Source organism: Gracilibacillus dipsosauri (genome assembly GCF_003176895.1).
In the GTDB taxonomy this organism is placed as follows: domain Bacteria; phylum Bacillota; class Bacilli; order Bacillales; family Amphibacillaceae; genus Gracilibacillus; species Gracilibacillus dipsosauri.
In genome coordinates, this window is record NZ_QGTD01000011.1 from 57,672 (window position 1) to 115,342 (window position 57,671).

43 protein-coding genes and 1 riboswitch (2 of these 44 cut by a window edge) are annotated in these 57,671 nt (G+C 37.2%); of the genes, 37 read left to right on the top strand and 6 right to left on the bottom strand.

What is annotated here, in order from left to right; genetic code table 11:
• The 4 genes from phnE (DLJ74_RS12415) to DLJ74_RS12430 all read right to left on the bottom strand — a co-directional run.
• Window positions 1-195 carry the 5' end (the start) of a phosphonate ABC transporter, permease protein PhnE gene (phnE, locus tag DLJ74_RS12415; RefSeq protein WP_109984710.1) on the bottom strand. The gene continues 615 nt to the left of window position 1, outside the view, so the window shows 195 of its 810 coding nt (coding positions 1-195); the start codon lies at window positions 193-195; its stop codon lies off the left edge, out of view.
• Window positions 195-995, bottom strand: a complete 801-nt coding sequence (gene phnE / locus DLJ74_RS12420; RefSeq protein ID WP_109984711.1) for a phosphonate ABC transporter, permease protein PhnE — start codon at window positions 993-995, stop codon at window positions 195-197. The genes phnE (DLJ74_RS12415) and phnE (DLJ74_RS12420) overlap by 1 nt, the downstream gene beginning before the upstream one ends.
• Complete coding sequence (phnC, locus tag DLJ74_RS12425) at window positions 988-1,767, bottom strand: phosphonate ABC transporter ATP-binding protein (protein WP_054860718.1); 780 nt, start codon at window positions 1,765-1,767, stop codon at window positions 988-990. The genes phnE (DLJ74_RS12420) and phnC overlap by 8 nt, the downstream gene beginning before the upstream one ends.
• A gap of 75 nt (window positions 1,768-1,842) precedes the next feature.
• Window positions 1,843-2,757 (bottom strand): phosphate/phosphite/phosphonate ABC transporter substrate-binding protein, encoded by a 915-nt coding sequence (locus DLJ74_RS12430; protein ID WP_109984712.1) that lies wholly within the window; start codon window positions 2,755-2,757, stop codon window positions 1,843-1,845.
• A gap of 201 nt (window positions 2,758-2,958) precedes the next feature.
• Here DLJ74_RS12430 and DLJ74_RS12435 point away from each other — a divergent pair, with 201 nt between their 5' ends.
• The 5 genes from DLJ74_RS12435 to DLJ74_RS12455 all read left to right on the top strand — a co-directional run bounded on the left by DLJ74_RS12435 (window position 2,959) and on the right by DLJ74_RS12455 (window position 10,423).
• Window positions 2,959-4,686, top strand: coding sequence for an ABC transporter ATP-binding protein (locus DLJ74_RS12435; RefSeq protein WP_109984713.1), 1,728 nt, complete (start codon window positions 2,959-2,961; stop codon window positions 4,684-4,686).
• Window positions 4,673-6,487 carry an ABC transporter ATP-binding protein gene (locus DLJ74_RS12440; RefSeq protein WP_109984714.1) on the top strand — a complete coding sequence of 605 codons (1,815 nt, stop codon included), beginning with the start codon at window positions 4,673-4,675 and terminating at the stop codon, window positions 6,485-6,487. Before DLJ74_RS12435 ends, DLJ74_RS12440 begins: the two co-directional genes overlap by 14 nt.
• Before the next feature lie 66 nt (window positions 6,488-6,553).
• A complete protein-coding gene (gene helD / locus DLJ74_RS12445; RefSeq protein WP_109984715.1) occupies window positions 6,554-8,914 on the top strand; it encodes an RNA polymerase recycling motor HelD in 2,361 nt (786 codons plus the stop codon).
• A gap of 103 nt (window positions 8,915-9,017) precedes the next feature.
• Window positions 9,018-9,857 (top strand): aldo/keto reductase, encoded by an 840-nt coding sequence (locus DLJ74_RS12450; RefSeq protein ID WP_109984716.1) that lies wholly within the window; start codon window positions 9,018-9,020, stop codon window positions 9,855-9,857.
• 329 nt (window positions 9,858-10,186) lie between these two features.
• Window positions 10,187-10,423, top strand: a complete 237-nt coding sequence (locus tag DLJ74_RS12455) for a DUF362 domain-containing protein (RefSeq protein WP_054788484.1) — start codon at window positions 10,187-10,189, stop codon at window positions 10,421-10,423.
• A gap of 92 nt (window positions 10,424-10,515) precedes the next feature.
• Here the strand turns inward: DLJ74_RS12455 and thiW are convergent, their stop codons facing one another.
• Window positions 10,516-10,989 carry an energy coupling factor transporter S component ThiW gene (gene thiW, locus DLJ74_RS12460; RefSeq protein ID WP_109984844.1) on the bottom strand — a complete coding sequence of 158 codons (474 nt, stop codon included), beginning with the start codon at window positions 10,987-10,989 and terminating at the stop codon, window positions 10,516-10,518.
• 122 nt (window positions 10,990-11,111) lie between these two features.
• A riboswitch (TPP riboswitch) is annotated at window positions 11,112-11,222 on the bottom strand.
• Window positions 11,223-11,349: 127 nt separating this feature from the next.
• Here thiW and DLJ74_RS12465 point away from each other — a divergent pair.
• The 23 genes from DLJ74_RS12465 to DLJ74_RS12575 all read left to right on the top strand — a co-directional run bounded on the left by DLJ74_RS12465 (window position 11,350) and on the right by DLJ74_RS12575 (window position 43,929).
• A complete protein-coding gene (locus DLJ74_RS12465; RefSeq protein ID WP_109984717.1) occupies window positions 11,350-12,318 on the top strand; it encodes a ring-cleaving dioxygenase in 969 nt (322 codons plus the stop codon).
• A gap of 180 nt (window positions 12,319-12,498) precedes the next feature.
• Window positions 12,499-13,638, top strand: coding sequence for an oligogalacturonate lyase family protein (locus DLJ74_RS12470; RefSeq protein WP_109984718.1), 1,140 nt, complete (start codon window positions 12,499-12,501; stop codon window positions 13,636-13,638).
• A gap of 338 nt (window positions 13,639-13,976) precedes the next feature.
• The gene (locus DLJ74_RS12475) at window positions 13,977-14,438 is read left to right on the top strand and encodes an SRPBCC family protein (RefSeq protein ID WP_109984719.1); all 462 of its coding nucleotides are present in this window, start codon (window positions 13,977-13,979) and stop codon (window positions 14,436-14,438) included.
• 582 nt (window positions 14,439-15,020) lie between these two features.
• Window positions 15,021-16,295, top strand: coding sequence for an extracellular solute-binding protein (locus DLJ74_RS12480; RefSeq protein WP_245902331.1), 1,275 nt, complete (start codon window positions 15,021-15,023; stop codon window positions 16,293-16,295).
• A 27-nt stretch (window positions 16,296-16,322) separates the two neighbouring features.
• Entirely contained in the window at window positions 16,323-17,204 is an 882-nt protein-coding gene (locus DLJ74_RS12485) for a carbohydrate ABC transporter permease (RefSeq protein ID WP_109984720.1), read from the top strand.
• A gap of 119 nt (window positions 17,205-17,323) precedes the next feature.
• Window positions 17,324-18,172 carry a carbohydrate ABC transporter permease gene (locus DLJ74_RS12490; protein WP_109984721.1) on the top strand — a complete coding sequence of 283 codons (849 nt, stop codon included), beginning with the start codon at window positions 17,324-17,326 and terminating at the stop codon, window positions 18,170-18,172.
• 74 nt (window positions 18,173-18,246) lie between these two features.
• A complete protein-coding gene (locus tag DLJ74_RS12495; RefSeq protein WP_109984722.1) occupies window positions 18,247-20,100 on the top strand; it encodes a glycoside hydrolase family 127 protein in 1,854 nt (617 codons plus the stop codon).
• Window positions 20,101-20,180: 80 nt separating this feature from the next.
• Entirely contained in the window at window positions 20,181-21,044 is an 864-nt protein-coding gene (locus DLJ74_RS12500; RefSeq protein ID WP_109984723.1) for a Cof-type HAD-IIB family hydrolase, read from the top strand.
• A 177-nt stretch (window positions 21,045-21,221) separates the two neighbouring features.
• Entirely contained in the window at window positions 21,222-22,148 is a 927-nt protein-coding gene (locus DLJ74_RS12505; RefSeq protein WP_054860707.1) for an ArsR/SmtB family transcription factor, read from the top strand.
• 383 nt (window positions 22,149-22,531) lie between these two features.
• A complete protein-coding gene (locus DLJ74_RS20965; protein ID WP_181397550.1) occupies window positions 22,532-24,379 on the top strand; it encodes a family 43 glycosylhydrolase in 1,848 nt (615 codons plus the stop codon).
• A gap of 276 nt (window positions 24,380-24,655) precedes the next feature.
• Window positions 24,656-26,437 carry a glycoside hydrolase family 2 protein gene (locus DLJ74_RS12515; RefSeq protein WP_109984724.1) on the top strand — a complete coding sequence of 594 codons (1,782 nt, stop codon included), beginning with the start codon at window positions 24,656-24,658 and terminating at the stop codon, window positions 26,435-26,437.
• Window positions 26,438-26,456: 19 nt separating this feature from the next.
• Window positions 26,457-28,019, top strand: a complete 1,563-nt coding sequence (locus DLJ74_RS12520) for an arylsulfatase (protein ID WP_109984725.1) — start codon at window positions 26,457-26,459, stop codon at window positions 28,017-28,019.
• 93 nt (window positions 28,020-28,112) lie between these two features.
• Window positions 28,113-29,663 (top strand): extracellular solute-binding protein, encoded by a 1,551-nt coding sequence (locus tag DLJ74_RS12525; protein ID WP_181397552.1) that lies wholly within the window; start codon window positions 28,113-28,115, stop codon window positions 29,661-29,663.
• Between the two features lie 105 nt (window positions 29,664-29,768).
• Window positions 29,769-30,704 carry an ABC transporter permease gene (locus DLJ74_RS12530; RefSeq protein WP_054860751.1) on the top strand — a complete coding sequence of 312 codons (936 nt, stop codon included), beginning with the start codon at window positions 29,769-29,771 and terminating at the stop codon, window positions 30,702-30,704.
• Between the two features lie 28 nt (window positions 30,705-30,732).
• On the top strand, window positions 30,733-31,626 hold the full coding sequence (locus tag DLJ74_RS12535; protein ID WP_109984727.1) for a carbohydrate ABC transporter permease: 894 nt from the start codon (window positions 30,733-30,735) through the stop codon (window positions 31,624-31,626).
• A 44-nt stretch (window positions 31,627-31,670) separates the two neighbouring features.
• Window positions 31,671-35,786, top strand: coding sequence for a carbohydrate-binding protein (locus DLJ74_RS12540; protein ID WP_109984728.1), 4,116 nt, complete (start codon window positions 31,671-31,673; stop codon window positions 35,784-35,786).
• A 124-nt stretch (window positions 35,787-35,910) separates the two neighbouring features.
• Window positions 35,911-36,993, top strand: a complete 1,083-nt coding sequence (locus tag DLJ74_RS12545; protein WP_109984729.1) for a glycoside hydrolase family 172 protein — start codon at window positions 35,911-35,913, stop codon at window positions 36,991-36,993.
• A 161-nt stretch (window positions 36,994-37,154) separates the two neighbouring features.
• Window positions 37,155-37,925, top strand: a complete 771-nt coding sequence (locus DLJ74_RS12550; RefSeq protein ID WP_109984730.1) for a DeoR/GlpR family DNA-binding transcription regulator — start codon at window positions 37,155-37,157, stop codon at window positions 37,923-37,925.
• 112 nt (window positions 37,926-38,037) lie between these two features.
• Window positions 38,038-39,771, top strand: a complete 1,734-nt coding sequence (locus DLJ74_RS12555) for a sensor histidine kinase (RefSeq protein ID WP_109984731.1) — start codon at window positions 38,038-38,040, stop codon at window positions 39,769-39,771.
• A gap of 6 nt (window positions 39,772-39,777) precedes the next feature.
• Window positions 39,778-40,545: a response regulator transcription factor gene (locus tag DLJ74_RS12560; protein WP_054860705.1), complete on the top strand. Its 768-nt coding sequence runs from the start codon at window positions 39,778-39,780 to the stop codon at window positions 40,543-40,545.
• Between the two features lie 114 nt (window positions 40,546-40,659).
• Window positions 40,660-41,988 carry an ABC transporter substrate-binding protein gene (locus tag DLJ74_RS12565; protein WP_109984732.1) on the top strand — a complete coding sequence of 443 codons (1,329 nt, stop codon included), beginning with the start codon at window positions 40,660-40,662 and terminating at the stop codon, window positions 41,986-41,988.
• Between the two features lie 175 nt (window positions 41,989-42,163).
• Window positions 42,164-43,042, top strand: a complete 879-nt coding sequence (locus tag DLJ74_RS12570; protein ID WP_054789188.1) for a carbohydrate ABC transporter permease — start codon at window positions 42,164-42,166, stop codon at window positions 43,040-43,042.
• Window positions 43,043-43,062: 20 nt separating this feature from the next.
• Window positions 43,063-43,929, top strand: coding sequence for a carbohydrate ABC transporter permease (locus tag DLJ74_RS12575; protein WP_109984733.1), 867 nt, complete (start codon window positions 43,063-43,065; stop codon window positions 43,927-43,929).
• Between the two features lie 42 nt (window positions 43,930-43,971).
• Here DLJ74_RS12575 and DLJ74_RS12580 read toward each other — a convergent pair whose 3' ends face one another.
• A complete protein-coding gene (locus DLJ74_RS12580) occupies window positions 43,972-44,601 on the bottom strand; it encodes a YesL family protein (protein ID WP_245902332.1) in 630 nt (209 codons plus the stop codon).
• A 195-nt stretch (window positions 44,602-44,796) separates the two neighbouring features.
• Here DLJ74_RS12580 and DLJ74_RS12585 point away from each other — a divergent pair, with 195 nt between their 5' ends.
• The 9 genes from DLJ74_RS12585 to DLJ74_RS12625 all read left to right on the top strand — a co-directional run.
• Complete coding sequence (locus DLJ74_RS12585; RefSeq protein ID WP_245902333.1) at window positions 44,797-46,293, top strand: extracellular solute-binding protein; 1,497 nt, start codon at window positions 44,797-44,799, stop codon at window positions 46,291-46,293.
• Between the two features lie 386 nt (window positions 46,294-46,679).
• Window positions 46,680-47,534, top strand: coding sequence for an AraC family transcriptional regulator (locus tag DLJ74_RS12590; protein ID WP_109984735.1), 855 nt, complete (start codon window positions 46,680-46,682; stop codon window positions 47,532-47,534).
• Window positions 47,535-47,868: 334 nt separating this feature from the next.
• Window positions 47,869-48,852 (top strand): aldo/keto reductase, encoded by a 984-nt coding sequence (locus tag DLJ74_RS12595; RefSeq protein WP_109984736.1) that lies wholly within the window; start codon window positions 47,869-47,871, stop codon window positions 48,850-48,852.
• 687 nt (window positions 48,853-49,539) lie between these two features.
• Window positions 49,540-51,288, top strand: a complete 1,749-nt coding sequence (locus DLJ74_RS12600; protein WP_109984737.1) for an ABC transporter ATP-binding protein — start codon at window positions 49,540-49,542, stop codon at window positions 51,286-51,288.
• Window positions 51,285-53,309: an ABC transporter ATP-binding protein gene (locus tag DLJ74_RS12605; protein WP_109984738.1), complete on the top strand. Its 2,025-nt coding sequence runs from the start codon at window positions 51,285-51,287 to the stop codon at window positions 53,307-53,309. Before DLJ74_RS12600 ends, DLJ74_RS12605 begins: the two co-directional genes overlap by 4 nt.
• A 73-nt stretch (window positions 53,310-53,382) precedes the next feature.
• Complete coding sequence (locus DLJ74_RS12610) at window positions 53,383-54,570, top strand: ROK family transcriptional regulator (RefSeq protein ID WP_109984739.1); 1,188 nt, start codon at window positions 53,383-53,385, stop codon at window positions 54,568-54,570.
• Between the two features lie 105 nt (window positions 54,571-54,675).
• Window positions 54,676-55,515, top strand: a complete 840-nt coding sequence (locus DLJ74_RS12615) for an AraC family transcriptional regulator (RefSeq protein ID WP_109984740.1) — start codon at window positions 54,676-54,678, stop codon at window positions 55,513-55,515.
• Between the two features lie 119 nt (window positions 55,516-55,634).
• Window positions 55,635-56,915, top strand: a complete 1,281-nt coding sequence (locus DLJ74_RS12620; protein ID WP_109984741.1) for a sugar ABC transporter substrate-binding protein — start codon at window positions 55,635-55,637, stop codon at window positions 56,913-56,915.
• 76 nt (window positions 56,916-56,991) lie between these two features.
• Window positions 56,992-57,671 carry the 5' portion of a carbohydrate ABC transporter permease gene (locus tag DLJ74_RS12625; RefSeq protein ID WP_245902334.1) on the top strand. 628 nt of this gene lie beyond the right edge of the window, so 680 of the gene's 1,308 nt are visible here — the first part of the coding sequence; it begins with the start codon at window positions 56,992-56,994; its stop codon lies off the right edge, out of view.

Here is a 57,671-nt window from a genome sequence, read left to right on the forward strand (position 1 = left end):
TTGGAAAAATCTTGGAATTATTCGATCGAAATTCTCCATTGTTCTTGAACTAAAAATGACATCCCATTTAATCGTAACACTTGAGATCGTCCAAATATAAATCCATACAATAATTATCAAAGTTATGATTCGTTTTATTAAAGTCCATTTACTTCGTGGTTTTGTCGGAAGGGTAATTTCAACATTTTTCGCCATTACAAAAGACCCTCCCTTAACTTTGCGCTTATGAAGTCAATGATGACAACTACTACAAAAATGATGATAACGATCGTACTTACAGCAGGATAGTTCATGAAATTAATTTCTTTATTGATTAATTGTCCAACCCCACCTGCACCGACGAGTCCAAGAACGACAGATGCCCGTATATTAATCTCAAAAACATATAAACTAAAAGAGATAAATTGGGGTAGGATTTGTGGTACAATCGCATAACTAATCGTTTGAAGTGCATTTCCTCCAGTTGATCGAATCGCCTCCGTAGGATTCATATCTATTGCTTCAATAATTTCACTCATTAATTTTACTAGAATTCCAACGGCAAAAATAATTAAAGCGATAATACCAGAAAAAGCGCCAATTCCGAATAATCCAACGAAAACTACAGCTAATATAATGTCAGGTATGGTGCGAATAATATTTAAGATAAATCGCATAAATTGATAAATAATGGAATTAGTCATGACATTTCTAGCAGCTAATAGGGAAAAAGGAATACTGATCAATACGGCAAGAGTTGTTGCAATAATCGCCATATGGATTGTTTCAAACAACTTTGGCCAAATTTGCTCGACATATCCCCAATCTGGTGGAAAGAAATCACCGATTAGGCCAAAGATGTTCGGAATTTTGATGAAAAAATCAATTATAAAGGATTCAGTAATGATGGAACTAAGTAAATAAAAGCCGATCACAACAACAGCAGAAATAGTAAAAATTCGTTTTGTTCTGAGAGGGTATAGACCCCGAGGAATGAAGGATGCTTTCTTATCCATCGATTTCCCCTCCTCCACGCTTATCCTCTTCACGGATCGATCGACCATAGATCTCTTCAAATGTCTTCTCCGTCACTTCACTCGCTGGCCCATCGAATACGATCTCACCTGCTCGCATGCCGATAATACGATCTGCATATTCGATTGCCATATCGATAAAATGCAAATTAACAATCGTTGTAATATGGTCTTCTTGATTAATTTGCTTTAAATATTGCATGACCTGATGAGAGGTAGGAGGATCAAGGCTTGCGACAGGCTCGTCTGCCAAAATTAATTTTGGCTGTTGTGTCAAGACACGAGCAATGCTTACCCTTTGTTGTTGTCCGCCACTTAATTCATCGGCACGATTATAGAGCTTTTCCTCAATATTTACTCTCTTTAAGTTTTCATAAGCAAGTAGTTGTTCCTCTTTAGAAAAAATATTAAAAATGCTTTTCCATGTTCCGGTATAACCCAATCTACCGGAAATAACATTTTTCATTACTGTCGAACGCCTAACAAGGTTATAGTTTTGAAAAATCATGCCGATCTTCGTTCGGAGCTTGCGTAACTCCTTGCCTTTTAAACGAAGAATATCGTTGCTATCTACTAATAACGCTCCGTCTGTTGGAGTCACTAGTCGATTAATACTCCGTATAAACGTTGACTTACCAGCACCAGAAAGTCCGACAATAACAACAAATTCTCCTTGATTAATTTTAATATTGATATCTTTCAACCCTTGGGTTCCGTTGGGATAGACAAGGGAAACATTCTGAAATTCAATCATGACACTGTCCCTTTCTTTCTCTAATTAGATGGAAAAACAGGAGAGAGCGTGCTCTCTCCTGTTATTTTCAAAATTTTAAAGATCATTGATACTAATGGAGTCACTAAATTTCTCATACGTGTCTCTTACAACATCATATTCGCTATCTTCAGCTTCAATAATAGCATCCCAGCTGTATACATCATTCATAATTTTAATCATTTCTTCCTCTTCATTAAAGCCTAAGAAGGTATCCTTTATTTTTTGTACAAATTCATCATTTAGTTCACTTGTGACAGAAATCGTATCATTTGGAATTTCAGAGGTATACGTAAGAACGCTTAATTTATCCATTATGTCTGGGTATTCTTCTTCTAATTCTGTACGAACATCATCAAAAGTTGTTGCCACATCAGCTTCTTCGTTGTAGACAGCAATTGCTGAGTTGTCGTGGCCACCAGTTTGAATGGAATTGCTGAAGAAGTCTGTTTCAGGATTCTCCACATTAAACTCGTCCATTATTTGTGCAGCTGGGAACAAGTATCCACTTGTAGAGGTAGGATCACCATATGCCCAAACTTTTCCTTCTAAATCCTCTAGATTTTTAATATCCGAATCTGAACGTACTAAATATTGTGCTTTATATGTTCCACTGCCATAACGCTCAGACTTAAGAATTACCTCCACATCATGCTTTTCGTTTGCTAATACATAGGCAAAAGCAGGGATGAAACCGATCTGTACTTCATTTGTACCCATTGCCTCAACGAGTGCTGTATAGTTTGTCATTACTTTTCCTTCAACCTCTACCCCAAGTTTTTCTGCAAGCTTGTCCGCTAAAGGTTTTACCGTATCAGCAATCGTATCCGAATCCTGTGAAGGGACGAATCCCATGACCAATTTATCAGGTGTTCCTTCTCCACCTCCGCTTGCTTCTCCGTCACTACTACCACAGCCTGCAATGATTAGAACAGCAATCATTGAAATAAAAAGCCAGCCTATTTTTTTCATTCTTTCTTTTCCCCCTAGAGATCTTTTTGCATTACAATAGTATTATCTATACAAAAAATGTGGAAATCTAGGGTATTTACCAAAACCTAACAAAACTATCAAAAAATTTATAAATTTTACGTCAGTTTAAAAATACAATTAAATGGAGTAAGCGTTTTACTTCCTATATAATAAAGAAGTAAGCTGATTTGGGGGAAGAGTATGAAAAAAGTATTTCAATATGCCATGCTGTATAAAACGGCGATGTTCATCGCATTAGCGCTCATGATTGTTGAATTAATTGTGGAATTAGTACAACCAATGATTATGTCCAAAATAATTGATGATGGGATTATAGCTGGAGATATGGAGACGATTTATTTTTATGGGGCTATTTTATTATTCATGACACTGGCTGCATTTATTGCAGGAATAAGCAGTTCCTTTTTTGCTGCAAAGGTGAGTCAAGGTGTTGGCTATGATCTTAGAAAAGATATGTTTCACCAATTGCAGATGTTCTCTGCTATGAAGATAGAACAGTTTCAGACATCTACCTTATTAACAAGGCTCACAAATGATGTCACCCAAATACAGGGCTTGCTGTTTGCCTTTATGCGAATAATGCTTCGTGCACCATTATTTATCATTTTTGGTATAGTAATGTCCTTTACCATTAATCCATCATTAGCATTTATTTTATTATCCACTATTCCAGTATTGTTTATCATTATGATTTTTCTCATGGTAAAAGGAATGAATCTTTTCCGCATGGTACAAGAGAAAATCGATCAAGTGAATAACATTATTCGTGAGAACTTACTTGCGATAAAATTAGTGAAAGCTTTTCATCGGATTGGATTCGAAAAGAAACGTTTTTCTAAGGTGAATCATTCCTTAAAGGAACAAAATAAAAAAGCCTTATGGGTAATGGAAATGGTGATGCCGATTGTGATGCTAATTATGAATATCGCCATGATTGTCCTATTATGGTTTGGGGCAGTACAGCTTGAATCAGGATCTGCTCAAGCAGGTGAGGTTGTCGCAATCATTAATTATGCGACAAGAATGCTTGCTTCCTTCGGTGTCTTTTCCTTTTTATTGATGAACCTTTCAAGAGGAAGAGCTTCCGCAATCAGAATAAATGAAATTCTTAATACTGCAACAGATGATGCGGTATCTACCACTTCGGTGAAAGGCTTGGTAAAGGGAGGGGTTTGCTTTGAAAAAGTATCCTTCCAATATCCGAAATCTGATCAACTCACATTACATTCTATATCGTTTGAGGTAGAATCAGGGCAAAAAATTGGTATTCTCGGTGAAACTGGTTCTGGTAAAACAACCTTACTTCATTTGATTCCCTATTTGTATCAAGCAACAAGTGGTATGATTAAGATCGATCATGTGCCAATTGAAAAGTGGGGAAACAAGGTGCGACATGATATCACCCTAGTGCCACAGGAAGGGTTTCTCTTCTCAGGTACGATCCGTGAAAATATCTCTTGGGGGAATGACCATTTAACCGCCTATGAAATTGAAAAAGTCGTGAAAGAAGCACAGTTACATACTTTTATTGAAACATTACCCGAAAAATACGAAACACTAATTGGTCAACGAGGAGTGAATTTATCTGGTGGTCAAAAGCAACGCTTGTCGATCGCCCGTGCACTAGCAGATAATCCAAGTATTCTGTTGTTAGATGACAGTACGAGTGCCCTTGATGCTGCAACAGAACACCTTGTACTAGAAGCCATTCGTGAACGACAATGTACTACCTTTATTGTTTCACAAAAGATTAGTTCTGTTATCGATGCCGATCAAATTATCATTCTCGATAAAGGGAAAATAAAAGGAATAGGATCACATGAGAAATTAATGCAAAAGCTTCCACTGTACCAAAAGATGTGGAGATCCCAGAAGAAGGAGGGAATTGGAACTAATGAAACAGAGTAACCAATCTAACATTCTTAAATCAAGACACCACCCTCCGATTGGGAAAAAGCCAAAAGTGAAAAATTTACGTTATACGGTGAGGAGAATATGGAGTTACATGGCAACAGATCGTTGGTTATTTTGGCTTGTTATTTTCTTTGTTGTTCTTAGCTCCATCCTAGGATTGTTAGGCCCCTATTTTATAGGAGTAGCTGTTGATACAATGACAGGAGAGGCAAACTTATTTACTTTTTCACAAATTTTAGGTATTCTCATTGTCGTATTTATTTTTCATTCCCTAACGTTAGCCCTGCAAAATTATTGGATGATCGAGATTTCGCAACAAACTGTCTATTCTATGAGAAAAGATTTATTTGCACATGTTCTTCTTTTACCACTTTTATATTTCCAAAAATCTCAAAGTGGGGATTTGATGAGTCGGCTGACGAATGATATAGAGAATGTCAGTCGTACATTGAATACAGCGGTTATCCAATTAACAACGAGTATATTGACATTAGTCGGAACATTAGCTGTCATGTTTTGGCTTAGCCCATTGCTAACATGGATGACGTTAACGATAGTTCCGATGATGTTTTTTGGGATGAAGTGGATTACGAATAGAACAGGAAAATATTTCAAACAACAACAGAATGAATTGGGGAAAATGAATGGTTTTTTAGAGGAAACCTTATCTGGCCATACAATGGTAAAACTATTTCATCAAGAACACAGGGTAATCGACCAATTTGACAGCCACAATCAACCATTACGAAATGTAGGGTACTGGGCACAAGTCTATTCTGGATTTATTCCTAAATTGATGAATACATTAAACAACTTTAGCTTTGCAATTATCGTCGGTATAGGTGGTTGGGTTGTATTATCTACAAACGCCACAAGTGTCTCCATCGGAATCATTGTTACCTTTACGACTTATGCCCGTCAGTTTACCCGACCATTGAATGACTTAGCCAACCAATTTAATATTATTCTCTCAGCAGTCGCAGGGGCAGAGCGTGTGTTTGAGGTAATGGATGAAGAGCCGGAGGAAAGGAAAAAGAAACAATCACTGACAAACGTTGACGGAGATGTATTGTTCCAAACGGTAACTTTCTCATATAATGAGGAAGAGAAAGTATTAAGAAATGTTTCTTTTCATGCAAAGCCTGGTCAAACGATTGCACTTGTCGGACCAACGGGCGCGGGGAAAACAACCATTATTTCTTTATTAGCAGGGTTTTACCAGCATTATAATGGCAGTATCCTATTAGATGGTCAGGATATTTCCGCTATTTCTTATGCAAGCTTACGTGATCAACTAGGAATTGTCTTACAGGATGCCTATTTATTTGATACAACTATAAGAGAAAATATTCGGTATGGAAAGCTTGATGCAACAGATGAAGAAGTGATGACAGCAGCAAAGCTTGCCAATGCCCATTCCTTTATTGAGCAGCTTCCAGATCAATATGATACGATACTAGAAGGAAATGGACATGGAATTAGCCAAGGTCAAAGACAGCTAATTTCAATCGCTAGAGCTATGTTGCGCAACCCATCCATTCTTATATTAGACGAAGCAACGAGTAGTATTGACACCATTACCGAAATAAAGATAACTGATGCGTTAAAACGATTAATGAAAGGGAAAACTAGTTTCGTTATTGCTCATCGATTGAACACCATTCAAGAAGCTGATTTGATACTTGTCTTGAAGGACGGAGAAATTTTAGAGCAAGGAAATCATCAAACACTTATACATGAAGGTGGTTTTTATGCTAATCTAGTAGCAACACAACAAAAAACTGGTCATGGATAATTTTACCGGTATAAAACTTTTGAAATTATTGGGTATAGTAAAAGTAAGCGTCATGGAGGTGAAAAAATGACGGAAGATAGACAAAAGCATGAACGAATACAGGAACAAAAAAGAGTCGATGAAGTAGTAGCGGAAATTAAACGCAAAATTAATCTTTTACAAACAAAGGCGAAGCAGCTAAAAAAAGACGTGATCGATATTCGTCGTGATTTCTGGGAAGACGTTACCGTTAATATAGAAGAAATGGATGATAAAATTGAAACAGAAGCAAGTATAAAGCAGCAAGCAGAATTCCTCTCCGAACGTGAGCGGAGCCATGGGCAGGTAAGCGAAAGACTAGATATTTTAGAGCGTTTGAAGGATACCCCTTATTTCGGACGGATTGATTTTCGACCAGAGAGAGAAGAGAAGGAGCTGCCAATTTATATTGGGCTTGCCTCTGTTTTGGATAAAGAAGAAAATGATTTCCTAGTCTATGATTGGAGAGCTCCAATAGCGAGTATGTATTACGATTTTCCTCCAGGTCCAGCAAATTACGACACAGTTCAAGGAAATATTTCCGGGGAAATAACACTAAAACGTCAATATATGATAAGAAATGGCGAACTAAAAGGAATGTTTGACACTGGTCTCACAATAGGAGATCATTTATTACAGTCTGTATTGGGGAATCAGGCAAACACAAAAATGAAAAGCATTGTGGCCACTATTCAACGAGAACAGAACCAAATTATTCGTAACGAGAGAAGTAAGGTATTAGTCGTACAAGGAGTTGCTGGAAGTGGTAAGACATCTGCCGCATTACAAAGGGTGGCCTATCTTCTATATCGTTATCGAGAGACCTTAACCTCAGAACAGATTGTCCTATTCTCGCCGAATCCATTGTTCAATAGCTATGTTGCGACAGTATTGCCTGAGCTAGGTGAGGATAATATGCAGCAAATGACTTTTTATCAATACTTACACCTACAGTTAAATGATAGTTTTCAACTAGAAACCCCTTTTGAGCAAATGGAGTACTATTTGCAGGAAAAGGGTGATAATTATACAGCAAGAGTAGAGGCAATGCATTATAAAGCTAGTCTATCCTATAAGCATGTGATCGATGACTATTTAGCACAGCTAGCAAGCAATGGTTTAGTTTTTCGAAATATTACTTTTCGTGGCCAGATTATTATTCCTAAGAAGGCAATCGAACAATATTTTTATCGAACAGAATCCAACCTTTCTATTCCAGAACGTTTGGAAAAAGTTGCTAACTGGTTATTACATCAGTTAAAAAAAGTTGAAAAATACGAAAGAGAAAAGGATTGGGTACTTGAGGAAAGTGAATTGCTGGAAAAAGAAGATTATGTCGATGTCCACCATACATTACAGGAAGAAAATCGGTTCACAGAGGATACCTTTGATGATTATGAACGGGAAGAGGCACTATTAAGAAAAAGGGTGGTAGCAAGTAAATTAAGACCACTTCGTCTCAAAATAAGAAAATTGGCTTTTGTTGACCCATTAAAAACATTTCGAAAATTATTTCAACCTTCTTTCCAAGTTAAGGAGAACATTTCCCTTCCATCACATTGGGAGGAAATATGCCGATTAACAGATAATCATTTAAAGAAGAAATTTTTAACATGGGAGGATGCTCCAGCATATATTTATTTCGAAAAAAGTCTGCTCGGTTTCAACGCACAACGTACGATCCAGCACTTGTTTATTGATGAAGCACAAGATTACACGCCATTTCAATTTGCTTTATTGAAAAAAATGTTTCCTGTTAGCAGGATGACCTTATTAGGAGATATTAATCAAGCAATCTATGCTCATGCACTAGAAAATGAGACGTTGCTATCTGAGAAATTAGAGGAAAAGCATGAAAGAATTGTATTGACGAAAAGCTATCGATCAACAGAACCGATTGTATCTTTTACGAAAGCTTTTATGCCTAATGGTGATTTGATTGAACCCTTCGAAAGAGAGGGGAATCTTCCTATTCTAATGGAAGTTGAACAAAATGAAATGGCAGAAGAAAAAATGATTTCACAAATACGACTCTTTCGGGATCAGGGCCATGAGACGATTGCCATTGTTGGTAAGACCATGGAGGAATGCCAGCAATTACACGAAAGACTACGTCATCGCATTCCTGTCAGCTTAATGACACAAGAAGCACATACCTTTAGTAAAGGAATTGTGATTATTCCCGCATATCTTGCAAAGGGAATAGAGTTTGATGCTGTTATTCTGAGCAATGCTTCTGACAAAAACTTCCATCACGCCTTAGATCGAAATCTGTTTTATACAGCATGCACGAGAGCAATGCATGAGCTTGCACTATTTTCTATTGGACGCCCAAGCCGTTTTATAGATGAAGTACCTAAAGCAAGATTCAAGCATTATAAAATTCACGAGATTATGGCGAAAAAATAGTGATCGTTTCAAAACGGTCACTATTTAAGTTGAGCTACTTATTTTCATTATCGAGCATTTTGTGGGAAGATAATATCGTAGTGAAACAAAGGGAGGAATGAAAATGGTGAAAAGTTTACAATCCACCACAACGTTAAACAATGGGGTAGAAATGCCTTGGTTTGGTCTTGGTGTTTTCCAAGTGGAAGATGGAGAAGAAGTCATTAATTCTGTAAAATGGGCTCTCGAACATGGCTACAAGAGTATTGATACTGCCGCCGTCTATAAAAATGAAGAAGGTGTAGGACAGGCCATAAAAGAATCAGGAATTCCTCGCGAAGAACTATTTATCACATCAAAGCTTTGGAACAAAGATCAAGGCTATGAAGAAACGTTACAAGCTTTTGAAACGACGTTACAAAAATTAGGTTTAGATTATTTAGATTTATATTTAATCCATTGGCCAGTACCAAAGCAAAATAAATACAAGGAAACATGGAAGGCGATGGAAAAGCTATATCAGGATGGCAAAATTCGTGCTATTGGTGTAAGTAACTTCAAAGAGCATCACTTGGAGGATTTATTAACTGAGGCAAAGATTGTGCCGATGGTAAATCAAGTAGAATTCCATCCACATCTACAACAAAAAAGCTTACATGAATTTTGTAAAAAGCACAACATACAGCTAGAGGCATGGTCTCCCTTAAAGCAAGGTCAAATTTTATCTGATGAGACGATAACTAAAATTGCGAAGCATCATGGAAAATCAACCGCTCAGGTTATTTTACGATGGGATCTACAAAAAGAGGTTGTGACAATTCCGAAATCGGTGAAACAACATCGTATTCATGAAAATGCCGATGTGTTCGATTTTGAATTATCAGAAGAAGAGATGAAATTAATTGCTGATCTGAATAAGGAAGAGCGTATCGGACCAGACCCAGATGATTTTGATAAGAGATAATAAAAAAAGAAAGATGCTGGGACATAACTAAATAGAGAGAATCAAAATCCGAACAATATTCTGACTACGCGTAGTCAAAATACGTAGACTCCAGTGGGAACAGCACGAGCTGAAGATCCACTTTGCAAAGCGGTTTTCTTTGCAAAGTTAGCAGATCGCCGTGCGCACGGAAAGCGAAGTATTTTGACGAAGCGATTGCAGTGCAGAAATATTAACGTTCGGATTTTTTCCTTCTTACTAATCTTTTGTCCCAGGCGCTTTTTCTTGCAAAATGCTAGGAAGATAAGATATCGTAGTTAATAGATTTAAACACTTAAGGGGGTTTCGAATTGGCTTTTGTAATAACGGAACCTTGTCAGGCAGAAAAAGCTGGTGAATGTACTACTGTTTGTCCAGTTGACTGTATTGTAGAAGGTCCAGATCAATTTTATATAGATCCTGATGTGTGTATTGACTGTGGGGCATGTAAAGCTGTCTGTCCAGTGGATGCCATCGAAGAGGAGTATGATCTTACTCCTGAACAGGAAGTTTTCTTGGAAAAAGCAGAGGCATATTTTGCACGTTAGAAAATTAAAAAGCTAACTTATTCGTTAAAAAGGACGAGTTTCTAACGTAGTAATAGCAAAATGCGACCATCATAAGCATGGTCGCATTTTCTTTACTTAGAGGATAGTGGTTGGTGTAACAGATTCGTAGTTTTTATCTTTGATAGAATCAAAAGTCCAATTAAAGCACCAGTGACACTACTTACTAAAAAGCCTGGTAGGAAGGCAAGTGCCCCAACAGAAGTGCCCATAAGGAGATAAGCATATGGGACAGATAGAAAGGAACCAACAACACCTGTACCTATCACTTCTCCAACTGCTGCCATTTGTTTCTTACTTGTTAGTCGATAAAGAATTCCTGCAAGTAATGCACCAATCATCCCACCTGGGAATGCTAATAGTGTACCTAGTCCAAGAAGATTTCTCAATAGACCGATCACAAATGCAATCAATAAAGCCGGAATTGGCCCTAGAGTTACGGCTGCCATCACGTTAACGGCATGTTGAACAGGATAGGCTTTGGCGATGCCAGTTGGAAACCATAAAAACTGTGATCCAATCGTTCCAACCGCGACATATACTGCCATCGTTGTAAGTATTAATGTTCTTTTTTTCACAATATTCTCCCCTTATTTTTGTGTATAGAAAACGGTAGTAGAGGGAAAATATAAAAAGCCAGCTCCAAAATGGACCTGGCTTCACATACCAATAGTAAGATCAGCTACTTCCCTCCGCTGGTATAAACCAGATCAGGTCCTTAAGGGTTGAAAAGCACATGTGCTTCTCTCTCAGCCATTCATTGGCACCCCTAGTAGTTATACACGTATAGAATTTAATGAAAATTTTATCATAAGTGGGTGAAAAGTCAATAGGTGATGCTAATTACTTTGAATTCGAGATATTTTGTCATATAATTGTAGAATAGAACAACGTGGAGGGGTGATAACATGGAATTAAAAGGTATCCATCATGTATCAGCAATAACTGCTAATGCTAAGGACAATTATCGTTTTTATTCTAGCGTGCTTGGGATGAGATTAGTAAAGAAAACGGTAAACCAGGATGACCCCAGTATGTATCATTTATTTTATGCCGATGAACAAGGAAGTCCTGGTACAGATCTTACCTTTTTTGAAATAGCAAGAGCAGGACACACCTATACTGGGAATCAAAGTATTTCACAAACTTCTTTAAGGGTACCAGATGATGAAGCTCTAGCCTATTGGTTAGATCGTTTTCGGCAATTTAAAGTGAATCATGAGGGAATGGGAGAGCAATTTGGGAGAAAGGTAATTCGATTTCGTGATCATGAAAACCAACGATTAGTTTTAGTGTCAGATCAGACCAACCAAGGGGTAGCTTCTGGTATTCCATGGACAAATAGTGCAGTTCCACAAGACAAAGCGATTACAGGTCTTGGGCCTGTTCAATTAACCGTTCCAGATATCTCCCCTACTGCACGAGTATTAACAGAATTATTAGGTTTTCGCCAAGTTGGAAGCTACCCTTCTCGTAATAAAGGGATGCCAGATGTAGAAGTTTTCTCAACTGGAGAAGGTGGAACTGGGGCAGAATTGCATGTAGAGCTAAGCTCAGATTTGCAGAAAGAAAGACCTGGACGTGGAAGTGTGCATCACGTAGCATTACGAGTCGACAACCGAGCAGAATTGGAAAAATGGCACGAAAAAATTCGAAGGGAACGACTACCAAACTCAGGATTGGTGGATCGATACTATTTTCAATCCTTATACTTTCGAGAGCCAAATGGTATTTTAATCGAGTTGGCTACAGACGGACCAGGGTTTGCTACAGATGAAGAAACGGAGCATTTGGGTGAATCTTTAGCTTTACCTCCATTTTTAGAAGACCGTCGAGAAGAGATTGAATCGAGGTTAGAGCCATTGGATACAAAATAGGACAAATGGTAGATCGATAACGGAAATAGATTGGTTATATGAGCACCTCTAATCAGGTGCTTTTTTCTTTTTGGCTGAATAGTATAGTTAATATATAATCGGATCATTGTTCATTAAGAGTTAGTAAGCTATTGTAAATGTAAATGTTTTATATTGTAGAAGAAAAAAGGAGATGAGAAGATGGGGAAGGGAAAAGAGTGGCAACCGGAATGGAGGAAATTTCAAGATAGAATTACTGGTATATCTACTCTCCAGCTAACAAGCTATACTGGACATAGTCATCATTTTTATTTTACGGAGAATGGCTGGTATGACGAAGGTCGTAAACTATTATTTTGTTCAGATCGTAATAATAAAACAGATTTATTCAGCATCTGTATAGAAACAGGTGTAATTACCCAATTGACTGATCATGATAAAACCTATGAAGGACTTTCACCATGTTTACATCCTGATGAAACGAGAGTTTACTTTCGTAAAGATCAGCAGATAATAGAATTAGATCTAAATACTTTGAAAGAAAAAGTAATATATGAAGAATTAAGCTCATGGTTAGGTGGAAACCTAAATTGTACGGCAGACGGAAAATACTTAATTACTTGTAAGAGAGAGGATCTCTCAGATAAGGTTTATACAGATCTAGGGAATGGCTATATTGGTCATCGTGCATTAATGGAAGCAAGACCAAAATCTCAAATCATCAAGATTTCTCTCGAAACAAATGAGGTAACAGTAGTGTATCAAGAAGATAACTTCATTACCCATATTAATACCTCTCCAACAAAAAAAGAATTAATTACGTTTTGCCATGAGGGACCATGGAATTTGGTGGATCATCGTATTTGGGTACTTAATATCGAGTCTTTGGATGTGTGGAAAATTAGAGAGAGAAAAGAAGAGGACGAAATGATTGGACATGAATATTGGTATCAGGATGGAGAAACAATTGGCTATCATGGATTTAGGCAAGATCGGACAGGCTTCTTTGGCAAAATTAAATATGATCATACGGAAGAAGAAGAAGTTGAGTTTAATTTTGTAAATTGGCATGCCTTTTCGAATGATTTTTCAAAAATAGTGGTAGATGGTAGAGCCCCTTTAAAGAATATCATTATATGGTACAAGAACGAGGATGGATTTTCTAAACCAAAGGTTCTTTGTGAGCATAGATGTAGCTTTCATGTACAAAAGGTTCATGCACACCCTAGGTTTACACCAGACGGGAAGAAATTACTTTATACAAGCGACCGAAACGGCTATGCAAATCTTTATCTTGTAGATGTTCCAGATGATGCAAATGAACTGCCGGATTATGTGTAGCTTTGAAATATAATCGCGACGTTTTACCCTTTGGATATCCTTTTGTCCAAAGGGTATTTTAATAGTAACAATAAAATAAAGTTGTATATATAACGAATATGAATTACTTAGTTAAGCTGAAGTCTGATCCAATATCGATTTTCCTTATAAATTAGATCTTGTTGTTCCCAATACTTTAGATTATCTATACACACCAATGTGTTATGCAAGAATTTAATAGAGAATGAACTTTTAAGCAATCGGAAAGAAATACTTATCAGTCATATATGATAAACTTAAGATTGATACTAAAAGTAATAAAATAAGGAATGAAGCTAGAAAGAGGAAGGAGAAATAAGATGGTAACATTGAATCATATCCCGACTGTTAAATCAGAAATGCTAATTCGGAGACCAGTTGATGAAGTATTTGAAGCTTTTATTAACCCGGAAATTACTACAAAGTTTTGGTTCACCAAAAGTAGTGGAAGATTAGAGGAGGGAAAGCATATTAGATGGGAATGGGAGATGTACGGCGTTTCTGATGATCTATATGTAAAAGAAATTAAGCAAAACAAACTGATTCGGATCGAATCATCGGACAACACAAAAACCGAGTGGTCGTTTTTCCCGCGAAATGAAAATGAAACATTTGTTTCAATTACAAACTCAGGGTTTGCAGGCAACGGAGATGATATGGTAAACAATGCCATTGATTCAATGGGGGGATACACGATGGTGCTCTGCGCGTTAAAAGCACTTCTTGAGCATAACATCATTCTGGCTGTTGTAGCTGACAAAGCCCCTGATGCTCACGTTTAATGTGAAGAATTAGTGACTTTTGACCTGAAAGAAGCCACTTTAAGGGATAAAAATATTGCTCACCACGCATACAGTTGGTTCAGTTACACCTGTCAGTTGAAAAGCTGTTCTGTTCAAAATGTTTGTATAAATCGAAAAACCCAGATCAAATATTCAAATACTTTGGAATGGAGTTACTCACTATTCCCTCAAGCTACACATGGATATAAGAAGACCTAAGTCTAATGAAAATTAGATTTAGGTCGTTTTTTATTGAAATTGTAGACTATAATCTATTTTCTCTGATACCGATATCCATAGGTTACCCTTTCCGCCTTTTAATCCAATTAATTTTCTAAAGTCCCCTGATAATTATTTCCCTTCTAATGATAGATTTAAATCTCAGAGATTAGATGGAAACATATATTTTCCCTGTTTGCTCCAATAAAAACATAAAATGTGTAATAAAACACAAATGAGATAAAATAATGTTGACATATTAAAAATGTAAGCGTATTATTTTACTAATGTTACATATAATTTGTAATAAAACAAAAATTGTAACGATTTACCCTTTTTTTCGTTACAAGGAAAGGAGAAAAAATGAATAAAATTTTCAAACTGATGCTGATTTTACCTTTCTTTCTTTTTGTGTTAGCTTCGTGCTCCTCAGACAGTGAAACGAATAATAATGCCAAAATTGAATTAGACTTCTGGACATTGTTTGGTGGAGGTGATCTCAGTTTTATGGAAGAAATAGTAGAGGAGTTTAATAACAGTCAAGATGAGATTGTTGTCAATATGCCGGCGATAAGAAACAGTGATTACTATACCAAACTGGTAACTAGTGTTGCTGCCAATCGAGGACCGGATGTAGCAATAGCGCATACTTCTAAAATTCCTGAACTTAACAGTCGGGGGTTAACAGAGCCAATTGATGATTTTGCAGAAGAGGTAGGGCTCGATTTTAATGAATTCACTAAAAATCTAGTCGAAGGAACTAATTTGAATGGGAAGCATTACGGTGTTCCGATTGATACACATCCATTTATTATGTATGTAAATAATGATCTTGCAGCCCAAGCGGGAGTGTTAGATGAAAATGGAAACATCATAATGGAAGAAACACCTGAAGGGTATATCGATTTTCTGCTCAAAATAAAGAAAGCGCTACCGGATAAAATACCATTAGCGATTAGTAATGCTGGCGCAGACCCATTTCGTATGTGGTGGGCATTTTACTTTCAAATGGGAGGGTCACCAATTTATTCAGGGGATCTGTCCAGTCCAGATGTAACAATCGATCGAGAAATAGCGATTAAGGCGGCGAACTATGTGCGTTCTCTCTTTCATGAGCATGAGATTGTCCCATTAAACCTTGCCGATTTTTATCAGGATTTTCAAACAGGTCGAGCAGTTACCATGACAACAGGGGTTTGGGCGACTGGAATCTGGGAAACAACGGAAGGGTTAGATTTTACTGCGCTGCCTTTACCGAACCTTTTTGAGCAAAAAGCAACATGGGGAGATTCCCACACACTAATTATGCCAATAAAGGAAAATACGACTAGAGAGAAACAACTCGCTGTTGTAAAGTTTATGGATTTCGTAACAGACCGTGGGGTTGATTGGGCGGAAGCAGGTCATATTCCAGCAAAGAAATCGGTTGTAGAGTCACAAGAGTTTCAAGATCTTCCTTATCGATCTGATTATGCAAAAGTAGCAGAATATGTTGCTCTACCAAACAAGACAGCCTATGGAGATATGTCTAAAAGAGTCTTTGAACAAAATCTGGATTTAGCCTGGACAAACAGAGAATCTACAGAAAAAGTGATTGACACACTGATTAAAGATTTAGAGAACCTCGTGAAGAAGTAAATTTTAGTTGAAAGGAGAAGAAAACGAATGAAAAAATCATTATGGAAAAAGGACCTTTATGCTGGTTTGTTCTTGTTACCCTTTTTTCTAGCTTATGTAATTTTTACGATATTTCCAATCTTTAAAGGTTTACAAATGAGCTTTTTTAATTGGTCGTTAATAGAAAAAGGTGAATTCACAGGGTTTAGCCAATATATTGCTTTGTTTACAGATATAGACTTCTGGCAATCGTTATGGAATACGACATTGTTTGTCATCCTATCAACCCCAGGAATGATCATACTAGCACTTTTGTTAGCTTTACTAGCAAATTTAAATTCGAAATTAAAGACATTATTTCGCAGTGCTTATTTTCTCCCAAGTATATTATCGGTTTCCGTTATTTCTTTCTTGGCGATTTTTATATTACAACCTTATAATGGTTTCCTTAACAACTTCATTCAGTTATTTGGAATAGATGCAGAGCCTTTTTGGTTAAGTAATCCTGTATTGGCATGGGTAAGTATTGTCGGGGTTACGTTATGGTGGACAGTGGGTTTTAATATGATTTTGTTTTTAACAGCTTTACAAGACATTCCTGATCACTTGTATGAAGCGGCAGAAATAGATGGTGCCACTCGCTGGCAAATGTTTAAATCGATTACATTGCCACAGCTTATACCGATTTCAAGGGTGATTTTGTTGCTACAGGTTCTTAGCTCATTCAAAGTATTTGCTCAAATTCTATTAATTACAGATGGAGGACCCGGGACTTCCACAAGGCCACTCATACAGTACATTTATGAGATGGGATTTGAGAGATATGACCTTGGTTATGCTGCTTCTATGTCCTATGTTCTGTTCTTTATCCTGTTAGTATTATCTATTATTCAAATTCGTGCAGGAGGTCAAGGAGGGCGAATGATTTAAATAGATTGGCAAAACTTCAGTAAGTCAGCAATGCACTGCATCTATAATGGGAAATTAAGACAAACACATTAACTCTAAGTATAAGGAATGCGAGTTTTTCTAAAGAAAGGAGAATTTTTATGAGTACCCCTAATGCACTACTAGAACGGAATCGTGATCCACTCCGTTTATTAAAGGTTATCATTGCTTTAGTTGTGGCTTTACTATTTATCTTTCCGATCATTTGGATGCTATTTGTTTCGTTAAAACCAAAAAATATGGCTGTCGCCAATCCATTAGATTGGTTTACTCCACCATATACCTTTGCTAATTATACGGAGATTTTAATGGAAAGTGATGTGCTTCTCTGGCTGTGGAATAGTGTAATTATTGGTGTAATCACAACAGTATTAACATTAATTATTACTTCCTTAGCTGCTTTTGCACTATCGAAAATGCAATTTCGTTATAAGACTCCAATTTTTCTATTCTTTTTGGCTGGAATGATGGTCCCAGGGGAGGCTACGATTATTCCACTCTTTGAGATTGTAAAAAGTATGAATATGCTAGATACCTATGCTGGATTGATTTTACCTATGATTGCCTCCCCAATTGGTGTAATCATATTAAAGAGCTTTTTTGATAGTGTCCCGCACGAGGTAATGGAAAGTGCTAGAATTGATGGTTGCTCCAACTGGCGTTTATTTTGGAATATTGTGCTTCCTTTAGCCAAACCTGCTCTTGCTGCAATAGCTATTTTCACTTTTATTGGATCCTGGAATAACTTTTTGTGGCCTTTTCTAGCTATCGTTTCTGAGGAATTATATACCTTGCCAGTAGGAATTCCAACATTTAATTCTACTTATTCCTCTAGTTATATGTTACCGATGACCGTCAATGCTATCGCATCGATCCCTGTCATTATTGCCTTTTTACTATTTGAAAAACAGATAGTAAAGGGTGTAAGTTTTACAGGATTAAAAGGTTAATTAGTTAAGGAGATCGGTGGCTGGTAGCCGATTTCCTTCCATCTCGCTGTTATTTGAAAGGTAGGGAATAAAGCATGAAACAAACAAGATGTTCAGAAGTATCATTTACGAATGTCACCATCCTAGATGGTTTTTGGAAAGACCGATTTTATGACCACCAAAAAACAACATTACGAGCCTCTCTAGATAAGTGCTGGCAAACGGGCAGAATTGATAATTTCTCAAAAGCTGGTGGGTTAATGAGCGGTGATTTTGAAGGGATTTTTTTCAATGATTCCGATGTATATAAGGTGTTAGAAGGGGTCGCCTACTCCTTAGCTAATCAATATGACTCAGAACTTGAATGTGAAGCGGATGATATCATTGATAGAATTGCAAGTGCGCAAGAGGAGGATGGCTACCTCATGACTTATTATACTTTAGTAGAGCCAGAGAATAAATGGACAGATATGGACAAACATGAAATGTATTGTGGAGGCCATTTAATAGAAGCAGCTATTGCCTATAAGCACGCTACTGGAAAAGATAAGCTATTGGGGGTTGCTTGCAGATTGGTAGATCATTATGATACCATTTTTGGCCCAAGTAAACGACACTGGGTTCCTGGCCATGAAGAAATCGAACTTGCCCTAACGAAGCTTTATCAAGAAACGAGTGAAAAGCGTTATCTAGATTTGGCAATATGGTTATTGGAGCAAAGAGGAAGAGGGCTTGGGGAAGGTGCGATTTGGAATAAAGAAGATTGGGGCCCAGCATATTGTCAAGATGATCAGTTAGTACGTGAAATAGAAAAAGTCAAGGGGCATGCGGTGAGGGCGATGTACCTGTATACCGCTATGTCTGAGGTTGCCCGCTTAACAGAAAAGGAAGATTATTTAGCTGCTTTAGATAGAGTATGGGAAAATGTGATCACTAAAAATATGTACATTACAGGGGGGATTGGCTCTTCTCATCATAATGAGGGTTTTACGAAGGATTATGATTTGCCAAATGAAACTGCCTATTGTGAAACCTGTGCATCTGCAGGAATGATATTTTGGAATCATCGAATGAATCTATTATATGAGGATGCCAAATATGCGGATATTGTTGAGACCGAGCTATATAATGGACTTTTGAGTGGTGTATCTCTTGATGGAAGGAAATTTTTTTATGATAATCCACTCGCCTCGAATGGACAGCATCATCGAGTAGAATGGTTTGGCACTTCGTGTTGCCCAACTCAGTTAGCTAGATTTATACCTTCGATTGTGAATTATCTGTATAGTGTTAGTAATGATACCCTTTATATTAATCAGTTTATCCATAGTAAATCTAATGTGACATGGAATGAAAAGCAGGTGTCTATTACACAAAAAACGAATTACCCATGGGATGGGAAGATTGATCTGCAGTTCGATCTCCAAAGTGAGTCATCGTTTGAATTAGCTGTAAGATTACCAGGTTGGTGCAATCAATATAGGCTACTGCTCAATGGGGAACTATTAGAGGAATATCAATCGGAAAATGGTTATGTAAAAATAAACAGAGTATGGCATGCAGAAGACCGGATAACGCTTGATCTACATATGGAAGTAGAAAAAGTCTATTCTTCTCCAGCAGTTAGAGAAAATGTTGGTAAAGTAGCTTTGCGAAACGGTCCATTAGTCTATGCGTTTGAAGGTGTGGATCACCTCAATAGAGATTTAGAAAGAATTTTTTTATCCGATTCATCACATTTCACCACAAAATTTGATGAATCGATTCTTAGCGGAGTGATTGTCATAAAGAGTAATGCGTTATACGTGAAGGATGAATGCTTAAAGGAACCCTTATATCACAGCAATAAACCTGATTTAATACCAATTGATATCAAAGCAGTGCCATATTACAGTTGGAATAATAGAGGTAATGGTCAAATGCGTGTTTGGTTGAATCATAGAATATAAAACTGCTTATTAAACGATGAGTCCCCCTATTAATTATCTCTGTGCTATAATGGATATTGTGTTGAAAGGGGGATATTTTGATGTCTTTTTTTATGCCTAAAGCTATTTGTTTAGATATGGATGGCACATTACTAAATAATAAAAATGAATTAAAAAAACAAACGATTGATGTAATACAAGTCATCAGAGAGAAAGGGATCCGAGTATTTATTGTCACTGGTAGATCGTTGAATGAGATTTATGATTCTGCTCCGAAGGATTTAGAACTAGATGGATTTGTAACAGCAAATGGAATGATTACTTACGTAGAAGAAAAAAAATTGGTAGAACATAGCTTGTCCACAGACCTTGTTCAGAATGTTATTTTATCTGCCAGAGAGCATGGGATTTATTATGAAGTACATCCGAATGACGGTCAGCGCCTGAGCTTGAAGCAGGATCAATCTTATATGAAGGATATGATCGAAAAAGACAAGCCGGAGGAAGTAGGAATAAATGAATGGTTAGAGAGAGAAGCCGCTATAGCTGAAGACATTGCTTGGGTTGAAAAAATACCTGAGCAAAAGTATGCCAAGATATATTGTTTTAGTACAGAACATAAGCAAATGGATGCTTGGATTCAGGAGCTAGAAAGAATGAAAAAAGAAGAGGATTTTACAACCTCCTCCTCTTCCTATCATAATGTGGAAGTAATGGTAGCAGGAGTAAACAAGGCTACCGGAATTAAAGCACTGCTGGAATTATACAACATAGCTCCAGAGGATACGATGGCAATAGGTGATAGTAATAATGATTTGCCGATGATGCGTTATATTGGTTACCCAGTTGCTATGAAAAACGGAACAGATCAAGTGAAGGAAATCGTAAAAGAGATCACTGCATTTACGAATGAGGAAGACGGAGTAAGAAAATACTTGCAAGAATACTTTTCAATAAACAAATAGTAGCCAGCTTCAAAAATCAAGTGATCGAGCCATCGCTTGATTTTTTTAATAAAAATTAAAAAATTTAAACCAAATACTAGAATTTTATATAAACACTAGATAAAAACATTTTTTTTGTTTATATTTATGATAGACTTAATACTAATTGGGAACAAACTGTTTAGGGAGGGGTTAGAATTGTTGGAGCTTTCTATTAATGAACCAGAAAAATTAAGTAAAGTAACACATGCATTATCCTCGAAGGTAAGACTTAGTATTCTTGAATTATTAAATAAAGGAAATTTAAACATACATCAGCTAGCGGAGTCTTTAAATATACCGATCTCTACAGCTGCTTCGCACGTCAGAGTATTAGAAGAAGCAAATCTTATCTTGACTGAATTAAGGCCAGCTAGTAGAGGTGCGATGAAGGTGTGTACCCGCAATTTTGATGACGTACATATTGTTTTGAACAGTCTACATAAGTCGTCTGCAAGTGATTTAAAAACATACGAAATTGAAATGCCTATTGGGCAGTATGTGGACTTTCAAGTAGCACCTACTTGTGGGATGGCAAACCATGAAAGGTTTTTAATTCCGGAAGATTCCCCGGTTTACTTTCATAATCCCGAAAGAATTCAGGCTCAAATTATCTGGACGCGAAAAGGATTTCTAGAGTATAAATTCCCTATCGTGATTCATCCTGATTCTGTCATAAAAGAAATTCAGTTTTCGCTAGAATTATGCTCTGAAGCACCTAATTATGATCCTAATTGGCCTTCAGATATCACGGTCTGGGTAAATAATGTCGATATAGGTACATGGACTAGTCCAGGTGATTATGGGGATCGGCCAGGAAAGCTGAATCCAACCTATTGGAAAGATACTACAAGTACTCAATATGGAACATTAAAAACATGGAAGATTTCAAATGAAACTACCATGATAGATGATTTTCACTTATCTAATACCACATTAGCAGATTTAGCGCTATCAGATAAGGATTATATTACCTTTAAAATTGGAATTAAAGAGGATGCGGTTCATAAAGGTGGTATTAATATATTTGGAAAAGAGTTCGGTGATTATGAGCAGGATATTAAACTGAAAATTCTGTTCGAATAATGTGATTCGAGAAGAGGTCTTCGGTCAAAGAAAACTAACGCATTTCTTCCTTCATTGAGAGTGTGTTAGTTTTTTTATTTTCTGCTTGAGATTTCAAAATGCCCTCCCTTTATTGTGAAATAGCTTGTATCCGAATGGAATGATTAGTAAAAACAAGCATTGACTTATCTATAATGAAAGCGTATTCTTTAACCTATGAACAGCTAATGTGTATAAAAACATGAATATTGAATGAAAGGGAGGGAAAATTGTTTCATCCATTGCTAAATGAGAAAGGGAGTGATGAAACAAGGACTTGAATACCTTGATATTTTGATTGATTACGGAAAAATGGCTCTGTCCCTATTTGCTTTGGATTATATTTTTTAAAGGAGATGATAAAAATGAATTCAATAAAGAAAAAAACCTATATTCTTTCCTTGTTTTTACTTGTGTTGTCCTTGTTTATTGCATCCTCTTATTTTGCTAAAAGTAAATCTGGAACAAAATCAATAAAAGCTTCTACTACTACATTTACTAATCCAATTAATACAGCGGGAGCAGACCCGTATGTCATGCTGCATTCGGATGGATACTATTATTTCACGCGTACTTTAGGCCATCGTATCGATATTTGGAAGTCAAGAACGCTGACAGGGATCGAACTTGGTGAACGAAAAACAATCTGGACGAAGCCGGATCACTTAAAAGACATTTGGGCTCCGGAAATCCATTACATTAACGGAAAGTGGTACATTTACTACACGGCTAATACAGGTTGTGGTGATGCGTGTCGTGGCGTGTATGTCCTAGAAAATGATTCACCTGACCCGCTTCAAGGAGAATGGATCGAGAAAGGTAAGGTCAACACACAATACGATGGTCTTGATGGATCTGTTTTTGAGCATAAAGGAAAGTTATATTTCATGTATGCGGCATATGGTGACTGGTCGGGAGAGCATGGTAGTGCAGTCGCTATTGCACCTATGTCTAATCCATGGACATTAGATGGTGAAAATGTGATCCTAACCTATCCAGAGTATGACTGGGAAAAGAAAGGCATGCATGTAAATGAAGGGGCGGTGATCTTAAAACGAAATGGCAAAGTTTATCTTGTTTATTCAGGTAGCGCTTGTTGGGAGGATGATTATGCAATCGGAATATTAACTGCTTCCGAGGATAGTAATTTATTGGACCCACACGCTTGGTCCAAATCAAAGGAACCAGTTTTTAAGAAGTCTATTAAAAACAGTGTCTACGGTCCAGGTCATAATTCTTTTGTTCCATCTAAAGACGGAACGGAAGACTGGATTGTTTATCATGGTAACAGCGCTCCTGGGCAAGGGTGTAGTGCTCGCCCGACGAGGATCCAAAAATTCAGTTGGAACGAGGATGGTACACCGAATTTTGGTGAGCCATCAACAGAATTAATGAATGTTCCATCAGGGGAATATAAAATAGAGGCTGAGCATGGGATAATAAACAAAGCAAAAGTAAACGACCGACCGGGCCAAGAAACGGTGACACTGAATAATAAAAATAGCTCCATACTTATTGAGGATGTGAATGTTCCGGAAGCTGGGACATACACCATAACAGTTAAATATGCCAACAATGCTAGACCTGATGCGGAAAATTATATCTACGTGAATGATCAACCTGTATCGATATTGACCTATCCATATACTGGTAAGAAAAACTTTGAAGAAGTCACAATGGAAGTTGATCTTAATAAGGGGTATGATAACACGATTAAATTCATGAAGAAAAAACATGTGGTGGAAATTGATTATGTCGAAATTTCTGGAGAGGTTAATTTTTCAATAGAATCTGGGGTTGAGTACAAATTAGTAAATCCTAATGGTGGGAAAGTATTAGATGTAGAGGATGGTTCATATAATGTTAGAACATGGGATGGATCTGATGTTACTCTGTCGCAACGTTGGAGAATGACAGATGTCGGTGACGGCAAGTATAGTGTAAAAAATACTAACAGTGGAAAATATTTAACTGTTGATGGTGATCTGACCGCACCGTGGGTAAATGTAAACCTCCAAGCGTGGAATGGAACGGATGCACAAAAGTGGAGTATAGAAAAAGTAAGTAATAAATATTATAAATTGATCAATGTAGCTAATGGAAAAGCATTGGATGTGGATGGTGCGAGTATTGATCGCGGTGCGAATATAGGTACATGGGAAGATCTCCCTAGTGGGCCAGCACAAATGTGGTTGTTTTATCCATTAGATTAATGATTGATGAGAAGAGACTAACTATTGAGTTAGTCTCTTCTTCTTTAGGTGATGTGATATCACTTCATTTATTAAAACAGAAAATTTGAATTAAACTATAAAAATTAAATTTAAGTATTGACTTTTAGGATTTGAAAGCGTAATCTTATACATAATAAACAGATATTAGGAATTAAAGCAGAAATAGTGAATAAAAATAAATAAATACTGCTTATTTAAAAAAAGAATAATATCTGATGGGTGTATTGATTATTAAGGAACAAAGGAGAGAATAGTATGTCAACAAATGTAACCACTTATCAAAGAACAGAATATCCACGTCCTCAATTTCAACGGGATACTTGGATGAATTTAAATGGCCAATGGAATTTTCATTTTGATGATGAAAATATTGGGGAAAAGGAGTCATGGTACAAAGCGGCAAGTTTTACTAAAGATATTCAAGTACCCTTTACTTATGAAACCGAAGCAAGCGGTATTGGGGAAGAAGCATTTCATCCCAACGTTTGGTATCAAAGAGAATTTGAGATTCCTAAAGATCAAATAGGAAAAAAAGTTATCTTACGTTTTCAAGCAGCTGACTATTTAACGAAGGTGTGGATCAACGGTATTTTCATCGGAGAGCATGCAGGCGGAAATTCGGCCTTTTCCTTTGATATAAGCCATGCAGTTGAAGAAACAAAAACTAATAAAATCGTTGTAAAAGTCGAAGATAGTCAGAGCTGTATGCAACCAAGAGGAAAGCAGCGTTGGATTGATGAAAACTTTGGTTGCTGGTATGTACAGAACACCGGTATTTGGCAGACTGTCTGGCTTGAATTTCTGGAAGAAGAACATATGGAAAGCGTAAAAATAACCCCAAATATCGATAAAAATACCGTAGCGATGGAGTACAAATTGAATGGAAAGGTGCAGGATAATTGGAGATTAGATGCTGTGATCCACTTTAACGGGAAAAAGGTAAAACAGTTGTCCATTGTACCAGATCGTGAAAGCGGAAGATTTGAGATAGATTTGCAGTCTGATCTCCATGAATGGAAGGTGTTTTATTGGTCACCACAGCATCCTAATTTATATGATGTCACTTTTCAGTTAACAGTAAATGGATCTGTTAAAGATGAGGTGGATTCCTATTTTGGAATGAGGAAAATATCTATTAAAGATGGCCAGATACTTTTAAATAATGTGCCTATCTATCAGAAGCTTTTGCTAGATCAAGGATATTGGAAGGAAACGATGCTTACCCCTCCATCAGATGAAGCGATGATTGAAGATATCGAGAAAACCTTGGCTATGGGATTCAACGGTGTTCGTAAGCATCAAAAACTAGAGGATGAACGATTTTTATATTGGTGCGATAAAAAAGGGTTACTCGTTTGGTCAGAAATGGCTGCAACCTATGAGTTTAGTGATCAAGCCATTGAGAACTTTACAAAAGAATGGTTAGAAATCATGCAGCAGCATTATAATCATCCATCTATTATTACGTGGGTTCCTTTCAATGAGTCGTGGGGTGTTCCAAAAATATTCAACGATAAGAAACAACAGGCATTTACGGAATCGATTTATTACTTATCGAAAGCAATCGATGGGGAACGTCCGGTAATTGTCAACGATGGCTGGGAGCATACTGTTTCCGATATTATCGCCCTTCATGATTACGAAGAGCTCGGATCTGAATTCGCTCAGCGTTATAAAGATAAGCAACTGATCTTAGAAAATAAGCTTCCTCACAATAAGCATAAATATGCGTTTGCAGAGGGGTATAGCTACCAAGGTCAGCCAATAATGATTACAGAGTACGGTGGTATCGCCTTTAACCATGAAAGTGGCTGGGGATATGGTAATCAAGTAGAAACTGAAGAGGAATTTCTAAAAAGATATCAAGATATTACAGATGCTATTAAGTCCATTCCATACATTTGTGGCTATTGTTATACGCAAACAACGGATGTTCAACAAGAGGTGAACGGTTTATTGAGAGAAGACCGTACTCCGAAAATCGCCTTAGAAAAGATTAAATCTGTCAATGATGCGAAAAGAAAACCAAATACCTAATGATTTAGGAGGAATTAGAATGACGTCCAATAATAAACCAAATATTGTGTTAATTCTTGCAGATGATCTAGGGTATTCTGATTTAAGCTGTTTTGGAGGGGAGATCGATACACCGAATATCGATAGTCTTGCCTCCAATGGATTGCGATTCACTCAATTTTATAATTCTGCTCGGTGTTGTCCTAGCCGAGCCTCCCTTTTAACAGGGGTTTATCCACATCAAGCAGGGGTTGGAGAGATGACTGAAGATCGTGAAACACCTGGATATCGGGGGTTTTTAAAGGATCAATGTGTGACACTTGCTCAAGTACTAAAGGGTGGAGACTATCACACTTATTTAGCGGGTAAATGGCATGTTGGGAAGCAGGGTCCGATTAAAAAAGGATTTGATGAATTTTATGGTCTTTTAGGTGGCTTTACGAGTTTTTGGGATCAGAAGGATTATTCCCGATTACCAGAAGGAAGACCTCAGCACCAGTATAAAGATGGAGAGTTTTATGCAACAGACGCTATTACTGATTATGCACTAGATTTTATGGAGGATTCTAGAAAGGATGATAAGCCTTACTTTTTATATCTCTCCTATAATGCTCCTCATTTCCCTTTACAAGCACCTGAAGCGGATGTTGCTAAATACGAGGGAATGTATGATAGAGGCTGGGACAGAATTAGGGAAGAACGTTTTAATCGATTGAAGGAGCTAAAGCTTATTCCAGAGGATGCCAAGTTACCACCGCGGTCAGAATACTGGAGTCGTGACAGAGAGATTCATGGTGTTATTCCTTCGTGGGATTCACTTGATCCGGATCGCCAGAAGGATCTATCAAAAAGGATGGCAATATATGCAGCAATGGTGGACCGGATGGATCAAAATATTGGAAGAGTGATAGAGGACTTAAGAGAGAATAATGAGTTAGACAACACATTGATCTTATTTTGTTCAGATAACGGTGCATGTGGTGAATGGGACCCATGGGGATTCGACAATTGGATCACCACCTCGAATTTCCTCCATCGTAAAGGAGATTTAGACAAAATGGGCGGTCCAAATTCCTATCATAGCTATGGATCTGGCTGGGCAAGCGCATGTAGTACACCACTTCGTCTCTATAAACATTATGGACATGAAGGAGGAATCAGTACACCATTAATTGCACAATGGCCAAAGGTTGTCACACGTCAAGGAGAGATTGATCATCGACCAGGTCATTTCATTGATTTTATGGCAACAATGGTTGATATTGCTGGGGTAGAATACCCTGAAAAATATGAAGGACATCAAATTCTTCCAATGGAGGGTAAAAGTATGCTACCTGCATTCCTTGGGAAGGAAGAAGAGCAAAGGACACTTTGTTTTGAGCATGAGCAACATTGTGGTATCAGACATGGGAAATGGAAGCTATCGAAAATAAAAGAAAGAGATTGGGAGCTTTATAATATAGAAAATGATCGAAATGAATTGGTGAATGTAGCGGATATCTATCCAGAGCTAGTGGAGAAATTAACATCAATGTGGAAACAATGGGCAGATAGAACAAATGTTACTCCAAGACCGAAAACGAACCTTTATCAATCATCATGATCTTGACACTCCATCTTCATTTAGATGGATTTCTTTTTACCATTTATGAAAACGCTAACAAAATTTGTTTTTGAAAATGAAGGAGGTAAAAAAATGAAAAAGTTTGTCTTGTTACTTATTCTGGTAGGTTTCTTGGCTGGGGGATGCTCGAATTCAGAGGAAGTTAAGCAAGATCATGTGGATGAAGGACCTTCCGAAGGTTTCCGTGAGGAGGGTATGCCCATTGTGGAGGAAGAAATAGATTTAAGGTTTTTTGCAAGAAGATCACCTGTAAATTCGCCATATCAAGATATGCAAATGTTTCAGGAATACGAGGAAATGACTAACATGAACATCGAATGGGATGATGTCCCTCAAGATGGATTTGCTGAAAGAAAGAACTTAGAGTTTTCCTCAGGTGAATTGCCGGATGTATTCTATAAATCTGATATTTCGCAATTAGAGGCAGTGGAGTACGGATCATCAGGTATTCTCATTCCACTTGAAGAATTGTTAGAGGAGTATGCGCCTAACCTAACAGCACTCTACGAAGAGTATCCTGAAATAAAAGCATCGATCACGGCTCCTGATGGGCATATATATGCATTGCCTGCATTGATAACATTAAATGCAGCTCGTACGGATAAAATCTGGATTAATAAAACATGGCTAGATAACTTAGGGCTTAAAGAGCCAACGAATCCTGATGAACTGATAGAGGTATTAACGGCTTTTAGAGATAATGATCCAAATGGAAATGGCGAACAGGATGAAGTACCAATGACTTTTCGTAACTGGGGACAATTAATGAACTCCATGGCTGGTTCGTGGGGACTGGTTAATCAAATGGGATATCAGCTTAATATTAAGGACGATCAAGTAAATATATGGATGACAGATGATAGACTCAAGGAATATTTGCAATTTTTAAACAAATTATACACTGAAGGATTAATGGATAGAGGGATATTCACCCAGGAAGAATCGATATTTGTCGGAAATATGACGGCAGGAAAGGTCGGCATTTTTTGGAATCAAACAACAGATGCCTTTAATGATGTGAAAGAGCATTATATTGGAATGTCACCAATTGTCGGTCCACATGGCGATCAACTACATCCATCTTCTCCAATCGCAAGGGATTTCGGAACATTTGCTATTACTTCGGCAAATGAATATCCACAGGAAACCATGAGATGGATTGACCATTTCTTTAGTGAGGAAGGCTCTATTTTCTTCCGTTATGGAGTGGAAGGAGAAACCTTTGAATATGATGAAGAAGGAAATCCCCAATACTTAGGATCCGTGTCTGGAGAGAAAATTGGCCAGTTTACTCCATGGCCAGGTGGAGGTTCACCTCAGCTCGTGACAGAAAAAAATGCATCTGCTATTAATCCACCAGAAGCACAAGAGGCACAAGGAAAGTTAGATCCTTATTTACCAGAAGCAGTCTATGGTGCTCCGATTTTCGATGAGGATACAACGAAAGAAGTTGAGCAATTAAGGCAGGATATAGATATGTATTATCAAGAATCGACGGCTAAGTTTATTACTGGTGACCTAAGCTTTGAGAAGTGGGAAGAGTATGTGGCAACACTTGAAAATATGGGATTAGATCGTTTGGAGGAGATCTATCAGGAAGCATACGATTTAAATTATAAATAACTTTTAGAAAAAAATGTCGCTAAGTACAATTAGTGCTTAGCGACATGATAGAAGAGAGGGTGTTATAGAGTGGCTACTTTTAAGAGTGATGCTTCTCATTCAGACATAGAGCTAAGGAAAAAGACGGTACCAAGAAGTAAAGTCATACTCAAGCAAGTAATAAAGCGCTATGATTTGTATCTTATGCTCTTATTACCACTACTTTGGTATATAATCTTTCAATATGGCCCTATGTATGGATTACAAATTGCTTTTAAGGATTTTAATCCAGCCTTAGGCTTCATGGGGAGTGATTGGGTAGGCTTTGAGCATTTTGAACGGTTTTTTTCTTCCTACTATTTTGGTAGATTGCTATGGAACACATTTTCCATTAGTGTACTGTCCTTAGTCATCGCTTTTCCTATCCCTATTATGCTAGCACTATTAATTAATGAAATACGGAGTACAGCGTTAAAAAAATGGGTGCAAAATGTAACTTACATTCCTCACTTCATCTCTGTTGTTGTTATTGTTGGGATGTTAAGTTTATTCTTAGATCCTGATAGTGGATTTGTTAATGTTTTGCTTCAATCCTTTGGAAAGGATTCGATCGCCTTTTTAGAGAAGCCAGAATGGTTTAAGACAATATTTATTGGATCGAATATTTGGCAAAGTATGGGCTGGCAATCCATTATATATGTTGCCGCACTTAGTGGAATTGATCCACAGTTGTATGAAGCTGCTAAAATAGATGGTGCGACAAGATTTCAACGAATTATCCATGTTTCCTTGCCCGGAATCTTTCCCATCATTATCATTCTATTAATTTTGGATATCGGACAATTTATGAATGTTGGATTTGAAAAAATTTTATTAATGCAAAATAGTTTAAATTTGGAATCCAGTGAAGTCATTCAAACCTTTGTCTATAAGAACGGTATTTTAAACGGAGATTTTAGCTACAGTTCTGCTATAGGTTTATTTAATTCGATAATTAATTTTATTTTATTAGTCTTAGTAAACCATTTTGCACGGAAAAAGGCAGAGACGAGTTTATGGTAGAACACTTTTCAAGAAAGGAGTACTTGTCATGACTTCTCGTACGAAAGGAATATCCGATGGAAAAGTATTTGACTTCTTGGTTGGCGTAATGTCTTTCATTATTTTGGCAGTGGTGCTATATCCTTTGATTTTTGTTGTAAGTGCTTCCTTTAGTGATCCTTCAAGAGTGATGAATGGCGAAATGTGGTTATTGCCGAAAGGCTTTACTGTAGATGCCTATACGGAAATCTTTAAGAATAGTGACATTTGGAATGGCTATAAAAACACATTTATCTATACAACATTAGGTACCTTTATCAATATTATTCTAAGTACACTTGCTGCTTATCCACTATCGAGGCGAGATTTACCTGGTAGGAACATCTTTATGTTTTTAATAACATTTACGATGTTTTTTCATGGAGGTCTAATTCCAACCTTTTTAGTTGTCCAAGATTTAGGGATGGTAGACACGATTTGGGCTATGGTTATTCCAAATGCAATTGCGACCTATAATTTAATTGTCATGAGAACATATTTTCAAACAAGCATACCATGGGAGCTTCAAGAATCCGCCATGATTGATGGTTGTTCTAATATTAAGCTTTTATTTAAGATTATTTTGCCACTGTCCAAGCCGATTATTGCAGTAATGGTTTTGTTCTATGCAGTGGGGCATTGGAATGCATTTTTCAATGCATTAATTTATTTGCGAGATGATCAACTTTACCCATTACAGCTCATCCTTCGAGAGATCTTACTTGTCAATCAACTAAGTGGTACAGAGTCCGCTGGTATGTTTGGCATGGATGAAAAGATATTACTCGGTGAAAGTATTAAATATGCCTTAGTAGTCGTTGCTAGCGTGCCAGTACTAATTATGTATCCATTTGTACAAAAGCACTTTGTAAAAGGTGTCATGATTGGTTCTATAAAAGGATAAGCACAATTTTGATAATATTTATAAAAGCGAAGGAGCTGAACATGATGAATAAATTCACTTTATCCTTCATCACTTGTTTGATTGGCTGTTTTGTATTTTTTCCTTCTATTTCTTTAGGTTATAGTAATCCATTAGATATACCTGATTCCTGGGTGTGGGATCATGGAGGATTCTATGGAGAAGGGGATCCTTATATACTTAAGCATAACGGAATATACTACCTCTATGTGAGTACAGTCGATGATAAGAGTGGAGTAAAGGTATGGAAATCTAATAATCTAATAGATTGGGAGTATGGTGGTCTGGTCACAGAAGAAGCAAGTACAAAAGCAGCATATGCGCCAGAAGTAACGTATTGGAATGGTGCTTTTTATATGTACACATCTCCAGGAGGTAATGGTCACTATGTATATAAAAGTGACAGTCCTCTTGGTCCTTTTAAGAAACAAACAGAGAATCTAGGGATGGGTATAGATGGCCATGTGTTTATAGATGATGATGGTAAGTGGTATTTTTATAGCACAGGATCGAATCAGATTATAGCTAGGCCAATGAGTGATCCCTATACCTTCGGTGAACCAGTGGATACGGGAGCTGCTATGAACGGCTGGACAGAAGGAGCTACACTACTTAAAAGAAATGGGAAATATTTTATGACCTATACTGGTAACCATATATGGAATAAAGCATACCGAATTAACTATAGTAGCAGTGATGTGCCAACAAATGGCTTTGGAGATGATTCCTATCAAAATCCAATTATCATTCAAACCGAAGGATCACATACAGGATTAGGTCATAATTCCATTATTAAAGGCCCAGATCTCGATACTGATTATATCGTTTACCATAGTCATGCTAATCCAGGACGAGAAACGAATATCGATAGAATTGTTTGGAATGGGGATAAAATGCTTACTCTTGGCCCAACGACGACGGCACAGCCTAATCCAGATATGCCTGAATTTAGTGATCTATTTAAAAGAGATATAATCGGTGACGACTGGGAGAACGTTAATGGCGGAGATTGGAAAATAAGTAATAAGAAATGGTTATCTCAAGATAAAAAAGGGGATGAAAACTGGTATCGATTAGTCACAACGGAAAAAACAGCTGAAAATTATACAGCGGAGTTCAATATGAAGATGAAAGAACAGGGAACTAGTGATAATCCTAGATTTGGAGCGATATTTTCCTACACAGATGAAGAAAATTATGGTGTGGCGCTGTTAAGCCCTAAGAAAAATCGATTAGAAACCTTCTTTAAAGTAGATGGTATTGATCAAGGGTGGGAGAGCACAGATTTACCATCTGGATATGACTACTCTAATCTTCATCAAATTCGAGTGGAAAAAGAAGACGACACCTTTAAGATTTACGTTGATGGAATGTTAAAACAAACGAGAAAGGGTCTTAAACTGAATGGTGGAAAAACAGGATATACCACTCAAGATTTAAGTGCGCACTTTGGTTATGTTGCCTTTAGTAATAAAGTAAATGGAAGCAATGCCTTTGATGCTTATAAGCCTTTACCTGGATCAATTGAAGCTGTACATTACAACACTGGCGGGGACGGAAAAGGATATCATGAATTAACAGATAAAATTAATTTGGAGTACAGAAAAGATACAGTAGATATTGAACGTAATTCTGAAGGTGGATATATGGTTGGATCCAATCAGAAAGGTGAATGGCTGAAGTATAACACGAATATAAGTGCGAGTGGGAAATATGATTTGTCCTTGAGAGTAGCATCTGAAGAAGAAAATACTAGAGTAAAGCTTTGGTTGGATGAAGAAACGGATTTAACTGGAATAGTAGCCATTCCAGACACAGATGGCAATTGGCAGAATATCCTCGTGGATGGAGTTGCGTTGCCAGAAGGAAAACACACGATTAAGGTGGAAGTACTTGAAGGTTCCTTCGATTTTTCTCAATTGAAAGTGAACAAGCATAAAAAAGTAACTGCTCTTTACGATGACTTTAATGATGGGAATGATGAAGGTTGGACTAGCTATGATGGTGACTTTATAGTGGACACGAATTTGCCAAGTCCTTTTGATGCCTATAAACCAGTGCCAGGGAAAATAGAAGCACCATATTACAATACAGGCGGAGAAGGCGTTGCTTATCATGATAGAACATCGGATAATATTGGTGGCGTTCTTCGAGAGGATGCGGTCGATATTCGGAACAAACCCCAAGGCGGTATGGCGGTTGGATGGAACCAGACAGGTGAATGGCTAAAATATAATATAAACGTAAAAGAAAGTGGTGAATATCATTTCAGTATTGATACAGCTACTACGTTTACGAATGCCAAAATGAGATTATGGCTAGATGACGAAATAGACTTAACTGGCGTAGTGGATGTTCCGAGTACAGGTGACTGGAATAATTGGAATCCCGTTATGGTCGAAGGGATACGCTTACCTGAGGGTGAACATACAATTAAACTAGAAATAGTCAATGGAGAATTTGATTTTGCCAGCCTTCAGTTTGCTTCTTATGAAATTTACAAGCCTCTTCCTGGATTACTTGAAGCAGAAGATTATAATTCTGGTGGTCCAGGAGTAGCTTATCTGGATAATACGGAAGGTAACAGTGGTGGTGAATATCGCCACGAGGATGTGGATATTCGACTGCTACCTCACGGTGGATATGCTATAGAAAGCTTCGAACAGGGAGAATGGTTGAAATATAACGTCGATATTAGTGAGGAAGGCAATTACGGCTTGGATTTAGTGGTATCTTCAACCGATGACAATGCCCAAGTAAAATTAAAGTTAGATGATGAAGCTATTTCAGATACGATAACCATTCCTAACACCGGTGGCAATAACAATTGGGAAACTATTACTTTTAACGATATTCCATTACCAGAAGGCAAGCATGTAATTACCGTGGAAGCAGTAGAGGGCGAATTTGAACTTTCCAAAATGATCGTGCAAACCTTTGATAATCATAAAGAACTCCCAGGCACCATAAAGGCTGTAGACTATATCACTGGTGGTGAAGGTGTGGGCTACCACGATCTTACTGCTGGTAATACGGGAGGAGAGTTCCGTGAGGATGATGTAGATATGAGAGTACACCCAGACGGTTCTTATAATATTGGGTGGAATCAAAAAGGAGAATGGTATAAATATAATGTAAATGTAAGTGAAGGTGACAACTATACGTTGGATATGAAGGTTGCCACAACTTTTAAAGATAGCCAGGTAAGATTATGGCTAGATGATGAGATTGATTTAACAGGAGTAATAGATATACCAAGTACAGATAGCTGGGACGACTGGTCAAGTGTCATTAAAGAGAACATCTCATTACCTGCTGGAGACCATACGATTACAGTAGAAGTTGTAAATGGCGAGTTCGATTTTCATAGCTTTCGGTTTTATCAAGGGCCGAAAGAAGAAATGGAAATAGAAGGGGAGTATACCGCAAGCCTTGGAACATTCGCAAAATCGGTTATCGGGGAAAAAGATTGGAAAGATTACAGTGTGGAAGCAGATATTAATTTAGTGGATGGCAATGGTGAAGCCGGATTAATTTTTAGAGTAAACAACCCAGCCGATGGAATCGAATATAATCAAAACAGATCAGACTTCATGCAAGGCTATGTAGCCTATCTAGATGAAGATGGGGTGCATCTAGGAAAACTAAATTATAATTGGGGGTATTTGGATGGGGTGAAGATATCTGGTATAAAGGATGAGTGGCAGCATATGAAGGTAGAAGTGTTAGGATCCAATATTCGTGTATATGTAGGGGATATGGAGACCCCGAAAATTGATTATGATGATCATAGTGTCACGGCAATTAGTCATGGGAAAGTTGGGGTGAAAAGCTTATTTAGTAACGCTAAAATTGACAATTTCCTTGTAAAACCTATAGATATTAATCATCTTTCAATTGAGGAAATACTCAAAACAAATGAGAAGCTCGGTAACCTAAGTACACCCTTGTATAGGAAATTATACAATAAATTAAATCAATCACAGCATCATATGGACAAAGGTCGGATCGGACAAGCAACAAAGCACCTTAAGGACCTACTAATGAATCTAGAAAGAAATAAAGAAAAAATGGCTTTCCGTATTTATGAACAATTAAAATATGATGTAAATTATTTGATAGAATATTTGCAAAATAAATAAGAAATATTTTAGTTATTAATCCTTGTGCTAATTTTTCTTAAGACCCCACTTCAACATTGGGAAGTGGGGAATCTCTGTCAGAAAATGTCCAATGGAAGATTTCATTTAATGGGAGGTTAGGAAAATGAGTGGATTTAATGGGTTAGGAATGGGCTTAGGAAGCTTATCGAGATTATCCAAAGCGAAAACAAGGTCGATTAGTGCAGAAAACTTTGATGGGGGAAAAGGTAGAGGGGGAATGGCAACAGAAGGAACAGGTGCAGAAGCAGCAAGAGACTTAGGTCAAGGATGGAAGGTTTCCCCGTCTGTGATGTTGAAATCGAACACTTCTTTTACGATTGCTAATATAGAAGGGCCTGGTGTTATCCAGCACATTTGGATGACTACTTTCCCAGCACATTGGCGCGATTTAATTATCCAAATGTTCTGGGACGATGAAGATCATCCCTCCGTCGAAGTTCCATTTGGTGATTTTTTCTGTAACGGATGGAACGAGAGATGTCATGTTAATTCGATACCGATATCTGTTAATCCTGCTGGGGGAATGAATGCCTATTGGGAAATGCCGTTTAGAAAGTCAGCAAATATGAAGGTCGTTAATCTCAGTGATCAGGAATTCCCTCTATATTATCAAGTGGATTATAGCTTAACTGACATCCCAGAAGATGTTGGGTATTTTCACGCACAGTGGAATAGGAGTAATCCGTTGGCTTATAAAGAAGTTCATACAATTGTTGATGGAATTATGGGTCATGGTCATTACGTAGGTACTTATTTGGCATGGCAAGTAAACAGTAATCAATGGTGGGGCGAGGGAGAGATTAAGTTTTATATGGATGGAGACGAGGATTTTCCGACGATATGTGGAACTGGGACAGAGGATTATTTTGGCGGTGCCTGGAATTTTGAACAACCAAAAGGGGAGTATGGTCAATATTCAACAGCTTTTTTAGGTATGCCCCAAGTGATTAAACCTGATGGGCTTTACCGAGCGAATCAACGATTTGGAATGTATAGATGGCATATCATGGACCCAATACGCTTTGAAGAAGATTTGAGGGTAACCATTCAAGCTCTAGGGTGGCGTTCAGGAGGAAGGTACCTCCCGTTGCAAGACGATATTTCTTCTGTAGCTTATTGGTATCAAACGGAACCGCATGGGGATTTTCCAACACTACCTAATAAAGATGCGTTGGAAATTATTTAGATGGTGAATAAAAATCTTCTATTACGTTACCTAGCTATAAACCATCTATAATTTGCTTATTTTTTTGTATAACCTATGATAGAATGAATACAAATAAAAACTGGAAGCTTCAATTATAAATGGGAAATAGGTAGCCGTAAAATAGAAGGTGGGCATAGACTATGTTAGTTGCAGAAAGACACCAACGCATTGTGGAGGAAGTGAATCAGAAAAAAAGTGTGCGGGTATCAGAATTATCTGCACTTTTCTCCGTAACAGATGAAACAATCAGAAGAGATTTAGAGAAGCTAGAAAAGGAAAAAAAGCTAGCCAGAAGCCATGGAGGAGCTGTAAGTATTGAACCTTCTTCAGATGGACCAGAGATTCCTTTTCAAGAACGGGAAATTACTCATGTAGAGGAAAAGAAACAAATAGCAAAAGAAGCGGTAAAACACATTGTAGAGACCGATAAGATCTTATTAGACGCTAGTACAACCGCTTTATATGTTGCCAAAAATTTACCGAATATACCCATTACCGTTTTAACTAATTCGGTGAATGTTGTCTTAGAATTAAGTAAAAAACATCATGTAACGGTTATTTCAACTGGTGGGACGTTACTTGCCCGCTCCTTTTCATATGTCGGTCCCCTAGCAGAGCGTTCGATTGATTTATATCATGTGAATAAGGCATTTCTTTCTTGTAAAGGGATCCATTTCGAAAAAGGCATTAGTGAGTCCAATGAACAACAGGCACGTGTCAAACAGAAGATGATCGAGATTGCAGATACGACTTATATATTAGCAGATCATCATAAATTTCATCAACAAGCCTTTGCACATGTTTCGAAATTAGATCAAGTTCAACGGATTGTAACAGATAGCCAAGTGGATGAAGAGGATGTTCATCAAATAGAAGAATTAGGATTACAAGTGATCAAAGCCATTACTTAACTTGTAGAGACACTTAGTAAGAAATTACTAGGTGTTTTTATTTGTCGTAATATGATAGTATAATAGTATCATAACTTAGGTTATCCGATAAACAAAGTCGCGGAGTGATAGAATGCTCAAACATATTAAAAAGTGGAATACATTAAGAAATCAATTACTAGTCGTCTATTTATTCGTTATCTTACTAGTACTAATCATAGTTAGTGCCATTACTTACATTTCGGTAGAGGATTTGTTACAAAATAATGCAGAAGAACAAATTAGACAAACGGCTATTGAATCAAGTGGCCGTTATGATTCTTTATACGAGCAATTAAATATGGTAACGAAACAAGTAATTACGAATGAAGAAGTACAACATACCCTATTCAATGAAACAAGAGGAGATACCATTACATTTGACCAAAGACAATCCTTAATGAATACCGTGAATCTAATTCAAGCAAATGCGGATGGTATTTATTCCATCGAAATTTATACAAAAAATTACGAGCGTGTCATCCCGATTGATTCTACGAGTCTAGTTGATAGGGTAAATAAAAAGTGGATTACAGCTGCCAATGAAGCAAGAGGGGGATTAATCTGGCTTGGTGAAGACCCATATGACGAAAATTATTTTTTGGTTGGTCGTCAAATCAACTTAGTCGATCGGAATTTTCTTAGAGGTGGTTACATCCTTGCAAGGATAAGCAGAAGTCATTTTCAGCTTAATCCTACTAAGCAGGAGGAGGGGCTCAAGGATTATACGGTGGTGTTAGATGAACAGAATAGACCAATCGTTTCTAATTTTAATGGAGATAGGAATCGTTTACTGCATACGGATTCGGACAGGCTCATGATCGATGATGAAGAATATATGATTGTACAACATACCTCAGAACTCACAGGCTGGACCACTTATATGTTAACACCTGTTAGGCATCTAACCGATGGGATGTCTACCGTTCAGGCAGGGATTGTAGTGGCAGGAATAATTGGTATTATGATTTTCTTAGTATCCTCCTATTTTTTATCTACGTTTATCACCAAGCCGATTACACGATTAACGAAAACAATGCGTGAAGCAGGGGAAGGTGTGCTTGCACAGAATCCTGTCATTCCATCAACGAACGAAATAAATGAATTAAATCAAACCTATAACCAGCTAGCAGCTGAGACGAACTATCTTGTGCAAATGGTCTATGAAAAAGAGCTATTAAAGAATAGAACAGAGCTGAAGGCATTACAAGCACAAATTCACCCACATTTCCTTTTTAATACATTAGATGCCTTGTACTGGTCATTAGATGAGAAGGAAGAAGAGGAATTAGCCAATGTTGTACTAGCGATGTCAGAGCTATTCCGTTATACGATTACAAAGGAAAATGAAGAGGAGTGGGTAATGATTAAAGACGAACTAGCCCACATTGAAAGATATATGGAAATCATGCGCATGAGATTTGGAGATCGATTAAATTGGGAAAAGGAAGTAGATTTTCAATGGTTAGATGCAAAAATTCCGAAGCTGATGATTCAGCCAATCGTAGAGAATGCAATATTACATGGGGCTGGAAATGTAGTTGGCCCATGTCATGTGACGGTTAATATTGAAAAAACGGAGCTAGAAAATCGATTGCGTATTTCAGTAATTGATAATGGACCAGGTATGAATCAAGAAATGCTTGCACATGTCAACAGCCTGATGAGTGGTTATCACAAAAACAAAAGAGGTTCAGGACTAGCTTTATATAATGTTCAGAAGAGACTGAATTTATTTTTTGAAGAAAAGGAATATCAGCCAATTGTGATTGAAAGCGAAGAGAAAAAGGGTACGAGGGTTAGCTTTGAAATTCCGATAAGGAGCTGAGAGTGAATGGAACGAAAAGTGATATTAGTAGTGGATGATGAGCCTAGAAGTCGCCAAGGGATAAAAAAGACAATAGAGAGAAACGCCATTGACCGATACGAGGTACTAACGGCAGAAAATGCAACAGAAGCAATCAAGCAAATTCATCAACAAAAGGTCCATGTTTTAATAACAGATATTCGCATGCCTGAGGTAACAGGACTAGAGATGTTACAGCAATTAAAGGAAAAGGCCCAAGATCCAGTAGTAATCATTATCTCTGCTTACTCTGAATTTGACTATGCTCATCAAGCACTGGAGCTAGGTGTGGTCAATTATTTGTTAAAGCCGATTGCGAAAGAAAAGCTAATGGAAGCAATCGAGAAGGCGATAGCAATGGAAGAAGAATTAAAAAGAAGAGGGATGGTAAAGAGAATCGTAGATGAAAAATGGATGGAAGTAAGCAATGAAACATCCTATAACCGAGCCGTAAAAGAAACGATCGCCTTTATTGAATCGCATTTTGCTGAGGAGCTTACTCTGAAAAAAGTTGCAGGAGAAGTCCATCTAAATGCTAGTTATTTAAGTGCACTCTTCAAAGAAGAACTGAATATGACCTTTAGTGAATATCTCACTCGCAGAAGATTGCAGGAAGCAAAAAAGCTATTATTATCAACTGATTTAACCATTTCTGAAATCGCAGAACAAATAGGTTATCAAACTTCTAAATATTTTATCAAGCTATTTAAGCAATATGAAAATATGACACCAAATGTGTATCGAAAAAGTAATTGAAAACGATTTCTAAAATTAGTGGTATTTTACCTAATCATTGATACCTTACAGAGAAAAAAACTTGGTGCTAAACTGAAATGGCAATGAAAAAACATATTTCAAGGGGGTTTTACAATGAAGGGTAAATGGAAGAAGAGTTTGTTCGTTTTGTCTCTCGCTTTTGTTTTCATTCTTGCAGCATGTGGAGGAAATTCTGAATCTGAAACGAGTGATGATTCAAATGAAAGCGGTTCAGACTCAGGGAAGAAGACGATTGAATTTATGCACTTATGGCCAGAAGGTAGTTCTAAACAGCATCATGAAATCGTCAATAATATTATTAAAGAATTTGAAGAAGAAAATCCAGACGTTAAGGTGGAAGTGGAGATATTAGGAAATGAACAATATAAAGAAAAATTAAAGGTTTTATCCACCTCTAATGAGCTTCCTGATGTGGGAATGGCATGGCCAGCTGGATTTTTGGAGCCATATGTAAGCGGTAATATGTTTGCTTCATTAGATGATGTTCTTGAAGGTCCATTAAAAGACAAATTTGTAGCTGGTACTGCAGAAGCTTATCAAATTGATGGAACGACTTATAGTTTACCATTAGAATTAAATATTACGCCAATCTATTACAACAAACGTATTTTTGATGAAAATGGAGTGGAAGTTCCAAAGACATATGAGGAGTTAAAAGCTGCGATTCAAACATTGGCAGATAATGGCGTTACTCCTGTAGCTCTTGGAAACAAGGATCGTTGGACTGGGTCTATGTGGTATATGTACTTAGCTGATCGTATTGGTGGTCCAGAAGTATTGAATAATGCGATTAATCGCACAGGTAGCTTTGAAGATCCTGCATTGATTCAAGCAGCAGAGGAGATTCAAGAGCTTGTAGATATGAATACATTTATCAATGGTTTTAACGGTCTTGGTAATGACGAAGCAAAAGGATATTTTATTAATGAACAAGCAGCCATGTATCTTATGGCAACTTGGGATTTACCAGAATGGACTACTAATGAAGATAATCCAAAGGAATTTAGAGATTCTGTGGAATATATGAAGTTTCCAACGGTTGAAGGCGGAAAAGGCGATATAAATAGCTTCGTAGGTGGTCCAGGTGTTGGATTATTTGTGGCAGAAAATTCAGATGTAAAAGAAGAAGCAAAAGATTTTGTTGCCTTTTTTGTAGAAAAATGGGGCGAAAAATCGGTTACAGATGCTGGTGTTATCCCTGCGACAAAAGTAAACACAGAAGGTATGGAGTTACCACAAATGTATATTGATATCTTAAATGATTTAAATGAAGCATCTAATTTAACACTTTATGCAGATGTACAAATGAGTCCAAGTGTTGCAGAAGTTCATCTAGATATGATACAAGCATTATTTGGTAAAGCTGTTACACCAGAGGAATTTGCAAAAGAGCAAGAAGATGCACTAGCAGCAGAAGAATAAATTAGTATTCTCTATCGAAGTAACCAATCAATCATTATACAACAACTTCGAAAAGGAACTGTCTTAAAAGCTAGTTTACAAATGTATGGAACTTGTCATTGCTCCAGTCCGCCGTGAGCTAGCTTTGAGTACAGCTCCTTTTCTTTTCTAAAAATAAGGAGAAGGGGATTTTTCTATGAACAAAGTAATGTCAAATAAACTAGTCATTGCTTTATATGTATTGCCAGCGCTAATACTAATCGTTGCTTTAATTTATGGGCCGATTTTATTAACTGGATACTATGGGCTAATGGAATGGAATGGTATTGGTCCCATGACATTTATTGGTCTTGAAAATTATATGGAATTAGTAAAAGATGCGAAGTTCTGGGAAAGTGCAGGACATTCCTTTTTACTAGCATTATTTTCAACGATCAGTCTTGCAGGATATTTAATTATTTCTTTAATATTAGCTGGAAAAATAAAAGGATCTAATCTATTAAGAAAAATTTACTTAATCCCAATGCTGTTGTCATCTGTTGCGATTGCGCAGCTATGGATTAAGATATATGATCCAAATAATGGAATGTTAAATAGTTTATTAATGAGCTTAGGTGTTGAGTCTCCTCCAGCATGGCTTGCAGATCCTAATTTAGTTTTATATGCAATTTTTGTAGCGATCTTATGGCAATATGCAGGCTTTTATATCATCATCTACTATGCCGCTTTAAAAGGTATTCCAGAATCGTTGATTGAAGCAGCAAAGATTGATGGAGCAAATCCTATACAAATTGCTTATAAAATTAAGGTACCTTTAATTTCCGGGGTTATAAAAGTAACCGTCGTTTTAGCTATTGTTGGGTCATTGAAATATTTTGATTTAATTTATGTGATGACCGGTGGTGGACCAAATGGAGCGAGTGAAGTGATTGCTTCCTATATGTATCAAAAGGCCTTTGGAAGCTATGAGTTTGGCTATGGTAGTGCAGTAGCATTCTTCCTATTGATCATTACCTTAATCGTAACATGGTTGACTCGTAAGCTGACGGCTTCAGAAGATGAAGTGCAATATTAATGGAAGGAAGGTATAACAGGATGGCTTTGAGTAGACAAAACGTTAAGTCCGACCAAAGTGCTTGGACAAGAATTGGTATGACTGTGCTTTATATAGCTTTAATTATAGTAGCTATTTTTCAAATATATCCATTAATCTGGTTGTTTCTATTTTCGCTAAAAAGTAATGCAGAGGTATTTGGATTGTCTCCATTCGCTTTACCACAAGAACCGAAATGGGAGAATTATGTTAGGGTATGGACAGACGGTAATATTGATCTCTATTTCTTTAATAGTGTCTGGATTACAATAGTATCGGTTATTTTAACGGTATTACTTGCAAGCTTTGTCACATTTGCGATAACGAGAATGCAATGGAAGCTAAATAAGCTCGTTCTTGGATTATTTATGGTTGGCTTGATGGTTCCCATTCATTCTGCCTTAATTCCACTATTTGATTTTTTCTTACAGCTAGACTTAGTAGATCATCCGTTATCGATTATTTTATCCTATACGGCTTTTAATTTACCTTTGACCATTATGATTTTATTAGGATTTTATTACACGTTACCACGTGAGGTAGAGGAAGCTGCTGTCGTAGATGGTTGTTCTGTTCATCGTATCTTCTTCCAAATCACATTACCAATGACAACACCGGTGATGGCGACAACAGCGATCATTAATATGATCTACAACTGGAATGAGTTTGTCTTTGTAAATACATTTATTAGCTCAGATAAATTTAAGACATTAACAGTAGGTATCCAAAATTTTATCGGTCAATATTTGACAGATTGGGGTGCGATTGGGGCAACACTAGTCATTAGTATTATCCCGATTTTAATTGCCTTTTTAATCCTAAGTGATCGTATCGTAGAAGGGATTGCAGCGGGATCGATCAAAGGTTAAATTTTATATAGCTTGATGAAAACCTGAAGCTTTTAAGGAGCTTCAGGTTTTACTACTTTCTTCTAATAGCTTCTCTTGTTTCGCCTCAACTCTCTTAAATGTGAGATAACTATTCCCCATTATTAGAAAGGCGATGATACTTCCACTAAAGAATGGAATTAATCCAGGTATTGCTTGCATGACGAATAGAAGGATGATAATACTTACAACTAAAGCAATGTTATGCATTGGATGTAATAACATGAGGAAGAATGCATTTCTCCATATTTGTGTAAACCGGACATCGTAATGTACATATACCGGAATCACATAAAGGATAGTTAAACTAATTAAGAACATAAATAGATATAATGGAATTTTAATAATATCATGAAATCCACCTTGATTCATGCCGATGTATTGAAAATTAACATAGAACAAAAAGGCAATGATCATAATAATTAAACCGATTACATTACTCTTTAAAAATTCTTGTTTATACGTTTTCCAAAAGGTTGAAAATACCGGATCATCGATATTCCCCATAATCCATTGCCTAACAAGCGTAAACATGGCTACCGTCGCAGGGAAAAACCCGAATACGACTAACCCGAGTAAGGAAAAACCTATCCACAGGATATTAACATAGGCAAAGCGCGTAATCCATTCTGTTCCTTTATATAAAGCATTCATTATTTATAATCTCCCCTGCTTATTTGTGATATCTCTATTTTAACATAAAGTAGTGCCATATTGCGGATGAAAATGGACAGAAATAAGCTCAAAATGTAAGAATAATAGGTTAAATCAATAAAAATATGTAAACGTTTAATTGATAAAATAGTGTTAAGTGTTAAGAGAAAGAAATTTAGAAAGGGTTGTGGTCAAATGAAAAAAATATGGTTAATTAGTGCATTGTGTATGGTTGCTTGTTTGATCGTTGCATGTAGTAATAATACGACAAGTAAGAAAGAGAATGACTCCTCTAGCTCAAGCAATTCAGATGGCCCTTTTGAAATGTCAGTCATGCTGAATCTTCACACACCTGAAGTCCCTCAAGATAAATTAGAGAAATTGCTCGAAGAAAAAACAAATACAGAGCTGGAAATACAATGGGTACCAGATGGCAATTATGAGGAGCGTGTGAATACAGCTTTCTCAACTAATACATTGCCTGATGCCTTTTTAGTTAAGACAGAACAGTTTGTTCAATTTAAGGATGCTATTCGGGATGGACAATTTTGGGAGATTGGGCCATATTTAGAGGAATTCGAAAATTTAAGTAAACTAAGAGAAAGCACACTAGAAAATTCGAAGGTAGATGGTGGATTATATTCTTTATATATGGGGCGTCCCTTATCCCGATCTGGTCTTATTTACAGAAAGGATTGGGCTGATAACCTAGGAATCGAAACACCAAAAACCATCGATGAATTCTATGAAATGCTCCGTGCTTTTACAGAAGACGATCCAGATGGTAATGGAAAGAACGATACGATCGGTCTTACAGACAGAGGAAATTTAGGTACTTTTGTAACCGTCTTTTCATGGATGGGTGGACCTAACAGATGGGGAGAACAGGATGGTAAGCTATTACCAGAGTTTATGTTTCCGGAATATAAAGAGGCGATGGATTTCTTTAAGGATTTGCACAGTAATGGCTATATGAATAAGGATGCACAAGTAACGAGCAAAACAGATCAGCAGGAAATGATGAAAAATGGGACAGCAGGCGCCTATATTGGCTCCATGCAGGATGTTCACGGAATCTATCAAGATGCAAAAGTGATTAATCCTGATGTTTCCTTTGATGTACATAATTATATTGAGGGGGCAAATGGTGAGTTCGGACTTCGAGCGATCCCTGGCTATGGTAGTCTTATCATGTTTCCGAAATCAGCTATCACATCAGAAGAGGAGCTGAAGGAAGTACTGAAATTCTTTGATTATTTAATGACAAAAGAAGGAGCTAACTTGCTCATCTGGGGTCAGGAAGGAGAGCACTACGAAGTGGTAGATGGCCGTGCGGATGTCATTGACCAAGATAAATTCGATGTAGAAATCAAGCCATATACAGCTTTTGAAATAGGAGAGCCGATGACTAATGGCAGATATGAATCCTATTATGATTATGAACCAGCAGCAAAAGCAACAGAATTATATAAGGATAATGATAATTATGTCGTCAATGACTTAAGTGTGGGGCTTGATTCGGAGACATATATTAAAAATGCAGGTACATTGGATCAAATTATCGAAGATGCTACCTATCAATATATTCAAGGTCAAACAGATGAAGCAGGTTTTGATGCAGCAATAGAAAAGTGGAAAGAAGCAGGCGGTGAGGAAGTAATAAAAGAGTACAATGAGCAATGGAGTAAATAAAAAAGGATAATAATGGACATGTGCAGGGGCAAGGAGAGCTGTTGCACATGTTTTTTTATTGCTTAGGAAATTATAAAATTTTAGGTTGTGGATAACATATAGAACCATGATTAGCCACTTCCAGCTCCGAGCGCCAGAAACTAGGCGACTTCCCGAAAGCGCCCTACGATAAGTCATCATCGGTTCGTAACCTCACCGTGATTCCTTTATCTCAGTTGCTTCGCTCCAGCCGCTACGTTTCTAAGCAGGCGCTCTGCGCTTTTGTTCTTGGTTTTTTACTGAAGATTTCTTCCATCAACTATGGTCATAGGTATTATGACACTTTCTAGATTTTGTGAAATCCGATATGCTAAAACTACTTCACCATACTTTGAGGAGGGGTAGTTTTGGTTGATAAGGTTAATGTCTCATTGAGAAATCAATCCTTTTACCTAGATTATTCACGAGGATATGAGAATAGCCAGGATATGCAACATTATCACCTTCATCAAGATTATGAGATCCTATATCTTTTAGAAGGCGAAAAAATTCTTTTTATGAATGGTGGAAAATTTACGGTTAAAAAGGATCATATCATGTTCATTGATAAAAATGTAATGCACAAAACGATTGTCAATGACCACAAGTATCAACGAATTGTCATGAACTTTAGAGATGGTTTCCTGTTGAAGGAGGACCAGGCACTAATTATGAGTCTATTTAAGCAGGGGCCACTTATGTTATCGATAAGGAATCAACAACACTTACCCTTTATTTTAGAGAAAATGCTAAAGGAATATTTCCTCAACAAGCAAGACAGTTACCGTTATTTGCAATTGTTATTATCTCAGTTTCTAACAGAATGTAAGCGATTACTAAACGAACAAACACCATCTTTAGAGCAAGAACACGTCCATCCGTCATCTGAAATTATTGACGATCTTATAGCATATATTAATGAGCATTTCCATCAAGAGATTACATTGTCCGTGCTTGCTGAGTCATTTTACCTTCATGAGCAATCCATTAGTAAGCTATTTAAAAAGTCGATAGGGTGTAGCTTTATTGAGTATTTAAATGCAGTAAGAATAACAGAGGCTAAACGACTGTTAACAGAGACAACTATGAAAATAAATCAAATTATGAAGCGAGCGGGTTATACGAACCATGTCCACTTTTGGAGAATATTCAAAAAATTAACAGGTCTATCCCCAAATGAATACCGAGAACAAGAGATATCTAAGATAAATAGAACCATATAATGTGGATAAAGTATACCTATCCACAAAAATCTGTGGATAGGTATAGAATGTGTGGATGATTCTAATCCTTATTTTTTGGCATTATGGAACGATTACGAAAAAATATATAAATCCGAAAAAGGTGATGAGAACAAGCATGTTGAGTCTTATAAACAACTTTTGTGGATAACCTGTGGGTATGTTTGATCCCTTGTGTATAATTTTCTGTGCAAAAGCTTTCCAGGATGAAAACGAATTCTTTTTTAATCCAAGGAAAAAGACGTATAATGTTAGTTGAGACTCTGGACAAAGTCTAAGAAAACCTATGACTGATAACAAAGGAAAGGGAGATTACATGGAGTATCGTCAATTTGGTAAAACAGATATGAAAATAAGTGAATTAAGCTTTGGTACTTGGGCAATTGGGGGAGCTTGGGGAAAAACAAATGACCAAGAGGCATTAAATGGACTAGCCCGTGCGATGGAAGCAGGAGTTAACTTTTTTGATACAGCAGATGTTTATGGTGATGGTCATAGTGAAGAGCTATTAGCAAAAGCCACAAAGGGCAAAGAGGATAAAATATATATCGCGACGAAGTTTTGTCGTGCTGGTGATATTCATGATCCAGAGAACTATTCAGAGGAGTCTGTCACCAATTATGTCGATAATAGCCTAAGACGTCTTAAGCGAGAGCAACTAGATCTCCTCCAAATTCACTGTCCACCCATTGAAATATTACGAGATGGGTCGGTATTTGAAGTATTGGACAAGCTACAACAAAAAGGGAAAATTCGCCATTATGGTGTAAGTGTGGAAACAGTAGAGGAAGGTTTGCTTTCCATGGAGAATCCTAATGTAGCTGCTTTGCAGGTGATTTTTAACATCTTTCGTCAAAAACCAATGATGGAGTTATTTCCAGTGGCGAAAAAGAAAAAGGTGGGAATTCTCGCAAGGGTGCCATTAGCTAGTGGTCTTTTAACAGGTAAATTTCAATCCAACCATCAATTTGAGGCAGATGATCATCGCCACTTTAATCAAAACGGGGAAGCCTTTAATGTTGGGGAAACCTTTGCTGGACTTCCGTTTCATAAAGGTGTAGAGCTTAGCAGACAATTAGAATGGATTGCGGACAGGAGAGGTAATATGACTCGTGCTGCCTTAAAGTGGATATTAAGTCATGATGCCGTTACTTCTGTAATACCAGGCTTCAAAACAGTCCAACAAGTAGAGGATAATTTAGCAGCAATGAATGTGCCTGAATTCTCAGAATCTGAACTAGAAAAATTACGTGAATTTTACCAATTAGAAGTTCATGATTCTATCCGTGGGCCATATTAATAAAGAGAGGAAATTTTTTCAATAAATGCTTGCAATCTATCCGATGAAAAGGTATACTTCTAAGGGATTAACCAAAAAATAGGTAAAGGAGGTCACGTGAGATGAGGAAAATAACGAAGAATAAACCACCTAAATTAAATAATGAAATGAACGTGACCATGCCTATATGGATTTTGCATCTTGATAAATAAAAGGGATGCTTTTACAGGATATTTGAGCTATCAGTGTGTCGCGATTTCTTAGTAGATCGCGACATTTTTGGTTTATCGCAACGCTAATCGTCCACTATCCATTTACTTTACGCTACGGTCGTGTCGGGTTAATGGACGCTAAGCCTACGATAAGTTTCTTTAACCAACAATAGGGGATAAGAATACCCCACTGTTGGAAGTCTCAATTGATAGCTTATTAATGAAACACACTTGGCTTTAGGTCTGGTGTGTTTTTTTAGTTTACGTTTGGAACATATAAATTTTTTGCAGGGAGTAAAGCGATGAAGCGAAAATTTTGAAGTCCAAAGTATAAGAAAAGCTAACGCATCCGCTAAAAGACGAGCGAATGCGAGTGTTTTTCTAATCGATACAAGAGATTGTTTCATGTGATCAGAAAGGGGTGGATAATATGAAGGAACTCGAATGGGAGGATCGTTATGGAGGTAGTTAGCTAATGTGATGAGGAGGAGTAACAATGTTTAGTGTAATGAAAAAATTATCATGGTATTTTAAAGAACAATGGGTGCGTTACATACTTGCTATTCTCGCACTGACGACATCAAGCTTATTATTTATCATTCCACCTATGATTGTGGGAGATATTATTGATGCCATTCAGACGAATCAGCTTAGCTATCAAGCATTAGCGCAAGCGACATGGCTGTTTGTCATTTTATTAGTCGTGATCTATCTCTTATCCTTCTTCTGGGGACATACGTTGTTTGGAAGAGCGATATTTTTAGAGAGAACATTACGTTCAAAACTAATGCATCATTTTATGAAAATGACGCCATCCTTTTATAGTCGTTACCGTACAGGAGATTTAATGGCACGGTCTACGAATGATTTACGAGCAGTGGCGACAACAGCTGGATTTGGGATTTTAACACTAATCGATTCAACGGTTTTTATGGCATTCATCATTGGGGTGATGTTTGTTGTGATTGATTGGAAATTAACGCTTGCTGCTTTAATTCCTCTACCTGTTATGGCATTAATAATGCAAAAATACGGTGCCAAGATCCATACAAGGTTTATGAAGGCACAAGCATTGTTTAGTGAATTAAATAATAATACGTTGGAATCGATCCAAGGTGTACGTGTTATTCGAGCATTTACCCAAGAAAAACAAGACGAACATCGCTTTAATGAAAAAGCAGAGGAAGTTTTTCAAAAAAATATTGCAGTTGCAAAATTAGATGCGCTTTTTGAACCAACTATCAAAATATTAGTAGGTTTATCCTACACCATTGGGTTAGGCTATGGTGCTTATCTAGTTATTCATGGGGATATTACGATAGGGCAGCTCGTCACCTTTAATGTGTATTTAGGAATGCTAATTTGGCCGATGTTTGCAGTAGGAGAATTAATTAATGTAATGCAACGAGGGAATGCATCACTGGATCGAATTGAAAATGTACTTGAACAAAAAGCGGATGTAAAGGATCCTTCAAAACCAATAGAGGTTAAAGCACCAGAGAACATCGTGTTTCAAGACCTTTCTTTTCAATATCCAGAAACAGATGCTATAGACTTGAAGAATATTAATCTTGAAATAACAAAGGGTGAAACTATTGGTATTGTAGGCATGACTGGAGCGGGTAAAACAACGCTTGTCAAGCAGCTTTTGAGAGAGTATCCGCCTGCTAAAGAAGGGAAACTTTTTATCAATCGTACACCTATTGAAGAGATTGCCTTAAAGAAAACAAGAGGCTGGATTGGTTATGTACCACAGGATCATATTTTATTTTCGAAAACGGTAAGAGAGAATATTATGTTCGGTCATGCGGAAGCGACGGAGAAGGATATACAGCATATCTTAGAGGCTGCATCCCTACTAGAGGATATCGAGAATTTACCTCAAGGCTTAGAGACACTTGTCGGGGAGAGTGGTGTCACCCTGTCAGGTGGACAGAAGCAACGGGTTTCGCTGGCGAGAGCCTTAATAAAAAATCCGGAAATTTTAATTCTAGATGACTCCTTATCGGCAGTAGATGGAAAAACCGAAGCAAATATTATTAAACATTTAAAACAAGAACGTGCAGGGAAAACAACGATTATTGTGGCGCACCGTCTATCTGCTGTAAAGCATGCCGATCAAATATTGGTCTTGGAAGACGGACAAATAAAGGAGCAAGGAAGACACGATGAGCTGATGCTTGAACATGGTTGGTATTATCACCAATTTCTAATCCAGCAAATGAAGGGAGGGGAAACGGCATGAACAAACAAACAACAGAAAAGCGACTATTTCAATATGCGCTTTATTTTAAGAAGACAATTATTATTGGATTGGTCTGTTTAATGTTTGCCGTAGCATTTGAATTAAGTGGACCGTTTATCGCTAAGCGACTAATTGATCAGCATATAGTCGGTGTAGAAAATCATTATGTTATCACAGACAGTCAAGATGGTGTTGATTTGGAGGGAAAGCATTATGTCCGAGTAGACAGAGCAAAAGGTAAGAATCCAACACCTGATGTGACATTATTTCAGGATGGATTAACCTTTTATTTATTAGAAGGAAAGGTTCCATTACAATCCACGATCAAAGATGTAAATGGTTCCGCAGTCACATTAGCATATCAAGAGGAAAGCATAGAAGTGGCTGGAGAGAAATTATCGGCTACGGAAGTTTTCGCTTTTTTCAAAGGAGAGATGAAACCGGTCATCTGGTTACTTGTCCTCTATATGGCACTCATCTTACTCGCTTCCATCTTTGTATATTATAAAACTTATTTATTACAATATGCTTCCAACCGTATTATTCAAAAAATGCGTAAGGATGTTTTTCATCATATCCAAAGGCTACCAATCCAATACTTTGTGGATCAACCAGCAGGTAAAATCGTAGCAAGAGTGACAAATGATACAGAAGCAATACGAGAATTATATGTGAAAGTGTTAGAGGTATTTGCCTCTGGGATAATATATATTTTTGGTATTTATGTTGCCTTATTTCTCTTAGATGTTCAATTGGCGTTGATCTCCTTAGTATTAGTCCCGATTCTATATATTTGGATGAAGGTATACAAAAAAATTGGAGGCCATTACAATCGTATCATTCGAGAAACAAACAGTAATATTAATGCAAATATCAATGAATCGATCCAAGGAATGACTGTTATTCAAGCTTATGATCAGACTGAGCGAATGCGACAAGAGTTTGAGGTTTTGAATGAAAAGCAATGCACTTATCAAACAAAGATGAACACATTTAATGCGATGTCTTCGTTTAACTTAGTAGATCTATTAAGAAATATAGCATTTGTTGCATTTATCTTATATTTTGGTACCCACGCATTAGATGGAGTAACTATTGCCTCCGCTGGTTTACTGTATGCGTTAGTGGACTTATTGACCCGTTTATTTGAACCAGTCAATCAAATCGTAAGTCAGCTTGAGCAATTGGAACAGGCCAGAGCCTCTGGAAGTAGAGTATTCCATTTACTCGATGAAAAAACAGAGGACATGAATGATCGTCGAATCTCTCGTTATCACGGTGAGGTGCAATTTGAAAATGTTTCTTTTGCGTATAAAAAAGAGGAGTATGTACTAAAGAAAATTAGCTTTAATATAAAGCCAGGGGAAACGGCTGCATTTGTAGGACACACTGGATCTGGAAAAAGTACGATTATGAATCTGCTTTTCCGATTTTATGATCCAACAAATGGACGCATACTTATTGACGGGGAAGATACGACAACCTACGCCAAGCAACAAGTAAGACAGCATATTGGCATTGTATTACAAGATCCATTTATTTTTACTGGTACGGTTCTATCTAACATAACGATGAATGATCCTTCTATTAGTAAGGAGACAGCAATAGAAGCATTAAAAGCAGTAGGAGCTGATCGTTTTATTGAAAAACTTCCACGAAAATATGAAGAACCTGTAAAAGAAAAAGGAAATGAATTCTCAACAGGTCAACGACAGCTCTTATCATTTGCACGAGCGCTTGCCTTTGATCCAGCGATTTTGATCCTAGATGAGGCGACCGCGAATATTGATACAGAGACAGAAGGGCTTATTCAAGAGGCTCTCGAAGTTTTAAAAGAAGGGAGAACGACCTTAATTATTGCGCATCGATTATCCACTATCCAACAGGCTGATCAAATCTTTGTATTGAAACATGGGCAAATCATAGAGACGGGGAACCACCAATCACTCCTAGAAGCTGAGGGAGAATACTTCAAGATGTATGAAATGCAGCTAGGTAGAAACAACGAAAATGCTTCATAAACATTTACGAGATGAAGCGATAGCGGAACCATGTTATACTTAATGAAGTATCTTAAGAAAGTTGGGGAAAAGCATGCAGCGCGGCAGTTTTCAATGGATGAAATCCTTAAATAAAGCAATCATTTTAAACAAAATACGGACATCAGGTTCTATCTCGCGGGCTCAAATTGCTAAAGAAACGGAGCTCACACCACCAACTGTTGGAACAATCGTGAAAGAGCTTTTGGATCAGGAATTGATTAAAGAGAGTGAGCTAGGAGAATCCCAAGGTGGGAGAAAACCAACCATGCTTGTATTAAATACAACAGGTTTTCACATTATCGGGATTGATGCTGGGCCTAGTAATATCTTATTTATTTTGTCTGACCTGTCAGGAAATGTAGTAGATAAGATTGATAGAGAGATCGGAAATCCAATAAATGAAACAAAATTTCTTGAGCTTCTCACACATGGTGTGCAGCAATTGATCGAACAAAATTCTCAATTAAAGTTTATCGGAATCGGAGTAGCTATGCACGGGGTAGTAGATTCTGAAGCAGGATTGGCTATTTTTGCCCCTAATTTACAACTACGAAACATTCCTATTAAACAACATCTAGAATCTACCTTTGATATGGAAGTAAAGGTAGAAAATGATGCAAAATCACTCGCCCTCGGAGAGGCATGGTTTGATGACAATCAAATATCATACAAAAGTATGGTAGCAGTAAATGTTGGTCGTGGAATCGGTGCTGGTATGGTGATTAACGGGAAAGTCTACAATGGAGAGCATGGTATAGCTGGTGAGATTGGTCATATGATGATTGATATTAATGGCAAGAGATGTACATGTGGTAACAAGGGCTGCTTACAAACACTAGCTTCAGGTCCAGCAATAGCCGATAGAGCGATGGAATTATTGAAACATGGAGAGAAAAGTGTACTGGCGGAGCACCAAATAGTCACTGCCAAAAAAGTTTATGAAGCAGCGGAACAGGAAGATGTTTTAGCGAAGCAGTTATTATATGAAACAGGAGTCTATCTCGGCATTGCCTTTACGAACCTTATCCATATCTCGAACCCGAGTAAGATTATTATCGGTGGTGGAGTTTCCAAAGCTGGTAAGCACCTCTTAGCGCCAATAACGGAAACAATTAGAAAAAGGGCTATATCAGAAAAAGCGCAGAACACTCCTGTTACGATTTCTACATTAGGGGATTATGGGTCTTCCTTAGGTGCGGTTGGACTCGTTTTAAGTGAACTTTTTGAACCGAATGTATAACTAATCAATAGGTGCTGAAATGTTAGAACTTCCTTTCATTAATGAGTAAAATGTCCTATAATAGTGAGTGTTTAGAACAAATCTTAATGAAAAGAGTTGTTACGATTGACGGAGAAATTACGATATACCTTTTCTATTTCGGAGAACCCTTTGCCTTTATATATCGAGAGTATTGGCTATAACCCTGAAGAGCTAGACTTTGATCGTCCAGAAGGCTATCCTTACTATCATTGGTTACAAACAGTGAAAGGGGAAGGGATGATTGAATTGGCTAATCAAACCTTCTCACTACCTGTTGGAAAAGGAGTATTGTTAACCCCATATACGCCACATAAGTATTACTCTGACCATGATGCAGAGGAGCTTTGGGAAACCTATTATATTACTTTTACAGGTGCCGCGATTGATCCGATCCTTAATTCTCTTGATATGAACTATTCTGCCTTTTACGAAGAAACTGATAATATATCATTTCCTCTTCATATTGAGAATATATTGAAGAAGCTTGTCAATGATGATGCCCCACATCATTTAGCCTACGAAACTTCAGCTGATTTGTATCAATTTTTAATGCATCTTAAAAAATTTGGGAAAGTGAATAATCAGCTATCGATCTTGCAGTCGTTTGAGAAAATTAGATATATCGTAGAATGGTTAGAACAAGTATACCCACAAGATATTGGCTTAATGGAGATTTCGGAAAAAGCAAAGGTAAGCTCACAACATCTAAATACGATGTTTCATGATACTTTTGGCATAAGTCCATATTCCTTCTTAGTGCAATTAAGAATAAGGGAAGCAAAAAGAATTTTAATCACCAATCCAGAGCTATCGCTAAAGGAAATTGCGAAAAAGGTTGGCTTTAATGCGGTTAGCCATTTTGTCACAACCTTTAAGAAAAGAGAAGGAGTTACACCTAGTATGTATCGAAACCTGCATCAATAGGATGCAGGTTTGTTTTTTGAAAGTAAGTTAGAATAATTTAATATATAATTAATTCTGAAATCGCTTTATAATAAGCTGTAGAGAGATAATTAAAATAATTTATTAAGGAGGTCATGAAGTTGTTCAAAAACAAAACTTTATGGGGTTTATTATTAATTGTGTCATTTGTACTACTTTTAGCAGCATGTGCTCCAGAACGAGAAGGGGCAGAGGAAGCAAACGGAACAGATGAAAGTAAAAATAATTCGGAAGAATCAGGGGAATCAGACAAGCCTGAAAAACTAGTTGTTTGGATAAATGATGAAGATATTGCAGAAGATGTTTCCAAGCAAATGTTTGAAAAATATACCGAAGAAACAGGTATTGAAATCGAATATAAAAGGGTTGCCATACCAGATCAGGTTCAAGAATTAGCTTTAGCCGGACCAACTGGAGATGGACCAGATTTGTTCTTCCAGCCACAGGATTCTTTAGGTGATATCGTTGCCCAAGGTCTTGCTGTACCGATAGAATACACTGACGAAGAAAAGGGTCAATTTACAGACGTTGCCATGGATGCCTTTACTTATGATGGCGATATCTACGGTGCTCCTGTCGCAATCGAAACCTATTTTACTTTCTATAATAAAAGTTTAATAGATGAAGCTCCAGAAACGATTGAAGATGTGTTTAATATGTCAAAAGAACTAACAGATGCAAGTAAAGATCAATATGGATTTCTTATTTCACCAGAATTTTATTATCTCTATTCCTTTATGAATGCTTACGGAGGGTATGTGTTCGGTGAGGAAAATGGTGTATATGATCCAACTGATATTGGTTTAGACAATGAAGGATCAATCGAAGGATTGAACAAGTATAAAGAGTTTATTGATGCAGGGTTACTTCCTAAGACATTGACTGTAGACATACTTGATGGTCTTTTCAAAGAAGGAAAAGTAGGGATGGTTGTCAGTGGTCCGTGGAATATGCCGATCTATAAGGAAGCATTAGGAGAAGATGTAGCTACTGCACCACTTCCGAAAATGAATGGAGAAGTTGCTCCTTCCTTTGTAGGTGTTAAGTCTTGGTTAGTATCCTACTTTAGTGATAATCAAGAATGGGCAGCTGATCTTGCGAAGTTTATGACAAATGATGAAAATTCACAAGTTTACTTTGATGTAACAGGTGAATTACCACCAAGACCAGAGATTTTGGATGCAGTGAACGATCCGATGTATGCAGGTTATACAGAACAAGTTCCACACGGTACACTAATGCCTAATATTCCTGAAATGTCCCCAGTATGGGATATGGATACGGCAATCGAATTGATCAATAATGGTGCAAAAGTAGAGGAAGCTGTTCCAGAAACAGTGCAATCCATTAAAGACAAAATTGCCGCATCTGCATCACAGTAATGATAAATGAGTGGAAAGGATATTCTTTTCCACTCTCCATTTTTCTAAAGCTAGTAAGACGAAAGAGGTGGATTTGATGCCTAGTAATGAAGCTAGTATTGAAATGAAAGAAAAAAAGCTTAATCCTACCATTGCGATGGTGTTATCGATTCTCCTAGCAGGATTAGGCCAGATATATAACAAGCGTTATATAAAGGGAATTTCTTTTATTGTATTGGAAATTGCCTTTATTGTAGCGACTTTTGATTTTCTATGGCTAGGTTTATGGGGGATTATTACATTAGGAACGATACCAGGTGTGGACCATTCTATATTTTTATTAGTCTATGGAATTGTCGCATTGATTTTACTAGCATTTGCGGTTACTTTTTATGTTTTTAACGTACTAGATGCTAGAAAGCAAGCAATCAAATTGAACAATGGCTGGGAGCCACCGACATTTTCACAGGCCGTAAAAAACGGATATGATAAAGCTTTTCCTTATATTATGACAGCTCCGGGGTTAATCCTATTAATTTTTACGGTTGTTTTTCCGTTACTATTTGCCATTGCATTAGCCTTTACAAATTATGACTTGTATAATTCTCCTCCAAGAAATCTCGTGGAGTGGGTTGGGCTGAGCAATTTCTTAGACCTAGGTACGGTAGATATCTGGAAAAATACCTTTGCAAGTGTATTTACATGGACAATTGTCTGGACGATAGTGGCAACTTCGTTTCAAATCGTTGTTGGATTAATTCTTGCAGTATTAGTCAA

Coding starts and splice junctions, on each gene's coding strand:
- phnE (WP_109984711.1), bottom strand. CDS start 995: ATGGATAAGAAAGCATCCTTCATTCCTCGGGGTCTATACCCTCTCAGA.
- phnC (WP_054860718.1), bottom strand. CDS start 1,767: ATGATTGAATTTCAGAATGTTTCCCTTGTCTATCCCAACGGAACCCAA.
- DLJ74_RS12430 (WP_109984712.1), bottom strand. CDS start 2,757: ATGAAAAAAATAGGCTGGCTTTTTATTTCAATGATTGCTGTTCTAATC.
- DLJ74_RS12435 (WP_109984713.1), top strand. CDS start 2,959: ATGAAAAAAGTATTTCAATATGCCATGCTGTATAAAACGGCGATGTTC.
- DLJ74_RS12440 (WP_109984714.1), top strand. CDS start 4,673: ATGAAACAGAGTAACCAATCTAACATTCTTAAATCAAGACACCACCCT.
- helD (WP_109984715.1), top strand. CDS start 6,554: ATGACGGAAGATAGACAAAAGCATGAACGAATACAGGAACAAAAAAGA.
- DLJ74_RS12450 (WP_109984716.1), top strand. CDS start 9,018: ATGGTGAAAAGTTTACAATCCACCACAACGTTAAACAATGGGGTAGAA.
- thiW (WP_109984844.1), bottom strand. CDS start 10,989: ATGGCAGTATATGTCGCGGTTGGAACGATTGGATCACAGTTTTTATGG.
- DLJ74_RS12465 (WP_109984717.1), top strand. CDS start 11,350: ATGGAATTAAAAGGTATCCATCATGTATCAGCAATAACTGCTAATGCT.
- DLJ74_RS12470 (WP_109984718.1), top strand. CDS start 12,499: ATGGGGAAGGGAAAAGAGTGGCAACCGGAATGGAGGAAATTTCAAGAT.
- DLJ74_RS12475 (WP_109984719.1), top strand. CDS start 13,977: ATGGTAACATTGAATCATATCCCGACTGTTAAATCAGAAATGCTAATT.
- DLJ74_RS12480 (WP_245902331.1), top strand. CDS start 15,021: ATGAATAAAATTTTCAAACTGATGCTGATTTTACCTTTCTTTCTTTTT.
- DLJ74_RS12485 (WP_109984720.1), top strand. CDS start 16,323: ATGAAAAAATCATTATGGAAAAAGGACCTTTATGCTGGTTTGTTCTTG.
- DLJ74_RS12490 (WP_109984721.1), top strand. CDS start 17,324: ATGAGTACCCCTAATGCACTACTAGAACGGAATCGTGATCCACTCCGT.
- DLJ74_RS12495 (WP_109984722.1), top strand. CDS start 18,247: ATGAAACAAACAAGATGTTCAGAAGTATCATTTACGAATGTCACCATC.
- DLJ74_RS12500 (WP_109984723.1), top strand. CDS start 20,181: ATGTCTTTTTTTATGCCTAAAGCTATTTGTTTAGATATGGATGGCACA.
- DLJ74_RS20965 (WP_181397550.1), top strand. CDS start 22,532: ATGAATTCAATAAAGAAAAAAACCTATATTCTTTCCTTGTTTTTACTT.
- DLJ74_RS12515 (WP_109984724.1), top strand. CDS start 24,656: ATGTCAACAAATGTAACCACTTATCAAAGAACAGAATATCCACGTCCT.
- DLJ74_RS12520 (WP_109984725.1), top strand. CDS start 26,457: ATGACGTCCAATAATAAACCAAATATTGTGTTAATTCTTGCAGATGAT.
- DLJ74_RS12525 (WP_181397552.1), top strand. CDS start 28,113: ATGAAAAAGTTTGTCTTGTTACTTATTCTGGTAGGTTTCTTGGCTGGG.
- DLJ74_RS12535 (WP_109984727.1), top strand. CDS start 30,733: ATGACTTCTCGTACGAAAGGAATATCCGATGGAAAAGTATTTGACTTC.
- DLJ74_RS12540 (WP_109984728.1), top strand. CDS start 31,671: ATGAATAAATTCACTTTATCCTTCATCACTTGTTTGATTGGCTGTTTT.
- DLJ74_RS12545 (WP_109984729.1), top strand. CDS start 35,911: ATGAGTGGATTTAATGGGTTAGGAATGGGCTTAGGAAGCTTATCGAGA.
- DLJ74_RS12550 (WP_109984730.1), top strand. CDS start 37,155: ATGTTAGTTGCAGAAAGACACCAACGCATTGTGGAGGAAGTGAATCAG.
- DLJ74_RS12555 (WP_109984731.1), top strand. CDS start 38,038: ATGCTCAAACATATTAAAAAGTGGAATACATTAAGAAATCAATTACTA.
- DLJ74_RS12560 (WP_054860705.1), top strand. CDS start 39,778: ATGGAACGAAAAGTGATATTAGTAGTGGATGATGAGCCTAGAAGTCGC.
- DLJ74_RS12565 (WP_109984732.1), top strand. CDS start 40,660: ATGAAGGGTAAATGGAAGAAGAGTTTGTTCGTTTTGTCTCTCGCTTTT.
- DLJ74_RS12570 (WP_054789188.1), top strand. CDS start 42,164: ATGAACAAAGTAATGTCAAATAAACTAGTCATTGCTTTATATGTATTG.
- DLJ74_RS12575 (WP_109984733.1), top strand. CDS start 43,063: ATGGCTTTGAGTAGACAAAACGTTAAGTCCGACCAAAGTGCTTGGACA.
- DLJ74_RS12580 (WP_245902332.1), bottom strand. CDS start 44,601: ATGAATGCTTTATATAAAGGAACAGAATGGATTACGCGCTTTGCCTAT.
- DLJ74_RS12585 (WP_245902333.1), top strand. CDS start 44,797: ATGAAAAAAATATGGTTAATTAGTGCATTGTGTATGGTTGCTTGTTTG.
- DLJ74_RS12595 (WP_109984736.1), top strand. CDS start 47,869: ATGGAGTATCGTCAATTTGGTAAAACAGATATGAAAATAAGTGAATTA.
- DLJ74_RS12600 (WP_109984737.1), top strand. CDS start 49,540: ATGTTTAGTGTAATGAAAAAATTATCATGGTATTTTAAAGAACAATGG.
- DLJ74_RS12605 (WP_109984738.1), top strand. CDS start 51,285: ATGAACAAACAAACAACAGAAAAGCGACTATTTCAATATGCGCTTTAT.
- DLJ74_RS12610 (WP_109984739.1), top strand. CDS start 53,383: ATGCAGCGCGGCAGTTTTCAATGGATGAAATCCTTAAATAAAGCAATC.